Origin of the sequence: Methylobacterium sp. CCH7-A2, from assembly GCF_001557075.1 — a bacterium.
In the GTDB taxonomy this organism is placed as follows: Bacteria; Pseudomonadota; Alphaproteobacteria; order Rhizobiales; family Beijerinckiaceae; genus Allobosea; species Allobosea massiliensis.
In genome coordinates, this window is the sequence record NZ_LSKN01000076.1 from 1 (window position 1) to 56,269 (window position 56,269).

The 56,269-nt window shown below is 68.4% G+C and carries 51 protein-coding genes (1 of these 51 cut by a window edge); 19 read left to right on the forward strand and 32 right to left on the reverse strand.

Annotated features, from left to right (window positions below):
• Positions 1–165: 165 nt before the first annotated feature.
• The 6 genes from hisS to AX750_RS05540 form a co-directional block, all read right to left on the reverse strand.
• Positions 166–1,752 carry a histidine--tRNA ligase gene (gene hisS / locus AX750_RS05515; RefSeq protein ID WP_066735353.1) on the reverse strand — a complete coding sequence of 529 codons (1,587 nt, stop codon included), beginning with the start codon at positions 1,750–1,752 and terminating at the stop codon, positions 166–168.
• Positions 1,753–1,950: 198 nt separating this feature from the next.
• Positions 1,951–3,327, reverse strand: a complete 1,377-nt coding sequence (glcF, locus tag AX750_RS05520) for a glycolate oxidase subunit GlcF (protein ID WP_066735355.1) — start codon at positions 3,325–3,327, stop codon at positions 1,951–1,953.
• 5 nt (positions 3,328–3,332) lie between these two features.
• A complete protein-coding gene (locus AX750_RS05525; RefSeq protein ID WP_082735314.1) occupies positions 3,333–3,974 on the reverse strand; it encodes a DUF2585 domain-containing protein in 642 nt (213 codons plus the stop codon).
• The gene (locus AX750_RS05530) at positions 3,974–5,161 is read right to left on the reverse strand and encodes an FAD-binding protein (RefSeq protein ID WP_066735357.1); all 1,188 of its coding nucleotides are present in this window, start codon (positions 5,159–5,161) and stop codon (positions 3,974–3,976) included. Before AX750_RS05530 ends, AX750_RS05525 begins: the two co-directional genes overlap by 1 nt.
• Before the next feature lie 169 nt (positions 5,162–5,330).
• Complete coding sequence (locus tag AX750_RS05535) at positions 5,331–5,615, reverse strand: GIY-YIG nuclease family protein (protein WP_066735359.1); 285 nt, start codon at positions 5,613–5,615, stop codon at positions 5,331–5,333.
• 171 nt (positions 5,616–5,786) lie between these two features.
• A complete protein-coding gene (locus AX750_RS05540) occupies positions 5,787–7,223 on the reverse strand; it encodes an FAD-linked oxidase C-terminal domain-containing protein (RefSeq protein WP_066735361.1) in 1,437 nt (478 codons plus the stop codon).
• Positions 7,224–7,342: 119 nt separating this feature from the next.
• On the opposite strand from AX750_RS05540, the gene AX750_RS05545 reads away from it, so the two are divergent.
• Positions 7,343–8,248 carry a LysR family transcriptional regulator gene (locus tag AX750_RS05545; RefSeq protein WP_066735363.1) on the forward strand — a complete coding sequence of 302 codons (906 nt, stop codon included), beginning with the start codon at positions 7,343–7,345 and terminating at the stop codon, positions 8,246–8,248.
• Positions 8,249–8,355: 107 nt separating this feature from the next.
• On the opposite strand, the gene AX750_RS05550 is transcribed toward AX750_RS05545, so the two are convergent.
• Positions 8,356–8,622: a hypothetical protein gene (locus AX750_RS05550; RefSeq protein WP_066724391.1), complete on the reverse strand. Its 267-nt coding sequence runs from the start codon at positions 8,620–8,622 to the stop codon at positions 8,356–8,358.
• A 300-nt stretch (positions 8,623–8,922) separates the two neighbouring features.
• On the opposite strand from AX750_RS05550, the gene AX750_RS05555 reads away from it, so the two are divergent.
• Positions 8,923–9,873, forward strand: coding sequence for an SMP-30/gluconolactonase/LRE family protein (locus AX750_RS05555; protein WP_066724393.1), 951 nt, complete (start codon positions 8,923–8,925; stop codon positions 9,871–9,873).
• 17 nt (positions 9,874–9,890) lie between these two features.
• Here AX750_RS05555 and AX750_RS05560 read toward each other — a convergent pair whose 3' ends face one another.
• The 3 genes from AX750_RS05560 to mscL form a co-directional block, all read right to left on the reverse strand.
• Positions 9,891–10,988 carry an AbrB family transcriptional regulator gene (locus tag AX750_RS05560; RefSeq protein ID WP_082735315.1) on the reverse strand — a complete coding sequence of 366 codons (1,098 nt, stop codon included), beginning with the start codon at positions 10,986–10,988 and terminating at the stop codon, positions 9,891–9,893.
• 103 nt (positions 10,989–11,091) lie between these two features.
• On the reverse strand, positions 11,092–12,282 hold the full coding sequence (locus AX750_RS05565; RefSeq protein WP_066724397.1) for a pyridoxal phosphate-dependent aminotransferase: 1,191 nt from the start codon (positions 12,280–12,282) through the stop codon (positions 11,092–11,094).
• A 120-nt stretch (positions 12,283–12,402) separates the two neighbouring features.
• On the reverse strand, positions 12,403–12,822 hold the full coding sequence (mscL, locus tag AX750_RS05570; RefSeq protein WP_066724405.1) for a large conductance mechanosensitive channel protein MscL: 420 nt from the start codon (positions 12,820–12,822) through the stop codon (positions 12,403–12,405).
• 158 nt (positions 12,823–12,980) lie between these two features.
• On the opposite strand from mscL, the gene AX750_RS05575 reads away from it, so the two are divergent.
• Positions 12,981–16,550 carry a PAS domain-containing hybrid sensor histidine kinase/response regulator gene (locus AX750_RS05575; RefSeq protein ID WP_066724407.1) on the forward strand — a complete coding sequence of 1,190 codons (3,570 nt, stop codon included), beginning with the start codon at positions 12,981–12,983 and terminating at the stop codon, positions 16,548–16,550.
• Positions 16,551–16,566: 16 nt separating this feature from the next.
• On the opposite strand, the gene AX750_RS05580 is transcribed toward AX750_RS05575, so the two are convergent.
• A complete protein-coding gene (locus AX750_RS05580; RefSeq protein ID WP_066724408.1) occupies positions 16,567–17,124 on the reverse strand; it encodes a thioesterase family protein in 558 nt (185 codons plus the stop codon).
• Positions 17,125–17,273: 149 nt separating this feature from the next.
• Between AX750_RS05580 and AX750_RS05585 the strand changes: the two genes are divergently transcribed.
• The 4 genes from AX750_RS05585 (at position 17,274) to AX750_RS05600 (ending at position 19,769) form a co-directional block, all read left to right on the forward strand.
• A complete protein-coding gene (locus AX750_RS05585; RefSeq protein WP_066724413.1) occupies positions 17,274–17,786 on the forward strand; it encodes a protein tyrosine phosphatase in 513 nt (170 codons plus the stop codon).
• A 145-nt stretch (positions 17,787–17,931) separates the two neighbouring features.
• A complete protein-coding gene (locus AX750_RS05590) occupies positions 17,932–18,396 on the forward strand; it encodes an Lrp/AsnC family transcriptional regulator (protein WP_066724416.1) in 465 nt (154 codons plus the stop codon).
• A 67-nt stretch (positions 18,397–18,463) separates the two neighbouring features.
• Positions 18,464–18,721 (forward strand): exodeoxyribonuclease VII small subunit, encoded by a 258-nt coding sequence (locus AX750_RS05595; RefSeq protein ID WP_066724419.1) that lies wholly within the window; start codon positions 18,464–18,466, stop codon positions 18,719–18,721.
• A gap of 127 nt (positions 18,722–18,848) precedes the next feature.
• Positions 18,849–19,769: a pirin family protein gene (locus AX750_RS05600; protein WP_066724422.1), complete on the forward strand. Its 921-nt coding sequence runs from the start codon at positions 18,849–18,851 to the stop codon at positions 19,767–19,769.
• Here AX750_RS05600 and AX750_RS05605 read toward each other — a convergent pair.
• The 3 genes from AX750_RS05605 to AX750_RS05615 form a co-directional block, all read right to left on the reverse strand.
• Entirely contained in the window at positions 19,747–20,970 is a 1,224-nt protein-coding gene (locus AX750_RS05605) for an MFS transporter (protein WP_066724426.1), read from the reverse strand. The genes AX750_RS05600 and AX750_RS05605 overlap by 23 nt on opposite strands.
• 80 nt (positions 20,971–21,050) lie before the next feature.
• Positions 21,051–22,463 carry an amidase gene (locus tag AX750_RS05610; RefSeq protein ID WP_066724429.1) on the reverse strand — a complete coding sequence of 471 codons (1,413 nt, stop codon included), beginning with the start codon at positions 22,461–22,463 and terminating at the stop codon, positions 21,051–21,053.
• 5 nt (positions 22,464–22,468) lie between these two features.
• Positions 22,469–24,046: an ABC transporter substrate-binding protein gene (locus tag AX750_RS05615; RefSeq protein WP_066724432.1), complete on the reverse strand. Its 1,578-nt coding sequence runs from the start codon at positions 24,044–24,046 to the stop codon at positions 22,469–22,471.
• Between the two features lie 302 nt (positions 24,047–24,348).
• Between AX750_RS05615 and dxs the strand changes: the two genes are divergently transcribed.
• Positions 24,349–26,262, forward strand: coding sequence for a 1-deoxy-D-xylulose-5-phosphate synthase (gene dxs, locus AX750_RS05620; RefSeq protein WP_066724435.1), 1,914 nt, complete (start codon positions 24,349–24,351; stop codon positions 26,260–26,262).
• 11 nt (positions 26,263–26,273) lie between these two features.
• Positions 26,274–27,014, forward strand: coding sequence for a TlyA family RNA methyltransferase (locus AX750_RS05625; protein WP_066724439.1), 741 nt, complete (start codon positions 26,274–26,276; stop codon positions 27,012–27,014).
• On the opposite strand, the gene AX750_RS05630 is transcribed toward AX750_RS05625, so the two are convergent.
• Positions 27,015–27,461, reverse strand: coding sequence for a hypothetical protein (locus AX750_RS05630; RefSeq protein ID WP_156446640.1), 447 nt, complete (start codon positions 27,459–27,461; stop codon positions 27,015–27,017).
• 131 nt (positions 27,462–27,592) lie between these two features.
• On the opposite strand from AX750_RS05630, the gene AX750_RS05635 reads away from it, so the two are divergent.
• The gene (locus AX750_RS05635; protein WP_348626268.1) at positions 27,593–28,369 is read left to right on the forward strand and encodes an SOS response-associated peptidase; all 777 of its coding nucleotides are present in this window, start codon (positions 27,593–27,595) and stop codon (positions 28,367–28,369) included.
• A gap of 54 nt (positions 28,370–28,423) precedes the next feature.
• Here the strand turns inward: AX750_RS05635 and AX750_RS05640 are convergent, their stop codons facing one another.
• Positions 28,424–29,812, reverse strand: coding sequence for an FAD-binding oxidoreductase (locus AX750_RS05640; protein ID WP_066724443.1), 1,389 nt, complete (start codon positions 29,810–29,812; stop codon positions 28,424–28,426).
• A 40-nt stretch (positions 29,813–29,852) separates the two neighbouring features.
• Positions 29,853–31,094, reverse strand: coding sequence for an RsmD family RNA methyltransferase (locus tag AX750_RS05645; RefSeq protein ID WP_197426700.1), 1,242 nt, complete (start codon positions 31,092–31,094; stop codon positions 29,853–29,855).
• Between the two features lie 143 nt (positions 31,095–31,237).
• Here AX750_RS05645 and AX750_RS05650 point away from each other — a divergent pair, with 143 nt between their 5' ends.
• From AX750_RS05650 to AX750_RS05660, 3 genes are all read left to right on the forward strand, one after another.
• Positions 31,238–32,284: a cysteine synthase A gene (locus tag AX750_RS05650; protein WP_066724447.1), complete on the forward strand. Its 1,047-nt coding sequence runs from the start codon at positions 31,238–31,240 to the stop codon at positions 32,282–32,284.
• A gap of 7 nt (positions 32,285–32,291) precedes the next feature.
• Complete coding sequence (locus tag AX750_RS05655; protein WP_066724450.1) at positions 32,292–32,795, forward strand: MOSC domain-containing protein; 504 nt, start codon at positions 32,292–32,294, stop codon at positions 32,793–32,795.
• A gap of 120 nt (positions 32,796–32,915) precedes the next feature.
• On the forward strand, positions 32,916–34,889 hold the full coding sequence (locus tag AX750_RS05660) for a HAMP domain-containing methyl-accepting chemotaxis protein (RefSeq protein ID WP_066724454.1): 1,974 nt from the start codon (positions 32,916–32,918) through the stop codon (positions 34,887–34,889).
• A gap of 12 nt (positions 34,890–34,901) precedes the next feature.
• Here AX750_RS05660 and AX750_RS05665 read toward each other — a convergent pair whose 3' ends face one another.
• The 6 genes from AX750_RS05665 to AX750_RS05685 form a co-directional block, all read right to left on the reverse strand.
• Positions 34,902–35,831 carry a lipid kinase gene (locus tag AX750_RS05665; RefSeq protein ID WP_066724534.1) on the reverse strand — a complete coding sequence of 310 codons (930 nt, stop codon included), beginning with the start codon at positions 35,829–35,831 and terminating at the stop codon, positions 34,902–34,904.
• Between the two features lie 136 nt (positions 35,832–35,967).
• On the reverse strand, positions 35,968–36,111 hold the full coding sequence (locus AX750_RS25865) for a hypothetical protein (protein ID WP_156446641.1): 144 nt from the start codon (positions 36,109–36,111) through the stop codon (positions 35,968–35,970).
• A 112-nt stretch (positions 36,112–36,223) separates the two neighbouring features.
• Entirely contained in the window at positions 36,224–38,008 is a 1,785-nt protein-coding gene (locus tag AX750_RS05670) for an SLC13 family permease (protein WP_066724457.1), read from the reverse strand.
• 101 nt (positions 38,009–38,109) lie between these two features.
• Positions 38,110–39,099, reverse strand: a complete 990-nt coding sequence (locus AX750_RS05675) for a magnesium transporter CorA family protein (protein ID WP_066724460.1) — start codon at positions 39,097–39,099, stop codon at positions 38,110–38,112.
• An 88-nt stretch (positions 39,100–39,187) separates the two neighbouring features.
• On the reverse strand, positions 39,188–40,039 hold the full coding sequence (locus tag AX750_RS05680) for an SDR family NAD(P)-dependent oxidoreductase (RefSeq protein ID WP_245282317.1): 852 nt from the start codon (positions 40,037–40,039) through the stop codon (positions 39,188–39,190).
• Positions 40,036–41,811: an acyl-CoA dehydrogenase gene (locus AX750_RS05685; RefSeq protein ID WP_066724463.1), complete on the reverse strand. Its 1,776-nt coding sequence runs from the start codon at positions 41,809–41,811 to the stop codon at positions 40,036–40,038. Before AX750_RS05685 ends, AX750_RS05680 begins: the two co-directional genes overlap by 4 nt.
• A gap of 235 nt (positions 41,812–42,046) precedes the next feature.
• Between AX750_RS05685 and AX750_RS05690 the strand changes: the two genes are divergently transcribed.
• Together AX750_RS05690 and AX750_RS05695 are read left to right on the forward strand one after the other, a co-directional pair.
• Positions 42,047–43,054, forward strand: a complete 1,008-nt coding sequence (locus AX750_RS05690; protein WP_066724466.1) for an L-threonylcarbamoyladenylate synthase — start codon at positions 42,047–42,049, stop codon at positions 43,052–43,054.
• A gap of 70 nt (positions 43,055–43,124) precedes the next feature.
• Positions 43,125–44,024 (forward strand): LysR family transcriptional regulator, encoded by a 900-nt coding sequence (locus tag AX750_RS05695; RefSeq protein ID WP_066724469.1) that lies wholly within the window; start codon positions 43,125–43,127, stop codon positions 44,022–44,024.
• 17 nt (positions 44,025–44,041) lie between these two features.
• Here the strand turns inward: AX750_RS05695 and AX750_RS05700 are convergent, their stop codons facing one another.
• The 3 genes from AX750_RS05700 to AX750_RS05710 all read right to left on the reverse strand — a co-directional run bounded on the left by AX750_RS05700 (position 44,042) and on the right by AX750_RS05710 (position 47,573).
• Positions 44,042–45,169 carry a hypothetical protein gene (locus AX750_RS05700; protein ID WP_066724471.1) on the reverse strand — a complete coding sequence of 376 codons (1,128 nt, stop codon included), beginning with the start codon at positions 45,167–45,169 and terminating at the stop codon, positions 44,042–44,044.
• 90 nt (positions 45,170–45,259) lie between these two features.
• Positions 45,260–46,246 carry an MDR family oxidoreductase gene (locus AX750_RS05705; protein ID WP_066724474.1) on the reverse strand — a complete coding sequence of 329 codons (987 nt, stop codon included), beginning with the start codon at positions 46,244–46,246 and terminating at the stop codon, positions 45,260–45,262.
• A gap of 82 nt (positions 46,247–46,328) precedes the next feature.
• A complete protein-coding gene (locus AX750_RS05710; RefSeq protein WP_066724476.1) occupies positions 46,329–47,573 on the reverse strand; it encodes an MFS transporter in 1,245 nt (414 codons plus the stop codon).
• 314 nt (positions 47,574–47,887) lie between these two features.
• Here AX750_RS05710 and AX750_RS05715 point away from each other — a divergent pair, with 314 nt between their 5' ends.
• The 4 genes from AX750_RS05715 to AX750_RS05730 all read left to right on the forward strand — a co-directional run bounded on the left by AX750_RS05715 (position 47,888) and on the right by AX750_RS05730 (position 50,820).
• A complete protein-coding gene (locus tag AX750_RS05715; protein WP_066724479.1) occupies positions 47,888–49,114 on the forward strand; it encodes a cell wall hydrolase in 1,227 nt (408 codons plus the stop codon).
• A 156-nt stretch (positions 49,115–49,270) separates the two neighbouring features.
• Positions 49,271–49,597, forward strand: coding sequence for a hypothetical protein (locus AX750_RS05720; protein WP_156446642.1), 327 nt, complete (start codon positions 49,271–49,273; stop codon positions 49,595–49,597).
• 70 nt (positions 49,598–49,667) lie between these two features.
• Positions 49,668–49,985: a hypothetical protein gene (locus AX750_RS05725; protein WP_066724483.1), complete on the forward strand. Its 318-nt coding sequence runs from the start codon at positions 49,668–49,670 to the stop codon at positions 49,983–49,985.
• A gap of 211 nt (positions 49,986–50,196) precedes the next feature.
• Positions 50,197–50,820, forward strand: coding sequence for a hypothetical protein (locus tag AX750_RS05730; RefSeq protein WP_066724486.1), 624 nt, complete (start codon positions 50,197–50,199; stop codon positions 50,818–50,820).
• Positions 50,821–51,097: 277 nt separating this feature from the next.
• On the opposite strand, the gene AX750_RS05735 is transcribed toward AX750_RS05730, so the two are convergent.
• From AX750_RS05735 to AX750_RS05760, 6 genes are all read right to left on the reverse strand, one after another.
• Entirely contained in the window at positions 51,098–51,367 is a 270-nt protein-coding gene (locus tag AX750_RS05735; protein WP_066724487.1) for a hypothetical protein, read from the reverse strand.
• Positions 51,368–51,375: 8 nt separating this feature from the next.
• Positions 51,376–51,648 carry a translation initiation factor IF-1 gene (gene infA / locus AX750_RS05740; protein WP_066724490.1) on the reverse strand — a complete coding sequence of 91 codons (273 nt, stop codon included), beginning with the start codon at positions 51,646–51,648 and terminating at the stop codon, positions 51,376–51,378.
• Between the two features lie 79 nt (positions 51,649–51,727).
• Positions 51,728–53,164 (reverse strand): DEAD/DEAH box helicase, encoded by a 1,437-nt coding sequence (locus AX750_RS05745; protein WP_066724496.1) that lies wholly within the window; start codon positions 53,162–53,164, stop codon positions 51,728–51,730.
• A 178-nt stretch (positions 53,165–53,342) separates the two neighbouring features.
• Entirely contained in the window at positions 53,343–53,552 is a 210-nt protein-coding gene (locus tag AX750_RS05750) for a cold-shock protein (protein WP_066724499.1), read from the reverse strand.
• 291 nt (positions 53,553–53,843) lie between these two features.
• Positions 53,844–56,000: a xanthine dehydrogenase family protein molybdopterin-binding subunit gene (locus AX750_RS05755; protein ID WP_066724502.1), complete on the reverse strand. Its 2,157-nt coding sequence runs from the start codon at positions 55,998–56,000 to the stop codon at positions 53,844–53,846.
• A gap of 2 nt (positions 56,001–56,002) precedes the next feature.
• A protein-coding gene (locus AX750_RS05760; RefSeq protein WP_066724505.1) for a (2Fe-2S)-binding protein crosses the window boundary here: on the reverse strand, positions 56,003–56,269 show its 3' portion. The gene runs 192 nt beyond the window's last position; only the last 267 of its 459 coding nucleotides appear in the window; the start codon falls outside the window, past its right edge; its stop codon occupies positions 56,003–56,005.

Sequence of the window (56,269 nt, forward strand, 5' to 3'; positions counted from 1 at the left end):
GCGGGGAACCCTCTCCCGTAGGGAGAGGGCAGGGTGAGGGGTCGGCCGTTTGACGTTTGGGCGGAGACCTCACCGCTGCCTGCCTGACAGATGGGCGCCTCGCTGGTCCAGGGGCCGACACCTCTCCCCTGCCCCTCTCCTTACAGGAGAGGGGTTCCCCGCGCCTTACGAATGCCGCGCGAGCACCGTCTTCACACCCTCGACCAGCCCCTCGACCGGCACGGAGAACTGAGCCTCCGCCTGCTTCGCCTTGTGCTCGGCGGAGTCCTTCACGTCGCGGGAGGCGGCGGCGAGTTCGGCGCCGAGGATCAGGTCCTTGATCACGACCGTGCCGGCCTCGCGTTCGGACGACCCTTGAATGATGGCGCAGACCGCGCCGCGGCGGTCGGCATATTTCATCTGGGCGTTGAATCCGGATGAGCCCAGATAGAGATCGGCGCGGCAGAGCGGCTTGCCGTTGTCGTCCTTCGCCTGGCGCAGCGTCGAGACGAAAGCCTGATAGCCCGGCATGAACTCCGGCGACTTGTTGTCCATGGCGGTGACGACGACGAGCGGCAGTTCGTTCTTCTGATCGACGATGGGCGACTTCACCGCCTTCAGCGCGGTGTAGAGCCGCGAGACGCCGATCGAAAAGCCGGTTGCCGGCACGGGCTCGGGCCGGAAGCGGCCGACCAGCCCGTCATAGCGCCCGCCACCCGCCACCGAGCCGAAGCGCACGACCTGGCCGTCGTCGTTGGTGACCGGGAAGGTCAACTCCACCTCGTAGACCGGGCCGGTGTAGTATTCGAGGCCGCGCACGACGGAGGGGTCGATGCGAATGCGGTCGGGGCCATAACCAGAGGCCAACAACAGCTTCGACAGCTCATCGAGCGTATTCACACCCTCGTACAGAACAGGCTTTTCGGCAGCGATCGACTCCCAAGCCGTTGTACTGGCGGCGCAGTCGTCGATGTCCGTCAACGTGTCGAGAAAAGCCGTTCGGCCGTCATAGGTGCCAAAGTCGGCATTCATCAGCCCGAGAACGACGCCGCTTTGTGTTTCGCTCAAGCCGGCGCCCTTGGTGAAATCACCGCTCTCGTCCTTGCGGCCCTCCCCGAGCAGCAGACGCACGCCCTCCGGCCCGAACTTGTCGAGCTTGTCGATCGCCCGCAGCACCGTCAGCCGACGGCCGGCATTCTCCTCGCCGCCGAGCCCGATCGCCTCCATCACGCCGTCGAGCACCTTGCGGTTGTTGACCTTGATGACATAGTCGCCGCGCTTGATGCCGAGCGCCTCCATCGTGTCGGCAGCGAGCATGCAGATCTCGGCATCGGCCGCGACCGAGCCTGCGCCGACGATGTCGGCGTCGAACTGCATGAACTGGCGGAAGCGGCCCGGGCCGGGCTTCTCGTTGCGGAAGACATAGCCGGCGCGGTAGCTGCGATAGGGCTTCGGCAGCGCGTCGTAATTCTCGGCGACATAGCGGGCGAGCGGCGCGGTCAGATCATAGCGCAGCGAGAGCCACTGCTCGTCATCGTCCTGGAAGGAGAAGACGCCCTCGTTTGGGCGGTCCTGGTCGGGCAGGAACTTGCCGAGCGCATCGGTGTATTCGACGAAGGGGGTCTCGACGGGATCGAAGCCGTAGCGCGAGAAGCTCTCGCGGATCACCGCCAGCATGCGCTCGGTGGCGGCGACATCGGCCGGGCCACGATCGACGAAGCCGCGCGGCTGGCGGGCCTTCAGCTTGGCGGGGGCGGGCTTGTCCACGGACATGGGCGTTCGTTTCGTGTGTTCGACGGCGGGATTGGGCCGTTCGGTAGCTTGCGCGGGCGGATGGGGCAAGGGTTTGCGGCTTGCGAACCCCTCCCCGTCATGGTCGGGCTTGTCCCGACCATCCACGTCTTCGTTTGTCGAGGCCTGTGTCCAAGACGTGGATGCTCGCCACGAGGGCGAGCATGACGGCGTGGCTCGTCACTCAGCCGCGACCAGAGAACTCACCCGAAGAGGGCGATCCACGATTCCCGCCTGGGCCAGCTTCTCCGGCAAGGGTCCGCCCGTCGCCCAGTCGAGCAGTTCGGCGGTGTGGACCACCGGAGTGGTGGCGCCGCGGTCGGCGAAGCCCTTGGCGATCTGGGTCATGCAGCCGATATTGCCGGTGGCGACCAGCATCGGCTTCGTCTTCTGGATGTTGCCGACCTTGCGCTCGCGCAATTGCCCGGCGATCTCCGGCTGGAGGATGTTGTAGACGCCGGCCGAGCCGCAGCAGATGTGCCCCTCCGGCGCCTCCTTCACCGCGAAGCCGACGCCCGAGAGCAGGCGCTTGGGCCCGTCCTTCAACTGCTGGCCGTGCTGCATCGAGCAGGCCGAGTGATAGGCGATCGGCATGGCGACATCCCGCACCGGCACGAGATCGAGCGTCGCGACGAATTCCGTGACGTCCTTCGCCAGCGCCGATACCCGCTCCGCCTTGGCGGCGTAGGCCGGCTCGTTGCGGAACATGAAGCCGTAATCCTTGATCGTCGTGCCGCAGCCCGAGGTGGTGATGAGGATGGCGTCCAGCCCCTTGCCCTCGATCTCGGCCGTCCAGGCGTCGATATTGGCGCGGGCAAAGGCGTGGGCGTCGTGCTCGCGGCCCATATGGTGGACGAGCGCGCCGCAGCAGCCCTCCCCCTTCGGCAGCACGACCTCGACGCCATGGCGCGTCAGCAGCCGGATCGTCGCCTCGTTGATGGCCGGGTCGAGCACCGGCTGAGCGCAACCGGAGAGGATGGCGACGCGCTTGCCCGCAGGCGCGGCGGCGGGGGCGAATGCCTGCGGCCCCTCCATCGGCGAGCGCGAGGGCAATTTGGAGGGCGCCAGCGCCAGCATTGCCTTCAGCCGCGCGCCGACCAGCGGCAGGGCGCCGAGCGCGGGCCCCAGAGGCTTCGCCAGCATCGCGCCGAGCATCGCGACACGGAAACGGCCCGGATAGGGCAGAATCGCGCCGAGCACGCGCCGCAGCAGCTTGTCGTGCCAGGAGCGCTCATAGGTCTCCTCGATATGGGCGCGGGCATGGTCAACGAGGTGCATGTAATGCACGCCGGAGGGACAGGTCGACATGCAGGAGAGGCAGGAGAGGCAGCGGTCGACATGCTTCACGACCTCTTCGGTCGCCGGCTTGCCGTTCTCGAGCATGTCCTTGATCAGGTAAATGCGCCCGCGCGGAGAATCGAGCTCGTCGCCGAGCAGCAGATAGGTCGGGCAGGTCGCGGTGCAGAAGCCGCAATGCACGCAGGTCCGCAGGATCTTCTCCGAGGCCGGAAGCCGCGGGTCCGAGGCGAGATGGGCGGGGCTGAAGTTGGTCTGCATCTCTCTCAGGCCCCACCCTGCCAGGCTTTGATCCAGTCGAGCGGATACAACAGCATGATCACGTTCAAGGTCAGGTTGTCGCGGATGAGCCAACCGACCACCAGTTCCATCGCCAGCGCGGACGCCACCGTCACCCAAACGGGGAGGAAGCGTGCCGCGAGGAAGCCCGCGATCATCGCAAGGATATCGCAGACCGAGTTGAGGACGCTGTCGCCGTAGTAATCCAGCGAGATCGTCGTCGCGCGATAATGCTCGATCACCGCATTGGTGTTCTCCGCGATCTCCCAGGAGGCTTCCAGCAGGATCGACAGGATCAGCGCCAGTCCCAGCGAGATCGGCAGGCCGGTGATGCGCCTGATCAGCCAGAACAGCCCGTAGAACAGGAAGCCGTGGATGATGTGGGAGAAGGTGTACCAGTCGGCGATATGCTGGGAGTTCTCCGAGGACATCACCTCGCCATGCCAGGGTTTGACGAAGCCGCATTTGCAGATCGGCTCGCGCCCCATGGCGGTCAGGATCGCGGCGGTCGCGACGATCAGCAGCAGCGCGATCAGCGCGATCGTCCCGGGCGCCAGCCGGTTCGGGGCCCAGGGGGCACGCGGATCGGGCGCGCGCCCCGCCGGGTTCAGCGTCTCAGCAAACGTCATCAGATCCCCGCATACATCCGGCCCGGCTCGAAAATGCCCGCCGGGTCGAAGCTCGTCTTGATGCCCGCCGTCACCCGCATCAGCGGCTCCGGCAGCGGCTCGAACACCGGCACGCTTGCGCGGATCGCGGCCGGGGCGCGCACCAGCGTGGCATGGCCACCCAGCGGCCTGATCGCAGCGCGGATCGCGTCGGCCGCGGCATCCGCGCCGGCGGGGACCGCGAGCCGAACCAGCCCGCCGCCCCAGTCGTAGAACCAGCGCGCACCCGGAACGAGCGCCGCGATGGCCGCGGTCGCCTTCGGCCCGTCGGTCGGCGCGACGGACAGCCGCCAGACCGCCTCGTCGGTTCCGGCGAAGACGCGGGCGTCGCGGACATCGCGCCAGAGTTCGACCGAGGCTTCGCCTTCGATCCGCTCGGGGGTGCCATGGGCCGCCAGCAGCGCGACCAGCTCGCGGCTGCGATAGTCGATCGAGTCGGAGAAGTTCTCCAGCCGAAGCAGCGTACGGGGCTGCTCGGCGCCGATGCCGGCCGGCAGATGGGCGGCGGCGAAGGGCTCATAGGGCGAGCCCAGCGCGGTGCAGAGCAGCGCCACCGCCGTCTCGTCCGAGAGGCCGCGCCAGACCAGCGTCAGGATGCGCTCCGGTTTCGGCAGCACGCGGAAGGTGACCTCGGTGAGGAAGCCGAGCGTGCCGTAGCTGCCGGCGACGAGCTTCACGAGGTCGAGCCCGGTGACGTTCTTCATCACCCGCCCGCCGGATTTGATCGCCTCGCCGCGGCCGTTCACCAGCCGGATGCCGATGAGGGAATCGCGCGCCGCGCCGGCATTGATCCGGCGCGGGCCAGAGATGTTGCCGGCGGCGACGGCGCCGATGGTCGGCTCGCCCTCCGTGCCGAGCAAGGCGCGGTGGTCCATCGGCTCGAAGGGCAGCATTTGGCCGCGCTCGGCCAGTATGCGCTCGACCTCGGCCAGCGGCGTGCCGGCGCGCGCGGCGATGACCATCTCGGCCGGCTCATAGAGCGTGATGCCGGTGAGGCCGGCGCTGGAGAGCGTGCTCTGCGTCTGCGTCGGGCGGCCGAGCCCGGCCCGCGTGCCGCCGCCGCCGATCGACAGGGGAACGCCGCTGTCGAGCACAGATTTCACGACGGCGCAGGCCTGCGCCTCGGTGGTGGGGATGTGGAGGGTCATGGACACGCTCCATCGTCATTCCGGGGCGCCGCAACGCGGCGAGCGCGGAACCCAGAACCGATGCCCCTTGCGAGTAAATAAAGCCGAACCCGCTCGGCCGACGACCGAGCGCATCGGTTCTGGGTTCCGGGCTCTTCGCTGCGCGGAGCCCCGGAATGACGGCGGTGGTTCACGGCAACAAAGGATAGAGATCGCTCCAAAGCGGATTGTTCTCCTCGATCAATCTGATTTTCCAATCCCGCCGCCACTTCTTCATGTCCTTCTCGCGATCGATCGCTTCTCGCGCCGTCGCATGCTCCTCGTACCAGACAAGACGATCGACGCCGTAGGTCCGCGTGAAGCCCGGAAGAACCTTGCTTTTGTGTTCGTGAACACGACGAGCGAGATCGCGGATCACCCCGAGATAAAGAGTTCCGTGCTGGCCACTCGCCATCAGGTAGACGTGAAACGGCAAAAACCCCCTCCGCCGTCATTCCGGGGCGCCGCGAAGCGGCGAGCCCGGAACCCAGAACCGATACCGCCTGCCAACAAAGCGGATCGATCGGGGCAAGACAACGATACCCCGCATCGGTTCTGGGTTCCGGGCCCATGCCTTTGGCATGTCCCGGAATGACGGAGGGTTTGCTCACGCCGCCACCCGTCCTTCCAGCGGGAACACCTTGGCGGGATTGAGCAGCCAGCGCTGGTCGAACACCGCCCTCACCCTCATCTGCTGGTTCAGATCCTCGGGGTTGAACTGGAAGGTCATCAGGTCGCGTTTCTCGATGCCGACGCCGTGCTCGCCGGTCAGGCAGCCGCCGACCTCGACGCAGAGCTTCAGGATGTCCATGCCGGCATCCTCCGCCTTCTGCGCCTCGACGGGGTCGTTGCAGTTGTAGAGGATCAGCGGGTGGAGATTGCCGTCGCCGGCATGGAAGACATTGGCGACGCGCAGCCCATAGCCCTTCACGATCTCGTCCATGCGGCGCAGCACGTAAGGCAGCTGGCCGGTGGGAATGGTGCCGTCCATGCAGATATAGTCGGCGATACGACCCGTGGCGCCGAAGGCGGATTTGCGACCCTTCCAGATCGCCGCCGCCTCCATCGCGGACCGGCTCTCCTTCACCGTCTTGACGCCGTGTTCGCGGGCAATGGTGACGATGCGGGCGAGCTGGGCGTCCATCTCGATGTCGGAGCCCTCGACCTCGATGATCAGCAGCGCCTCGACATCCATCGGGTAGCCCGCCTTGGCGAAGGCCTCGCAGATCTCGATGGCGGGCTTGTCCATGAACTCCATCGCGACCGGGATGATGCCCGCGCCGATGATGGCGGCGACCGCCGCACCGGCCTGCTCGCTTGTCGGGAAGCCGAACAGCACGGGCCTGGCGCCTTCCGCCGCGCGCAGAATGCGCACGGTCGCCTCGGTGATGATGCCGAGTTGGCCTTCGGAGCCGTTGATCAGCCCGAGGATATCGTAGCCGGCCGCATCCAGATGGGCGCCGCCGATCTCGACGATGCTGCCGTCGAGCAGCACCATCGTCACGCCCAGCACGTTGTTGGTGGTGACGCCGTATTTCAGGCAGTGCGCCCCGCCGGAATTCATCCCGATATTGCCGCCGATCGAGCAGGCGAGCTGGGAAGACGGGTCCGGCGCGTAGAAGAAGCCCTCGGCCGAGACGTCCCCGGTGACGGCGAGATTGGTGACGCCGGCCTGCACCTTCGCGGTGCGGTTGGCATAGTCGATGGCCAGGATGCGGTTCATCTTGGCGACGCCGATGACGACGGCGTCCTCCTGCGGGATGGCGCCGCCGGCGAGCGAGGTGCCTGCCCCGCGCGGCACCACCGGCACGCCCTGCTCGCCGCAGAACTTCAGGACGGCAGCGACCTCCTGCGTCGTCGAGGGCAGCACCACCGCCAGCGGCAGGCGGCGATAGGCGGTCAGCGCGTCCGTCTCATAGGGACGGCGCTCGTCCTCGGCGGTGATCAGTGCGTCGGCCGCAACGAGCTGGGCGAGGCCGGCGACGATCTCCTCGCGACGCGCAAGGATTCCCGGATCGGGCAGCGGAAAGGCGATGGCGGACATGGTGCGGTCTCCCCGGGCGAACGGCACGCAGCCTAGACCAATTCGAAACGACTTGCAGTGCGACCGACGCGCATGATCTTTTCCGTAAACGAAAAAATCGATGAGGGATCTGTGCAGCCATGGACCGGTTCGGCGATCTCGACGTCTTCGCCCATGTCGTGACGGCGCGCAGCATGTCGGCGGCGGGGCGGCAGCTCAACCTGTCGCCGGCGGTCATCTCCAAGCGCATCCGCCGGCTCGAGGAGCGGCTGGGCGTCAGGCTGCTGCAACGCACGACCCGGCAGCTCTCGCTGACGGAGGCCGGACAGGGCTTCTATGAGCGGGTCGTCTCGATCCTGTCCTCGATCGAGGATGCCGAGGCCTGGGTGGCGAGCGGGGCCGGACAGGTGCGCGGCACGCTGCGTGTCTCGGCGCCGACCTCCTTCGGGCGGCTCCACATCGCCCCCCATCTCAAGCCCTTCCTCGATACGCACCCGCTGGTGAGCGTCGAGCTCGTGCTGACGGACGGCTTCACCGACATCGTCGGCGAGGGCTTCGACCTCGCGATCCGCATCGCGGATCTGCGCGATTCGAGCCTGGTCGCGAAGCGGCTGGCGCCGAACCACCGCGTGCTCTGCGCGACGCCGGGCTATCTCGCGGCAGCGGGCGTTCCGGCGATGATCGACGACCTCGCGCGTCACACGCTGATCGCCCACAACACCGACCACTGGACGCTGGACGGGCCTACCGGACCGGTCACGGTGCGCGTCGCCGGCCCGCTGCGGACGAATTCCAGCGAGGTCGTGCGCGAGGCGCTGCTGGCGGGGCTCGGCATCGCGCTGCGCTCGACCTGGGATGTCGGGCCGGAGCTGAAATCGGGAGCGCTGCAGCGGGTGCTGCCGGCCTATTCGGTCGGCAGTCGCGTCGCCATCCATGCGGTCTATCCGAGCCGCCGGCACATGGAGCAGAAGGTTCGCGCCTTCGTCGATTACCTGGCCGAACTTTACGGCCAAACTCCCTATTGGGATGCCGGACTGAGCCTCTGAGCCGATCTTCGGCAAGCGGAGCATCCCGGCGCGCGATCGTTCGAGCCGGCCGCCGAGGACGCTCCCCCGCCTGATGCGAAGGGGCGCCCCGGAATGGTGGCTGCGCGTCAGTTCCAGCCGGCCTCACGCTCGCAGGCGCGACGGGCGTTGGGGTTGGCCTTCTCCCACTGGGTGATCGAGCGCGTCTCGTTGTCGCTCATTTTGCCGTTCATGCAGGTGCAATAGGCCGCCACCACCGTGGCCGTGACCTTGGCGTCTGCATTGTCGCTCAGGCACTGGGCGATCCATTTCCGGTCGTCGGCCGTCTGGGAGAAGGTCGCGCCACCGAGGAAGACGCTGCCCGCAAGCAACGTCGCCAGAAACTTGATTGTCATGGTGTATCCCTACATCGAACCGCCTGTTGCGGCGTGCGGGAAAGTTGATGAGCGCCGATCTTCGGTCAATATTCGATCCGCTTTTCAAAGTCCCATTCCAAAAATAGTCATGTGACCTTGTACGGTTATTTCAAAAATGGTCAGACCTTCCGAATCAACCATTGGCTGAGCCCCAGAGTGTCGCGCCGGGTGCTTGTCTTGGATATGCGCGGCCGCACGTCCGCCTGCCGACATCCATAGCGGCCGCTTGCTCGGTTGGCCCTTATCCCCGATGGTCGACCCCTATTCGGAGACTTGATCATGTTCGGCATTCTCGAAGGCACGGGCTCGACCGTCCTCGACCCGCGCTTCCATCGCGTCATTCCCGGCTCAGCCCGGGTCGAGCGTCTGTGGACCGGCGCGCGCTGGGCGGAGGGGCCGGCCTGGTTCCGGGCGCACAACACGCTGGTGTTTTCCGACATTCCGAACGACCGGATGCTGCGCTTCGACGCGATGAGCGGGCAGACGAGCGTGTTCCGCCAGCCGGCGCGCAACAGCAACGGCAACACGGTCGATCCCCAGGGGCGGCTCATCACCTGCGAGCATGGCGGCCGGCAGGTGACGCGCACCGAACATGACGGCTCCGTCACCGTTCTCGCCAGTCACTGGCAGGGCAAGCGGCTGAACTCGCCCAACGATGTTGTGGTGAAGTCGGACGGGTCGATCTGGTTCACCGATCCCGATTACGGCATCCTTAGCGATTATGAAGGCAACAGGGCCGAGAGCGAGATCGGGGCCTGCCATGTCTACCGCATCGACGGCAAGAGCGGCGTGCTAACCATCGTCGCCGACGATTTCGTCAAGCCCAACGGGCTCGCCTTCTCGCCGGACGAGCGCATCCTCTACATCGCCGACACCGGTGCCAGCCACGATCCGGTCCACGGCCCGCGCCACATCCGCGCCTGCGAGGTCTCGGCCGACGGCACGCGGCTGACGGGTTCGCGGATCTTCGCCACCTGCACGGCCGGGCTGTTCGATGGCTTTCGGATCGATGTCGAGGGCCGGATCTGGACCAGCGCCGCCGACGGCGTCCACGTCTACCACCCGGACGGGACGCTGATCGGCAAGATCGCGATCCCCGAGGTCGTCGCCAATGTCTGCTGGGGCGGGCCGCGGCTCAACCGCCTGTTCATCTGCGGCACCAGTTCGCTCTATGCGCTGATGACCAACACCAATGGAACGACCTGGCCAGGGGCTGTGACCAGCGCTTGATCGCAAAGCGCTTCGCCTCAGCGCTCCGGCAGACGGCTCGGCAGCCGGTCCAGGAGAAACGGCAGCGCAAAGCCGATGATCAGAAACCGCATCAGATGGTGCGAGCTGACATAGAGCATGTCGAGCCCCATCGCGAAGGCGAGCATTGCCATGGCCTCCAGCCCGCCAGGGGCGAAGGCCGTGATCGAATCCGCATAGGAGACCCCCGCGAGCAGCGCTGCCGGCAAGGCGAAGGCGAAGGCAACTGCGAGCGACACCAGCAGGCCACCGACGGCGAGGGGAAACAGCTTCAGCAGATCGCGACGCGGAATGGCGCCGATCCGCGCGCCCATCGTCGACCCGAGCATGACCAGCACGGCAATTTGCACCGGCGGCGGCAGGCTGCCCTCGACGAGGCCGGTGCCATGGGCGACCGCGCTGGACAAAATCGCACCGAACATCATCGGCGCCGCGACGCCGAGACGGTCGAGCACGAGGCCGGCAGCGAAGCCGGCGAGCAGCAGCAGCAACATCGTCCAGGGGTCGAGAATTTTTGCAGGCGGCGCGACTGCCATGGCGGGGTGCAGACCGGTGAGCTGCATCAGGCCGGGCAGCAGCGCCACGAGAACGAGCAGGCGCAAGAGCTGGACGACGGAAATACGGCCGATATCGGCGCCTTTCGACTGCGCGACCGCCAGCACCGTTGCCAGTGCACCGGGCGCCGCCGCCAGCAGCGAATCGAGCCAGGACCAGCGCGCGACATAGCGCAGATAGGTTCCGGTGGCGGCCATGATGCCGGCCATGGCGAAGAACAGGATGATGAGAGAGGCCGGGTAGCACACAGCCGCGGCCAGGGCTTCCGGCGTAGCGGACGAGCCGATGATGGCGCCCGATAGCAGCACGGTGGAATCGAACCATGAGCGGCGCAGCACGGGCAGGGGACGCACGAGCGCGACCAGCAAGGTCAGGATCATGGCGCCCGATAGCCAGGCGGCCGGCGCCCCCAGAAAAGCGAACAGAGCACCTCCCACCGCTGCAATGGCGATGACCGCGGCCTCTCGGGACAGGACTTTCAACGTCGAAGGAGAACCCACCCCCGTCATGATACCTCGCTGCGCGCCGCTGCAACGCAGCATCGCAGTCTTGTCGACCGCGCGGGGCGGGGTCAATTTGACCGGCAGCCCGCGCCGCGCAGTGCCGTCATGCGCGCTGGGCCTGCATGCGGCTTCGCGAGCGTGCTCAGCCGGCCAAAGCGCGCTGCAGCCTCGTCACGGTCTCGACGAGATCGGAGGCCTTGCGCGCGAAGCACAGCCGCAGCCCCGTTTCACCGCCAGGGCCGAACGCGGTTCCGGGAGCGAGGCCGACATTGGCCCGGTCGACGAGATCGATGGCGAGCGCCCGGCTGTCCTGCCAGCCATCGACCGAGAAGAACTGATAGAGCGCCCCGTCCGGCGGCGACAGCGTCACCCGGTTGGTCGCCTTCAGCCCTTCGGCAATGATCCGGCGCCCCTCCGCGGCGCGAGCGATCTGCTCGGCGACGAAGGGCTCGCCCTCGTCCAGCGCGGCGATGGCGCCCCGCTGGACGAAGACTGGAACGCCGGAGGTCGAGTACTGGATCAGGTTCTCGATCACCTGGCCGAAGGCGGGCGGGGCCTCGATCCAGCCGACGCGCCAGCCCGTCATGGCCCAGTTCTTCGAAAAGGTCTGGACGAAGAGGACGCGATCCTCCGGCTCCATCACGTCATGGAAGGAGGCGGCGCGGGCGGAGCCGTCATAGACGAAGCGGGCATAGATCTCGTCGGCGATGATCCAGAGGCCGTGCTTGCGGGCGAGCGCCAGGATGGCGGCGAGTTCATCCTTCGTCGCCGTCCATCCGGTCGGGTTGGCCGGCGAATTGATGGCGATGGCGCGCGTCTTCGGGGTGATGGCGGCGGCCAGCCGGTCGAGATCGAGCGAGAAGCGGCCCTGGACATAGTCCATCGGGACATTGACCGGGATGGCTCCGGCAACGCCGATGGCGGCGCCGACATTGGGCCAGGCCGGGGTCGGGATCACCACCTCGTCGCCGGGGCCGGTGACCATCCGCACGACGATCTGGACCGCCTGCATGCCCGAGCCGGTGACGAAAAAGGACTCCATCGAGAAGGGCCGGCCATAGAGCGCGGTGTGGTAGCGCGCGAGCGCCTCGCGGAGATCCGGGATGCCGCGCTGCCAGGTGTAGAAGGTCTCGCCTTTGGCGAGCGAGGCGTTGGCGGCGCGGGCGATGAAGTCCGGGGTCGGCAGGTCGCCCTCGCCGACCCAGAGCGGGATCAGGCCCTCCTTGAGACGGCCGTGATTGACCACCTCGACGATGCCGCTTTCGGGCGCATGGCGCGCCTCGGGGCGCAGCGACGACAGCAGGCTGGCGCCGGTGGGCGTGACGGTCGACATCGGGCAGGACCTCGCGGTTGTGGTGTGGCCTGTTTAGCCGATCACGCGCCGCCCGGGCATGAAAACGCGAGATCGACCCGATCGGCCGCCGTGATGAGTCGCCGTGGCCGGGCGCTTGGCTCAGGCGCCCTTCTGCTTCAGCAGATCGCGGATCTCGCCCAGCAGCACGACATCCTCGGGCGGGGCGGCCGGTGCCTTGGGCTCTTCCTTCTGCTTGTGCTGGAGCCTGTTGATGGCCTTGACCACCAGAAACAGGACGAAGGCGATGATGATGAAGTTCACGGCGATGGTGATGAAGTTGCCATAGGCGAGCACGGCGCCCTGCTTGCGCGCCTCGGCCAGCGTCGTGGCGGTGATGCCGCTGTTGAGCCCGATGAAGTAGTTCGAGAAATCGACGCCGCCGAGCGCGCCGATGAACGGCATGATGATGTCGTTCACCAGCGAATCGACGATCTTGCCGAAGGCCGCGCCGATGATCACGCCGATAGCGAGATCGACAACATTGCCCTTCAGCGCGAACTTCTTGAATTCCTCGAGCATTCCTCGGCCCCTTTCGATGTCGAGCGGCCGATCGCCTCGTGCCGCCTGGTGTCCCGGCCCTGACGCTAGAGGAAGATGCGGCCGTGTGGAAACCAGTTTCCTCCGCCCGTGCCCATCCTTTAAGCTCGCGCCGGTGACACGGCTGCGATGGAGGCAGAATGATCCCCGCCTGGTCCGTGGTCCTGGTCGCGCTGGCCTATCTCTGCGCGCTCTTTGCGATCGCGCATGCGGCCGACACATCGGGCCGCCGCCTCGTCGGCGGCCGGGCTCGAGCGACGATCTATGCGCTGGCGCTGGGCGTCTACTGCACCTCCTGGACATTCTACGGCTCGGTGGGGTTCGCCAGCCGCGCGGGCCTGGACTTTCTTGGCATTTATGTCGGGCCGATCCTGGTCATCGGCTTCGGCCACCGTTTCGTCGGGCGGATCGTCCGGATCGCCAAATCCCAAAACATCACCTCGGTCGCGGATTTTGTCGGCGCGCGCTACGGCAAGAGCGAGCGCGTGGCGGCGCTGGTCTGCCTTGTCGCAGTGATCGGCGCCCTGCCCTACATCGCCCTCCAGCTCAAGGCGGTGGCGAGTTCGCTATCGGTCCTGCTCGCCGCGACGGGCGGCCGGCCGGCCTCGGCCGATGCGCCGGTCCTCACCGACCTCGCCTTTCTCGTGGCGATGGTGCTTGCGGGCTTCGCCTGCGCCTTCGGCACGCGCCATATCGACGCCACCGAGCATCAGGACGGGCTGGTGCTGGCCATCGCGGTGGAGTCCCTGGTCAAGCTCGTCGCGTTCCTCGTGCTCGGTGTCTTCGTCGTCTACGGGCTCTATGACGGCGCGGGAGACCTCTTCGCCCAGGCGGCCAACCTCCCGGGGGGCGCCCCTCCGATCTGGGAGCGGACCTCGAACTGGCCCACCTTCCTGACGCTGACGCTGCTCTCCTCCTGCGCCGCGCTGCTGCTGGCGCGCCAGTTCCACATGACCATCGTCGAGAACCGCGACGCGGCCGATGTCCGCCGCGCGGCCTGGATGTTCCCGCTCTATCTGATCCTCATCAACCTCTTCGTCCTGCCGCTTGCGATGGCGGGCGAGTTGCTGATGCCGGGTTCCGGCGTCGACCGTGACATGACCGTGCTGCTGCTGCCGCTGCAGCAGCAGGCGGGGCTGCTGGCACTGCTGGTCTTCATCGGCGGGCTGTCTGCCGCGACGGCGATGGTGATCGTCGCTTCCGTCGCCCTGGCGATCATGATCTCGAACCATCTCGTCATGCCGGTGCTGCTGCGCGGGCGGAGGGCTCTGAGCGACCCCGCCGCCTCTGCCTCCGGCGTGCCGGCCAAGCCGGTCCGACATGGCAATACCGGCGGCGATCTCGGCTCGCAGGTCGTCATCATCCGTCGGGTCGCCATCCTCTGCGTCATCCTGTTGGGCTATGCCTATTACCGGGCGGCCGGCGAGCAGGCACTGGCGGCGATCGGCCTGCTGTCCTTCGCCGCCACGGCACAGATCGCTCCGGCCTTTTTCGGCGGCCTCGTCTGGCGCCGCGGCACGGCGCTGGGCGCGGCGGCAGGCCTGATCGTCGGCATCGCAACCTGGGCCTATACGCTGCTGATGCCGAGCCTCGTGAAGCCAGGCAGCTTCTGGGCCGACATCGTTGCCAACGGGCCTCTCGGCTACGCCGCCCTGCGGCCCGAGGCGCTGTTCGGGCTCGACCTGCCCCCCCTGCCCCACGGCGCGTTCTGGAGCCTGGGGCTCAACCTGCTTGCCTATGTCGTCTTCTCGCTCTTGCGCCCGGCAACGGCGATGGAGCGCCTGCAGGCCAACGCCTTCGTCGAATCGGACCGGGCGACTATGGCGCAGTCCTTCTCGCTCTGGCGCTCCAGCGTCACCGAAGCGGAGTTGCAGTCGACGATCGGCCGCTACCTCGGCCAGGAGCGGACGCAACGCGCCTTCGAGGGCTTCGCCAGCAGCCGCGGCGAGGCGCCGATGCCCTCGCGCGACGCCGACATCCATCTGCTGCGCTTCGGCGAGCATCTGCTCTCCTCCGCCATCGGCGCGGCCTCGTCCCGCCTCGTGCTCTCTCTGCTGCTGCGGCGGCGCAATCTCACCACCGAAGCCGCCTTCAAGCTTCTCGACGACGCTTCCGCCGCGCTGCAGTACAACCGCGACATCCTCCAGCACGGGCTCGACCATGCCGGCCAGGGCATCACCGTGCTCGACCGCGACCTGCGCCTGCTCGCCTGGAACCAGGCCTTCATCCAGCTCTACGACCTGCCGCCCGCGATGGTGCGCTTCGGCACGGGACTCGACGAGATCGTGCGCTACAACGCCGCCCGCGGGGCCTATGGCGACGGCCAGCAGGACGAGTTGATGGCGGCGCGGCTGCAGAGCTTCGTGCATGACCGCGAGCCGGTGCGGCTCAAGCTCTACCCGTCGAAGAAGGTCATCGAAATCCGCACCAACCCGCTGCCCGACGGCGGTTTCGTCACGACCTATACCGACATCACCGAGGCCGTCGCCGCGCAGGAGGAGCTCGAGCGGACCAATGAGAGCCTCGAGCGGCGCGTCGTCGAGCGCACGGAGGAGATCCTGCGCGTCAACGCAGAGCTGCAACGCGCCAAGGCGGAGGCCGAGGAGGCCAATGCCTCGAAGACCCGCTTCCTCGCCGCCGCCAGCCACGACATCCTGCAGCCGCTCAACGCAGCCCGCCTTTATGCGACCTCGCTGGTCGAGCGCGACCGCGCCGCCGGCAGCCCCGACCTCGCCGAAAACATCGACGCCTCGCTCGACGCGGTCGAGGAGATCCTGACCGCGCTGCTCGAGATCTCGCGCCTTGACGGCGGCGCGATGAAGCCGGAGATCACCGCTTTCCGGCTCGACGAGCTGATGCGCCAGCTCCAGCGCGAATTCGAGCCGAGCGCCCAGGAGAAGGGACTGAAGCTCGTCTTCATGCCGACCAGCCTCGCCGTGCGCTCGGACCGACGGCTGCTGCGGCGCCTGCTGCAGAATCTGGTCTCCAACGCGATCAAGTACACCCCCAGCGGCAAGGTACTGATCGGCTTCCGCCGGCGTGGCGGGCAGGTTTCGGTCGAGGTGCTGGATACCGGGCTCGGCATCCCCCAGGGCAAGCAGAAGACGGTGTTCCGCGAGTTCCAGCGTCTCGACCAGGGGGCGAAGGTGGCGCGGGGGCTCGGGCTCGGCCTGTCGATCGTGCAGCGCATCGCCCGCACCCTCGATCACCGCCTGACGCTCGATTCGGCGCCCGGCCGGGGCAGCCGCTTCGCCGTGCTGGTGCCGCGCGCCTCGCCGCTGCCCGAGATGAGCACCGCGCCGGCGCCGCGCCCGGCCCCGGCGGGCCAGCTCGCCGGTCTCAGGCTGCTCGTCATCGACAACGAGCCCGCCATCCTCGACGGCATGAAACGGCTGCTGGAAGGCTGGGGCTGTGAAGTCGCGACGGCGGCCGGGCTCGACGCGGCGCTGGCCCTGCAGAAGCGCAGCGCGCCCGACGTCGTGATCGCCGACTACCATCTCGACAATGGCAACGGGCTGACCGCGATCAGCACCGTGCGGGAGCGCTCGCGCCGGCCGCTACCGGCGATCCTGCTCACCGCGGACCGGTCGCCGAGCGTGCGTGAGGCCGCCGCGGCGCTCGACGTGCATCTGCTCAACAAGCCGCTGAAACCCGGCGCCTTGCGGGCTCTGCTGGCGCAGTGGCGGACGACGCGCTTCGCGGCGGAATAGGCTGGCGACAGACGCGTCAGCCCTGGGAGGCCGTGCTGCGCATCGCATCTTCTGCGGCGAGGAAGGCGGTCACGTCCGGGCGCTGCGCCGGGCTTTCCGCTTGCGTCCCGATCTCGGTCATCAGCCGCGCGACCGGCACATAGGCGCGCGCCGCGCGGTCGTACAGCGCCACCCGGACGAGCGCGTGGGCCGCGACGGTCTCCGTCCCGTCCCGGCCCCGCGTGACCAGGCGGTGCTCGATCACCAGCCAGCTCTGCGTCCAGCACAGGATCTCGGTGTCGAGGCGGAAGGGCTGGAAGGCGCGCAGCTCCCGGCGGAAGCGGATCATGCCGCCATTGACCACCGGCACCCAGCGATGTCGCAGCACCGCCCGCCACAGGCCCGTGCGCAGCATCACATCGGTGCGGCCGAGATCCATCAGCGACCAGTAGCGGCCGTTGTTCATGTGCAAGCTGGTGTCGAGATCGTGCGGCCAGACCCGGAAGGACAGCCGCGACGGCTCGGCGAGCGGTTCCAGCCTGGGGCGGAACGGGCTCGTCAGCAGGAGCCAGACCAAGCGGAACCAGAGATTCATGACGCACCCGCGGATGGAAGGCCTCCAAACGGGGCTTCTATCCAGACATGGTTCATATGTAAACGATATTGCGCCCCTGCGAGGGTCAGGGATGACGGGGGCGGCACGCTGAATTATGCGCTGGGCACAGCCCGAATTGGACGCTCCCGATGCCGACCCTGCATGTCTCCCCGCTGTCGAAGCTGCACGAGACCGTCACCGCCGTGCGGCCGAGCCATCTCGTCACGCTGATCAATGTCGGCACGGCGGTGGAGCGCCCGGCCGGCATCGCGGAGGGCAACCACCTGTTCCTCGGCCTGTCCGACATCAGCGCGCCGATGGAGGGCCATGTCGTGCCGGCCGAGGCCCATGTCGAGCGCTTCCTCGCCTTCACGCGACGCTGGGACCGCTCTGCGCCGCTCCTGATCCATTGCTGGGCCGGGATCAGCCGCTCGACCGCGGCCGCCTATATCGCCGCCTGCGCCTTCGCCCCGGAGCGCGACGAGGCGGAGCTCGCCGCCCGTCTGCGGAAGGCCTCTCCCTCCGCCACGCCCAATGCGCGGCTCGTCGCCATCGCCGATGCGATGCTGGGCCGCGACGGGCGCATGCGCGACGCGATCGCCGGCATCGGGCGCGGGGCGGACGCTTTCGAAGGCACGCCCTTCGCTCTGACATGGGACTGATCGGCCTCGGACGGGCTGGCAGCTTCGTGCGGGCACGGGGCGATTGACGCCGAAAGCAGCGCGGCCATGCTGAAATCGATGCAGAAGATTGCTTGCGCTTCGGCGGTTTTCGCAGGATTCATCCGCGCCTGGGAGTCAGGCCATCATGACCATCGAACTCGATTCACGCGACCGCGCCATCCTGCGCATCCTGCAGGCGGACGGCCGGATCACGAATTCAGACCTCGCCGAGAAGGTGCATCTGTCGCCCTCGGCCTGCCTTCGTCGGGTGCGCCAGCTCGAGGAGAGTGGTCTGATCCGCGGCTATGCGATGATCCTCGACGACAAGATCGCGGGGTTTCCGGGGACCGCTTTCGTCTTCGTGACGCTCGACCAGCAGGGCCGCGCCTCGTTGGAGGGATTCGAGCAGGCGGTGCAGAACCTGCCCGAGATCCTCGAATGCCATCTCCTTGCCGGTGCGCATGACTATCTGATGCGGGTGATCTATCGCGACAGCGCCGATTTCGAGCGCATCCACACCGACATCATCACGCAGTTGCCCGGCGTCACCCGCGTTCAGTCGACACTGACGCTGCGCTCGATCAAGAAGAGTTCGGCGCTTCCGGTCTGAGTATCCGGCCGGGGTTGCGGCCGGGGCCACTCCGGCGGATAAGCGACGCCACAACGGGAATCAGGCCGTGAGCGAAGCCATCTCCAACGACGACGTCGCCGCCCTGCCCTTCGAGGCGGCGCTGAAGCAACTCGAGGACATCGTCGCCCGGCTGGAGCGGGGCGATGTGCCGCTCGAGGAATCGATCGCGATCTACACCCGCGGCGAAGCGCTGAAAGCGCGCTGCGACGCGCTGCTGAAGCAGGCCGAGGCGCGCATCGAGAAGATCACCCTCTCCGCTGACGGCAAGCCGACGGGAACCGCGCCGCTGGACGTGGATCGGTAGACGCCCCTCCTCCACCCGAAACGACGCGCAAACGCAGCCGTTCTCTCGCATCGATGGGCCGCGCCGCGGCAACCTTGCCCTCTGACCGGCGAGCCCACACTCTGGCGCATCACCGGAGAGGTTCGCCATGTCCCAGCTTCCCGCCGAAGATCCCGTCCTGGGTGATGCCCGCTCCTGCGAGGCGATCGAGCAGGTCATCGTGCCGCGTGCGCATGATCTCGGCGGCTTCTCGGTGCGCCGCGCTCTGCCCTCGATCGGGCGCAAGATGGTGGGGCCCTTCATCTTCTTCGACCAGATGGGGCCGGCGGAATTCCTGCTCGGCCAGGGCATCGACGTGCGTCCGCACCCGCATATCGGGCTCTCGACCGTGACCTATCTCTTCGACGGCGAGATCATGCACCGGGATTCGCTCGGCACCGCGCTGCCGATCCGCCCCGGCGCGGTCAACCTCATGACAGCGGGGCGCGGCATCGTCCATTCCGAGCGCACCGGGCTGGAGGAGCGCCAGAAGCCGCCGAAGCTGTTCGGCATCCAGGCCTGGCTCGCCTTGCCGAAGTCGCATGAGGAGACGGCGCCGGCCTTCGTCCACCATGCTGCACCCGAACTGCCGCGGATCGTCGAGGGCGGCAAGCGCGTCAGCCTGATCATGGGTTCGGCCTATGGCCAGACTTCGCCCGTCAGCTTTCCGTGGGACGCGCTCTATGCCGAGGCCGTGCTGTCGCCGGGCGCGATCCTGCCCCTCGACCCCGACTACGACGAGCGCGCGATCTACATCGTCTCCGGCCGGGTCGATATCGCCGGCGACGAGTTCGGCGCTGGGCAGCTGCTGATCTTCAAGCCGGGCGACCGCATCTCGATCCTCGGCCTCGACCAGACCCGGCTGATGATCGTCGGCGGCGAGCCGATGGACGGGCCCCGCCACATCTGGTGGAACTTCGTCTCCTCCTCGAAGGAGCGCATCGACCAGGCGAAGGCGGAATGGAAGGCGGGGCGCTTCGACACGGTGCCCGGCGACGAGGCCGAGTTCATCCCGCTGCCCGAGGGGTAAGTTCTTCCTCCGGCATCGCCCTCAACCGCGGCATCGGCGAGGCGAGGATCGCCAGGGTCGAGAGGCCGAAGAGGACGACCGGCAGACCGATCGCCAACTCCAGGCCCCAGCGTTCCGCGGCGAGCCCACCCGCCAGCGCGCCGAGCGGGCGCATGCCGTACATCGCCGTGGTCAGCGTCGCGCTGACGCGGCCGAGCAGCGGCTGCGGCGTCACGGCCTGGCGCAGGCTGGTCTGGGCGATGAACCAGAGGATCGGCCCGAAGCCGAACAGGAAGAAGGCGAGCGCCAGCGCGGGCCAGCCGAGGGCGGGCGGCGCCAGCGCGAGAAGGCCCGCCGCGACGCAAGAGGACGCCGGGCCGAAGACCAGGACGATCCCCACCGGCAGCCTTGCGATGAGGGTCGCGCCACTGACCGCGCCTGCGAGCAGCCCGGCGCCATAGACGGCCGTGGCGAGGCCGATCCGCTCCGGAGCCAGGAACAGAACGCGCGCGGCATAGGGCGCCGCGATGGCCGTGAAGGCGAAGAAGGCGAGGTTCCAGGCGATGGCGCAGAGGGCGATCGGCCGCAGATAGGGGTGGCGGGCGACAAAGCGGCCGCCCTCGGCGATGGCGCGGTGGAGCGGCAGGCGCGGCTGCGGCGGGGGGCGCTCGCCCGGCAGGCGCGAGGCTGCAGCCAGCGCCACCACGCCGGCGACCGCGCAGAGGCTCAAGCCGAACCAGCCCTGCCCGCGCGCCACGGCCCAGCCGGCGATCAGCGGCGCCGCCAGGCTGAAGACGGCGCGGCCGAGTTCGAGCCGTCCATTCGCGCGCGGCAGCTCGGCGATCGCAACGGTGCGCGGCATCAGTACGACAATCGAGAGCGCGATCATCACAGCGCCGGCTGCGGCGGCAAAGCTCGTCGCGGCCAGCAGCCAGCCGGTGTGGCCAATGGCCAGCAGGGCCGCGCCTGCCGCAGCGCCGGTCGCGATCAGGGCACCGCCGAGGCGAATAAGGTCCCGCGGCGCGAGCCGGTCGGCGAAGACGCCGGCCGGGAGCGAGACCAGGAGCCAAGCCGCGGACTGGGCTGCGACCAGCAGGCCGACGAGGCGCGGGCTGGCGCCGGCCTGCGTTGCCGCCAGCGTGATCGTGTCGAGCGCCAGACGGTCGGCGAACTGGGCAAAGGTGCCGGCGAGCAGCAGCGCCGGGAAGGAAGACGAGGACATCGGAGGCTCCTGCCGAGGGGTCGGCAGGTGATGTCAGCCGGCGCCGGCGCGTCCCACCCGTTTCCTGCGGAGGCTCGCGCTCAGGACACCATGGGCGGGGTGGCGAGGTGGTATTCCGTCGCCTGCTGGAAGGCGAAGCCGATGCGCAGCGCCATCGCCTCCTGATAGCCCAGGCAGGAAATCTGCAGTGAGAGCGGCAGGCCAGAGGCGGTGAAGCCGTTGGGCAGCGACAGCCCGCACATCTCCATGACATTGCCGAAACGGGTGAAGCGCGACGGCATCACGTCCTGGTCGACCGCATCGAGCGGAATCGCCGGGGTCACGGTGGTCGGAGTGAGCAACGCGTCGATATCGGCCATCGCCGTGGCGAGGTCGCGCTTGGCCTGCGCCTGGAACGCCTTCGTGGCGAGATAATCCTGCGCCGTCAGTTGCGCCCCCGCGAGGAAGCGGGCGCGAACCGCCGGGTCGAGCGGCGCGGAGGCATCCTGCGCCATCGCACCGCCATTGAAGAAGGCTTCCGCCATGACGATGCCGCTCGTCGTGGTGAAATGCGCGAGCGGCCAGGGCAGGTCGATATCGACGATCTCGGCGCCAAGGCCGGCGAGCGTCGTGAGCGAGCGGTCATAGGCGGCGAGCACGTCCTCATCGCAACCGTCCCGGTCGCGCTGCGGCATGCGAGCGAGGCGCAGGCCGCGCACGCCGCGCCGCAGCGTCGCCATCGGGCTCTCGGGCATGATGCCACGGGTGTTCGGATCGGCGGGATCGGGCCCCTGCAGGACGTCGTAGAGCAGTGCGCAATCCTCGACACTGCGCGCCATCGGGCCTGGCGTGTCGAGCGACGCCGAAAGCGGGATGATGCCGGTGACCGGGATCCGCCCGATCGTCACCTTCAGCCCGGTGATGCCGCAGAAGGCGGCCGGAAGCCGGACGGAGCCGCCGGTGTCGGTGCCGATCGCCCAGGGCGACAGCCGCGCCGCGACGGCAACGCCGGAGCCGCTGGAGGAGCCGCCCGGCGTGTGCGGCACAGCCTCGTCCCATGGGTTCCAGGGCGTGCCCATATGTTCGTTCGTACCCCAGCCGCCATAGGCGAACTCGACCGTATGGGTCTTTCCTAGCACGATCAGGCCCTGCGCGAACATGCGCTTGGCGATGGTCGCGGTCATGGTCGAGCGACGGCCGCGCCAATGAGCCGAGCCGCCGGTGGTGATGCGTCCTTCGAGATCGATCAGATCCTTCAGAGCGATCGGCACGCCATGCAGCGGCCCGACCGCATGGCCGGCGCGGATCGCCTTATCCGCCGCCTCGGCAGCCAGACGCGCATCAGCGGCGTAGATGTCGACGAAGGCGTGCAGCTTCGGCTCGAGCCGCTCGATGCGTGCCAGCAGCGCCTCGACCGCATCGACGGGCGAGAGTTTCCGCGCTGCGATCTCCCGCGCCAGGACATGGGCCGGCCAGAGGGCCGGATCCGTGCTGATGCGAGAAGCGCTGTCCATGAGGCTCACTGCATGCTGATGCGAGTCAGATCGACGAACCAGGATTGCGGGGAGACGAAGCCCTGGACCTTCTTCGACATGGCGCGCGGATTGAGGTCATGGACAACATAGAGCCAGGGCGGGTCATCCACCAGCCGTTCATGCGCGAGCGCGGTCTGCTCCTGGATCACCCGCGGATCATTGGCCGCCGCGAGCTTCGCCAGCGCCGCCTCGAAAGCGGCATCTTTCCATTGCGGGAAGTTGAAGCCATTGGGCGGGGCGCTGGCGGCGCCGAAATAGCGCGCCATCACGCTCGGATCGGTCGATGGGCCGGCGATGTTCAGCGCGAGCGAGCCGCCCAGCGAGGGTTGGTCCGGCTGGGCGCGCATGTTGTTGAGCAGCACCTGCCACTCCGACACGTTGAACTCGATCCGGATGCCGCAGGCCTCCTTCATGCTGGCCTGCAGGAACTCGTTCATCGGCAGCGGCGCCATCTGGCCCGACCCGGAGGTCGAGATCATGACCTTGAAGCTGAGCGGCTTCTGCGGGCCGAAACCGGCTTCGGCCAGCAGTGCCTTCGCCTTGGCAGGGTCGAAGCGGTAGCGGTTGGCGGGCTTGCCGAAGGCAGGGTCGCTGGCCTTGAGCCAGCCGATCGCCGGCTCGGCCATACCGTTGAGCAGGGCGACGATGCCGTCCCGGTCGACGCAGTAATTGAGGGCCTGGCGGACGCGGACGTCCTTGAGCGGGCTGTCTGCGGCTCCGATGTTGAACAGCCAGGGCCAGACATGCGGGTAGGAGCCTGTGGTGATGGCGAAGCCGGCCTGACGCAAGGACGGGATGCCGTCCGCCGGCGGCACCTCGATCCAGTCGACCTGGCCCGTGCGCAGGGCTGCGAGGCGCGCATTCGCCTCCGGAATGGGCAGCAGCACGACGCGGTCGAGCTTTGCCTTGCCCGCGGCGTCCCAATAGCCGTCATGGCGCACCAGTTCGACGCGCTCGCGCGGGACCACACTGGCGATCCGGAACGGGCCGGTGCCGGCGGAGGGCAGCAGCGCTGTCCTGGCCCAGTCGCGCCCGGCCTTCTCGAAGGAGGCGGGCGAGCTCAGCAGCGCCAGCGAGATCATATAGGGAAAGTAGGACGCAGCCGTGTTGGTGGTGATCGCCACAGTGGAGGCGTCGATCTTGCGATAGCCGGTCATGATCGGCGCACGGGCCCGCACGATGCCGGCGGCCGGCGCCTCGAATTGCGGCGTGTCCTTGTTGAAGTAGCGCTCGAAGTTCCAGATCACCGCATCGGCATCGAAAGGCGTGCCGTCATGGAAGGTGACGCCGCGGCGCAGATGGAAGATCCAGGTTTTCGGATCGTAGGGCGCCTGCTCCCAGCGCTCGGCCAGGCCGGGCCGCAGCGGCGCGAGGCGATCCGTGGTCGTCAGATCCCACAGAACGAGGCTTTCGAAGACGGGATAGCCGAGGAAGCGCATGCCCTCGAAGCCGTTGTTGGGCATGCCGGTCGCGGTCGGGATGTCGGCCGCCGTCATGGCGATCCGCAGTGTTCCCTGCGCCTTCGCAGGAGCATTCCAGCCCACGCAGGCAAAACCTGCCATCACAAGACCCGTGAGAATCGCTCTCCAGCGTTGGCCGGTGCCTGTCCTTTGCGCCTGCTGCATGGCCGTCCCCTCTTCAACCTTGCATTGCCAGGATCTGCTTGGAGCAAGTTGCAGGCCGGCGCACAAGTCGGTTTGTAGGGCAGACATCACGCAGGGCCGGCTTGTCCCTTGCGACACGGTTAAGGACTGGTTTCGCATCGATCGGGCGTCCAGCCGTCTGGTCTGCCTCGTGTCGACAGGTCGCCTCCGCGACCTTGCCGCCCTTGTGCCACCGGGGCGGGATGCGATAGACCCAGACGGTGACCCAGCGCCCTCACACGCCGATCCTCGACCGCGTCGCCACGCCCGAAGATCTCCGCAAGCTCCCCGACGCCGATCTTCGTCAGCTCGCCGAAGAGCTGCGGCAGGAGACGATCAGTGCCGTCTCGGTGACGGGCGGCCATCTCGGCGCCGGCCTCGGCGTCGTTGAGCTCACGGTGGCGTTGCACCATGTTTTCGACACGCCGCGCGACCGGCTGATCTGGGATGTCGGCCACCAGGCCTATCCCCACAAGATTCTGACCGGCCGGCGCGACCGCATCCGCACCCTGCGCCAACCCGGCGGGCTGTCCGGCTTCACGCGCCGTTCGGAAAGCGAGTACGATCCCTTCGGCGCCGCCCATTCCTCGACCTCGATCTCGGCCGGTCTCGGCATGGCCGTCGCCCGCGATCTCGAGGGCGGCAGCAACAACGTCGTGGCGGTGATCGGCGATGGGGCGATGTCCGCCGGCATGGCCTATGAGGCCATGAACAACGCCGGTGCGCTCGGCTCGCGCCTCGTCGTGATCCTGAACGACAACGACATGTCGATCGCGCCACCGGTCGGTGCGATGTCGGCCTATCTGGCCCGCCTCGTCTCCGGCCGCACCTATCGCTCGCTGCGCGAGATCGGCAAGCATCTGGCCGAGCGGCTGCCGCGCTTCTTCCACGAGAAGGCCAAGCGCACGGAGGAGTTCGCCCGCGGCTTCTTCACGGGGGGCACGCTGTTCGAGGAGCTGGGCTTCTATTATGTCGGCCCCATCGACGGGCACAACCTCGATCATCTGCTGCCGGTCCTGCGCAATGTGCGCGACTCGCAGACGGGGCCGATCCTCGTCCATGTCGTGACGCAGAAAGGCAAGGGCTACGCCCCGGCGGAGGCCAGCGCCGACAAGTATCATGGTGTCGTCAAATTCGATCCGGTCACCGGCCAGCAGGCCAAGGCGCCCGCCAATGCGCCGAGCTACACGGCCGTCTTCGGCAATGCGCTGATCAAGGCCGCACGCGAGGACGAGAAGATCGTCGCGGTGACGGCCGCGATGCCGTCGGGCACCGGCATCGACGCCTTCGGCAAGGAATTCCCGGCGCGGACCTTCGATGTCGGCATCGCCGAGCAGCATGCCGTGACCTTCGCCGCCGGCATGGCGACAGAGGGCTACAAGCCCTTCTGCGCGATCTATTCGACTTTCCTGCAGCGCGCCTATGATCAGGTCGTGCATGACGTGGCGATCCAGAAGCTGCCCGTGCGCTTCGCGCTCGACCGGGCCGGCCTTGTCGGCGCCGACGGCGCGACCCATGCCGGCGCCTTCGACATCGCCTATCTCGCCTGCCTCCCCGAGATGGTGGTGATGGCCGCGGCCGACGAGGCGGAACTGACCCATATGGTCGCGACCGCCGCCGCCTTCGACGAAGGCCCCATCGCCTTCCGCTATCCGCGCGGTGAAGGCGTGGGCGTCGAAATCCCCGATATCGGCGTGCCGCTCGAGATCGGCCGGGGACGAGTGGTGCGCGAGGGCTCGCGCGTCGCGCTGCTCTCGCTCGGCACGCGGCTGGCGGAATGCCTGCTGGCCGCCGAGCAACTCGGCCAGCGTGGCCTGTCGACGACCGTCGCGGATGCCCGCTTCGCCAAGCCGCTCGACGAGGCGCTGATCCTGCGGTTGGCGCGCGAGCACGAGATCCTCGTCACCGTCGAGGAAGGCTCGGTCGGCGGCTTCGGCGCGCATGTGCTGCACCTGCTCGCCCGCTGCGGCGCGCTCGATGGCGGGCTCAAGGTGCGTACGCTGACCCTGCCCGACCTGTACCAGGATCACGACAAGCCCGAAGCGATGTATGCGGCTGCCGGTCTCGACGCCGCCGGCATCGTGCGGACGGTGGAAGGAGCGCTCGGCGTCCCGGTCGCGGCCCGGCGCGCCTGAGCGCGGCCCCCTTGTCTGCTGCCGCGAAAACGCGCGCCGACCAGTTACTCGTCGAACGCGGCCTCTGCGAGAGCCGGGCCCGGGCCCAGGCCGCCATCGCGGCGGGCCTCGTGACCGTCGACGGCCGCCCCGTCCGCAAGGCCTCCGAAATGATCGCGGCGGATGCCGTGCTGACGGCGCAGGCACCGCATCCTTACGTCTCCCGCGGCGGGCTGAAACTCGCGAGCGCACTCGATCTGTTCGGCTTCGACCCCGCGGGCCGTGTCTGTCTCGATGTCGGCGCCTCGACAGGGGGCTTCACCGATCTGCTGCTGAAGCGCGGCGCACGCCGCGTTATCGCCGTCGATGTCGGCCGCGAGCAGCTCCATGCCTCGCTGCGGGGCGATCCGCGCGTGACGAGCCGCGAGGGCTGCGACATCCGGAGCCTCACTCCTGTCGACTTGGGTGAACCGCCGACGCTGGCCGCCATCGACGTCAGCTTCATCTCGCTGCGGCTCGTGCTCCCCACCGTGGCCGCCCTGCTGGCACCGACCTGCGAGATTGCGGCGCTGATCAAGCCGCAGTTCGAGGCAGGCCGCGCGGCTTTGAAGAAGGGCATCGTGCGCGACGAGGCGGTCCACCAGCGCGTCTGTAATGAGATCGCGACCGTGTTGGCCGAACTCGGCTTCGCGGTCGAAGCTCCCGTCCCCTCCCCGATCGAGGGCGGCGACGGCAATCGCGAGTTCTTGATCGGCGGCCGCCGGGCGGGCTGATCAGCGCCGCAGCAGCGCGTCGACCTCGGCCTGCAATTCGCGCATTTCTGTCGCGACGATGTCGACGGTGCCATTGGCATTGATGAATTCGGTCGCCCGCGCGATCTGCCGGCGCAGCGCGTCGCCCGCCACCTCGACGATGGTGATGGCGTCCAGCCGGTCCGTGCGGTCAGCGAGAAGGGCCGTCGCTGTCGTGACGAGCCGCGTCATGGCCCGGCAAAGATCTTCGAAAGCCGCCTTGCGCTCGGGCGCCAGGCGGTCATAGGCTTCCAGCGCAGACGGTGCGATCCGCAGCGGCGACGTCTCGAAATGCTCCCGGTAGCTAAGGCTGCGCCAGGCCTTGAGGTCCCGCACGATGTCGGGATCGTCTGCCGCGAGGTCGATCAGCATCAGCGCTTCGGCATAGCGGTTGAGATAGTCCGTCGAGAGGCGCGGATGCTTGGCCATATCCGCTCCGGCGTCCTCTTCTTCGGCCCGCACTCCGGTCGCGGAGGCGGTCGTCTCATGTTCCGAACCAGGGGCGATCATGCGGCGGCAAACCCAAAGAAAGTGTTGATCGGGCCGGGCTTCATCGCCACATGGACGGCATGTGCGGTCGCTACGCCATCACCCTGCCGCCAACGGCGATGCGGTCGCTCTTCGGCTATTCCGAGCAGCCGAACTTTCCCCCGCGCTACAATATCGCGCCGACGCAGCCCGTGCCGGTGGTGCGCCAGCACGAGGGCCAACGGCAGTTCATGCTGATGCGCTGGGGCTTCATCCCCGGCTGGGTGAGGGATGCCAGGGATTTCCCGCTCGTCATCAACATCCGCGGCGAGAGCGCCGCGACGAAGCCGTCGTTCCGCGCGGCGCTGACACGGCGTCGCTGCCTGATGCCCGCCGACGGCTTCTACGAATGGCACCGCCTCGGCCAGGGCCGCCAGGCGGAGAACAGGGCCTATCTGTTCCGGCGGCGCGATCGCGGACTCTTCGCCTTCGCGGCGCTGTGGGAGACCTGGCATTCGCAGGACGGCTCGGAGATCGACACCGTCGCGTTGGTCAACGGACCGGCGAACGGGCTGATGTCGGCGATCCATGATCGCTGCCCGGTGATCCTCGATTCCCGCGATTTCGACGCCTGGCTCGATCCTGCGACCGAAACCCAGACCTACAGCGCGCTGCTCCGGCCGCCGCCCGAGGATCTGCTGGAAATGGTGCGGATCGGCAGCGCCGTGAACAAGGTCGCGAATGACGGCCCGGAGGTGCAGGCGCCGTTCGACCCGGCCACGGCGGAGGCGCCCAAGTCCCTTGCCGTTACCGCCAGAGCCAAGCCGGCGGCGCGTGCCAGGGACGACGGTCAGGGCAGCCTGTTCTGACGCAGGCTTGCCGTTCCAACAGTCGGAACGCTTTCCCGCCCGAACTGTAGGATCTCACATGGCCAGCACGGCGCCGGGGTTCAGGATGCCCTGCGGGTCGAGCGTCGCCTTCAGCGTCTTCATCAGGGCGAGTTCGACCGGATCCTTGACGCCGGGCAGCAGGTCGCGCTTGAGGCGGCCGATGCCGTGCTCGGCCGAGATCGAGCCGTGCATCTCGCTGACGATGGCGTGGACCGCCGTGTTCATCTCTTCCCAGCGCGCGATGAAGCCGGCCTTGTCGGCGCCGACGGGTTGGCTGACGTTGAAGTGAATGTTGCCGTCGCCCATGTGGCCGAAGGGCAGCGGCCGGCAGCCCGGCACCATCGCCGTGACCGCCTCCGAGGCGCGGGCGATGAAGGCCGGCACCGCATGCAGCGGCACCGAGACGTCGTGCTTAATCGAGCCGCCCTCATAGGTCTGCACCTCGGAGAGCATTTCGCGCAGCTTCCAGAAATCGGCACGCTGGGAGAGCGAGCCGGCGAGCGCCGCGTCGGTGACCAGCCCGGTCTCCAGGGCCTCGCCGAGGAAGGCCTCCACCGCCTCGTCGAGCCCGCTTGCGGACTGGGCCGAGACCTCCATCAGCACATACCAGGGCGAGGGCTCCGAGAGCGGGTCGCGCGCGCCGGCGGCATGGCGCAGGACGAACTCGACGCCCAGCCGCGACATCAGCTCGAAGGTGGTGAGCGTGCCGCCGGCGCCGGCCTTGGCGGCGTTGAGCAGCGAAAGCGCGGCTTCAGGATCGGGCACGGCGAGGAAGGCGGTGGCGCGCGCCGCCGGCTGCGGGAACAGCTTCAGCACGGCGGCGGTGATGATGCCGAGCGTGCCTTCGGCCCCGATGAAGAGGTTCTTCAGATCGTAGCCGGTGTTGTCCTTGCGGAGCTGGCGCAGGCCGTTCCAGATCCGCCCGTCGGCAAGGACGACCTCGAGGCCCATGCAGAGCTCGCGGGCATTGCCATAGGCCAGCACGGCCGTGCCGCCGGCATTGGTCGAGAGGTTGCCGCCGATGGTGCAGGAGCCTTCCGAAGCCAGCGAGAGCGGGAACAGGCGCCCGGCCGCTTCCGCCGCCTCCTGCGCCTTCTGCAGCGTCAGGCCCGCCTCCACCGTCATCGTGTCGCTGTCGGTGTCCAGGCTGCGGACGCGGTCCATGCGCTGCAGCGAGAGCACGATTTCGCGGCCCTCGGCGATCGGGATCTGGCCGCCGACGAGGCCGGTGTTGCCGCCCTGGGGCACGAGGCGCGTGCCGGTGCGGGCGGCGAGCTTCACGAGCTCGGCGACCTCCTCCGTCGAGCCCGGCCGCACGATCGCCTGCGCCTTGCCGCGGAACAGGTCGCGCCATTCCTTGAGATAGGGCACCATCGCGTCGGTATCGGTGACGATGTTCTTCGCGCCGACGATCGCGGCCATGTCGTCGAGGGTGGATGCGCTCACGGATGCCTCCGGGGTCTCAGCTCTTCTTGGCGCGCCGGAACACGCCGACGAGCTCGATATGGGCGGAATAGCGGAACTGATCGACCGGCGTCACGCCTTCCAGCGCATATCCGCCCGCGATCAGGATCGCGGCGTCGCGCGCGAAGCTCCCCGCATCGCAGGAGACGTAGATCACGGTCGGGGTCTTGGCCGCCGCCAGCCGCCGCGCCTGGGCCTCGGCGCCGGCGCGCGGCGGGTCGAGGATGACGGCGTCGAAGCCGTTCAGTTCGTGCTCCAGCAGCGGGCGGCGGAAGAGGTCGCGCACTTCGCCCGCGATCGGCTTCAGCGCTTGCGTCGTGCTCGCGGCGCGGGTCAGCGCCAGGATCGCGGCCTTGTCGCTCTCGACGGCCAGCACCTGGGCGCGTTCGGCGAGGCGAAACGAGATCGGCCCGCAACCGGCGAAGAGATCGGCGACGCGCTTGGCCTTGGCGGGCAGCGCGGCCAGCACCAGCGCGCCGATCGCCTCCTCGCCCGCCACTGTGGCCTGGAGGAAGCCGCCGGGCGCCGGCGCGACCATCGCCTTGCCCATGCGCTGCTGCGGCGGGCGGCGCTCGACGACGATCTCGCCATGCATGGAGAGCCGCGCCAGATCGAGCCGCTCGGCCGCCTCGGTCAGGGACAGCCTGAGCTTCTCGCCGGCCGGGCCATGGCCGCGAATGTCGATGTCGAGCCCGGCCTCGGAGGCCGTGACCTGGATGTCGAGCGGCTTGTTCGAGCCGCCGAGCCGGTTGGCGACGAGCTGGGCCGCGGCCGGCGCGCGAGCCAGCCCCGGCGCCAGCACCGGGCAGGCCGGCACGGCGACGAGATCATGGCTGCGCGCGACCATGAAGCCGACGAGCATGCCGGCGCCCTCGCGCCTTGCGTGGAAGGTGACGCGGCGGCGGCCAGCGCCATGCGCGTCGATGATATCCGCGACCGGCGCAGCGATACCGGCGCGCTCCAGCGTGGTCTCGACCTGCCGCCGCTTCCATTCGCGATACAGGCTCTCGGACATATGCTGGGCGGCGCAGCCCCCGCAGCGGGTGAAGAGCGGGCAAATCGGTGCGATGCGCGCTTCGGCGGGTGTGATGATCTCGACCAGCTGCGCGCGCTCGCCGTCGCGCACCGCGCGCACCGTCTCGCCGGGCAGCGAATAGGGCACGAAGACGTCGCCAGCAGGCGTCTGCGCGATGCCGTCGCCGCGCAGGCCGAGGCGGCCGACGGAGAGAATCTCGTTCATCGCGAGCGTCATCGGGGCAAGTCGTTCTCCGGCGCCGGCCTCTGCCGATCGCCCTGTTTCGTTCGGGAGGCGGACGACGCGAGGCTGTCGACCCGTCCGCCGCTTTCGCCTATCAGGTTGGGAGCAAACAGGGAAATCCGGATATGGCGAGCCGCGACGGCGTCATCGAAGCGATCGGCAACACGCCGCTCATCAAACTGAAGCGGGCCTCCGAACAGACCGGTTGCACCATCCTCGGCAAGGCCGAGTTCATGAATCCCGGCCAGTCGGTCAAGGACCGCGCCGCGCTCGCCATCATCCGCGACGCCGAGGCGAAGGGGCTGCTGCGGCCGGGCGGCGTCATCGTCGAGGGCACCGCCGGCAACACCGGCATCGGCATCGCGCTCGTCGGCAATGCGCTGGGCTATCGCTCCGTGATCGTGATCCCTGAGACGCAGAGCCAGGAGAAGAAGGACATGCTGCGGCTGGCAGGCGCGACGCTGGTCGAGGTGCCGGCCGTCGGCTACGTCAACCCCAACAACTATGTGAAGGTCTCGGGCCGGCTCGCCGCAGAGCTGGCGAAGACCGAGCCCAACGGCGCGATCTGGGCCAACCAGTTCGACAACATCGCCAACCGACAGGGCCATATCGAGACGACCGGCCCCGAAATCTGGGCGCAGACAGAGGGCCAAGTCGACGGCTTCATCTGCGCGGTCGGCACCGGCGGCACGCTGGCGGGCACCGGCATCGCGCTGAAGCGCTTCAACCCGAAGATCACCATCGGGCTGGCGGATCCGATGGGCGCGGCGCTGCACTCGTTCTACACGACCGGCGAACTGAAGTCCGAGGGCTCCTCGATCACCGAGGGCATCGGCCAGGGCCGCATCACCGCCAATCTGGTCGATGCGCCGATCGACGTCTCCTTCCAGATCCCGGATTCGGAGGCGATCCCGATCGTGTTCGACCTGCTCGAGCATGAGGGGCTGTGCCTGGGCGGGTCGTCCGGGGTCAATGTCGCGGGCGCGATCCGGCTGGCGCGGCAGCTCGGCCCCGGCCACACCATCGTGACGATCCTCTGCGACTATGGCACGCGCTATCAGTCGAAGCTGTTCAACCCTGAGTTCCTGCGCTCCAAGGGCCTGCCCGTGCCGGGCTGGCTGGAGCGCGACGCCGGCGCGCTGAAGGAGATGGTGGCGCGCGTGATGGATTGAGCGGGCGATGCCGCTCGACCCCGCCTCCCCGCTCGCCCGGCTGATCGACGGACCGCTGCGCCCCGGGCGCGTCGTCTGGATCGGCCTGCGTCCGGCGCGGCGGAAGGCCATGCTCGCGGTCGAATCCGCGCAGCTCGATCCAACCGAAGGCCTGATCGGCGACCACTACAGCAGCCGCACCGGCGGCGCCCGCCACGTCACGCTGATCCAGGCCGAGCATCTCTCGGCAATCGCCTCGCATCTCGGCCGTGATGCGCTCGCGCCCGAGCTGCTCCGCCGCAACATCGTCGTCGCGGGGATCAACCTCGCGGCCCTCAAGGGTCGGCATTTCAGGCTCGGCTCCGCGGTGCTGGAGGCGACGGGCGAATGCCATCCCTGCTCGCGGATGGAGGAAATCCTCGGCCCCGGCGGCTACAACGCGGTGCGCGGCCATGGCGGGATCACGGCCCGGGTGGTGGAAGGCGGCAGCGTCGGCGTGGGCGGCGCGATGGAGCGTAGGCCCGCGCCTTGAAACTGGCCAGACTGTCGCGATTGCACCAAGAAAAGCGGTCGAGTTAACCCAATATGCGCTGTTCTGCCGTAAGGTCATCGCCTGGCCGCATCGGGACGCGGTCGTTCGGGCGCAAGACGCATGGGCATTGTCCGCTATGCCGATTTCCGTATCAGCCGCAAGCTGCTCTGCCTGCTAACGCTGGTGGCAATCCCGTTTGGGCTGATGACGTGGTCCTATGTCGATCAGGCCCGCAAGGACATCAGCTTTGCCAGCCGCGAGCTCGACGGGGTCCGTTACCTTCAGTCCCTGACACCCCTCCTGCTGGATCTCTCGCGCATCTCCACCGGACTGCCGCCCGAGACGATCGCGGCGCTCGAGCCGATCCGGGCGCGCCATGACGGCGTCTTCAACTCGACCGAAGCCGTCGAAAGCTTTCTGCGGGCAGCCAGCCGGCCCGACCCGGTCGCCGCCATGACTCAGGCGCAGGCAGCTTTGGTCAAGATCGCTGACGGCTCCAATCTCACCCTCGATCCGAAGCTCGACAGCTACTATCTGATGTATCTCGTCAGTGTGGTTCTGCCCGAGTCCGCCACTGCCACGGCCGCGCTGCGGCGGGCGCTGGAGCCTTTTCGCTCCGGCTTCGGCACGCGCGGCGATCTCGCCATCCTGCTATCGGCCGCAAGCCGTTTCGAGCGGGTTCGCGACGCCGTGCAGAATGCCGTCGCCTCGGCGATTGAAGGCAACGCTGCGGGGCGCGTCCTAGCCGAATTGGGCGAGGCGCCCATGAGCCTGCTCCAGACCAGCCACACCGTCAGCACCGCGATCAGCCATATCGCGATGGAGCCGGACAGCGCCCCGCTCGTGCGCCTCGTTACCGAAGCGGAGCGAGCGATCGAGCGCCAGTTCGAGCTGTCGTCAGCCCTGAGCCGTGTCGCCGAGACCAGTCTGGCCGGTCTTCTGGGGGACCGGATTGCGCTCCATCAGCGCGAGATGCGGACAAATCTCAGTCTCCAGCTCGGCTTTTTCGTCGCGATCATTCTCTTCACCATCGCGGCCGCACGCAGCATCGCCCGGCCGCTGGTGGCCCTCTCGGGAGAGGTATCCCGCGTATCCGCCGGCCAGCGCCAGACCGTGATCAGCGGGTGCGACCGTTCCGACGAAATCGGCGACATCGCCCGCGCGATCGAAGATTTCCGCCGCCAGCTCATTGCGGCCGACGCGACCCGGCAGGAGATGGCCGCGATCGAGGAGCGCAACGCGCTGGAGCGCCGACGTCTGCAGCAGGACGTGGCAGGGCGCTTCCAAGCCGCGGCGGGCGATATCGTGGCCAGCGTTGCGGCGGCCTCGATGCAGCTGGAAGCGGCGGCCGACGACCTCTCCTCGACCGCCGGCCGAGCCCAGAACCGCTCCGAACTCGTCGGTGTCGCGGCGCGGGAAGCCTCGTCCCACGTCACCTCGATGGCCGTGGCCGCCGAGGAGATTTCAGTCGCCGTCGGCGAGATCAGCCGTCAGCTCGACGATTCGAGCCACTTCGCGCGCGATGCGGTGGACCATGCGCGGCTGACCGACCGGCGCATGGTGTCGCTCTCCAGCGCGGCCGAGCGGATCGGATCGGTGCTGAGCGTCATTTCCGACATTGCCCAGCAGACCAATCTTCTGGCGCTCAATGCGACGATCGAGGCTGCGCGCGCGGGCGAGGCCGGCCGCGGCTTCGCCGTGGTCGCTGCCGAGGTGAAGGCGCTGGCGGCGCAGACGGCCTGCGCCACCCATGACATCGCCGGGCTCGTCAGCGATATGCAGGAGGCCGCGCGCAGCTCGGTCGCCTCGATCGGCGAGGTCGGCAACATGATCGACAAGATGTCTGAGATCTCGGCATCCATGGCCGCGGCCTTCGTCGAGCAGACGGTGATCATCCAGGAGATTTCCGGCAATGCTCAGCGGACCGCCCATCTGACTGTCGAGGTCGCCGACACCATTGGCGAGGTCAGCGGCGGGGCGAAGCTCACCACCGAAGCCGCGGCCCAGGTCCACCTCTCGGCTCGCCAGCTGACCGAGCAGAGTCAGCGGCTCGCCCGCGAGGTCGAGAAACTGATGGCAACGCTCGCGGCTTGACGGCTCCTGCCGTCAGCGGTGATACATCTGCGCCGGACGGACCGGCCGCTCCGACCCCTCTGGCGGAGCGAAGATCGACACCGCCTTCGGATGAACCTTGAACAGCGCGGGTGTCGCCGTGACGATCTCGCCATCGGCGTTGATCGGCATGGGCTTGCGGGTCTGGATGGTGAACTCGGTGCATTTGGCGGTCCGCACCTCTTGCCAGGCGCCATGCGTGCCCGAGCGGAAGGAGCGCAGCATCAGTGCGAGCTTCCAGACATTCTTGAGTTCGAGGCTGTAGAGATCGAGCGAGCCATCGTCGATTTCCGCATCCTGCTCCACGACATTGCCGCCGCCGTAATGGCGACCGTTGCCGATCGCGATCTGATAGGTTTCGACCTGGGTGGCGCGACCCTTCTCGATGATCGTCGCGGCGAAGGTCGAGGCTTTCGTCAGCACCTTGAGCGCCGCCAGCGCATAGCCGACGCGGCCAAAGCGCTTTTTCAGCGCCGGGTCGAGCCCTTGGGCGAGGTCGCTGCTGAGCCCGATGCTGGCGACGTTGAAGAAGGCATGGCCGTTGACCGTGCCGACATCGACCGGCCGCGTCAGCCCGGCTGCGATGACGCCAGCCGCCTCCGCCGGGTCGAGCGGCAGATCGAGCGTGCGGGCCAGATCGTTGGCGGTGCCCATGGGGATGATGCCGAGGGGCAGGCCGCTTTCCATCACCGCGAGCGCCGAGGAGGAGACCGAGCCGTCGCCGCCGCAGACGACGACGAGATCCGCCGTGTCGCGCAGCCGCACGATGTCGCGGGCGATCTCGGGCAGATGTTCGAATGTTTCGACAGTGGTGACGATGCCGCCCTCGTCCAGTCGCCGCAGTACGGAGTCGATCGACTCGCCGCCGCGTCGCGATTTCGGATTGCGGAGCAGCAGGGCCCGCCGTCTCGTGCTATCAGTCATATCGCTTTTGCCGATCACCCTGTTGGCTCGTCCCCGCCGGGCCACGGAAGTGGGCCGGCGGGTGTGGCTTTTCAACCGGGGGGTCGACGGGCGCGGTGCGGGTCCTGCCGCGCCGGCCCTGTTGCAGTGGCCCGCCTCAGTTCGGCGGGCTCCAGAAGCCGGCCTGGTAGTCGCGGTCGGAGATCGTCGCGGTCTCGCCTGTTGCCTCGGCTTCGGTCTGGGGTTCGGGACGATCGCGCTCGTCCTCGGGCAGGGTGTCGCCCTCATGCCTGTCCAGCATCGTCGCTCCTTTCGTCGGTTGGGAGGGGTTGCGGTGGCCGCACCGGGATAGGACGGATTGCTGCAACGCACAAGAAGCGGAGAGGTTTCATGCCGCCACGCCGCGACCCGGTTCACCCCGCCTGGAGCGGCCAGACCAGCAGGATCATCGGCACGGCGACCAGGAGCACGATCAGCGACAGGGGCGCGCCGAGCCGGGGATAGTCGCTGAATTTGTAGCCGCCGGGGCCCATCACCAGCGTGTTGCACTGATGGCCGATGGGCGTGAGGAAATCGCAGGCCGCGCCGATCGCGACGGCCATCAGGAAGGCGTCCGGGTTGTAGCCCAATTTGGCGGCGAAGCCGGCGCCGATCGGTGCCATCACCAGGACAGTCGCAGCATTGTTCAGGAAAGGCGTCACGGCCATCGCAGCCGCGATCATCAGCGCGACCGCTCCCCAGCCCGGCAGCCCCGCCCCGACCTGGGCGAGCCAGCCGGCGAAAACATCGGTGGCGCCCGTCGAACGCAGCGTGTCGCTAACCGGGATCAGCGCCGCCAGCATCAGCAGGATCGGCGCGTCGATGCTGCTATAGGCCTCGCGCAGAGGCAGGCAGCGCAACGTGATCAGAAGGACGGCCGCAGCGAAGAAGGTGAGCGGCACCGGCGCAAGGCCCGCGGCCAGCACCACCACCGCCGCCAGCACGATCGAGACGGTCATCACCGCCTTGCGGGTCGATCCGAGCGAGACGACGCGGTCGGCGAGCGGCAGCAGGCCGAGTTCCATCAGCTTTTCCGGCAGCTGCTTCTCGTCGCCCTGGATCACGATGATGTCGCCGGCGCGCAGCCGGATGTCGCGCAGGCGCTGGGTGAAGCGTTCGCCGGCGCGGCTGATCGCGATCATGTTGACGCCGAAGCGGGCATGCAGCCCGATATCGCCCGCCGACTGGCCGATCAGTACGGAATTGGGGCCGATGATCGCCTCGCTGACCTGGTCGGGATCGAGCGCATCCTCCTTCTCGGTCGGCCGATGCTGACCGTCGAGATCGAGTTCGCCTTCAGCCACGACCCGCTCCAGCACCGCCGCATCGCCACGCAGAAGCAGCGTATCGCCAGCCTTCAGGCTGGCGTCCGGCAGCGGCGCCTGCAGGCGCCGCTCATCGCGCAGGATCGCGACGATCTGGAGGTCGCCCCCACCCAGCGCCTTCAGATCGGCGACGGTCTTGCCGGCGAGTGTCGATTTGGGGCCGATTTCCGCCTCGGTCACATAGTCCTTGATGTCGATGGCTTGGTCGAGCGAGACCGCGCCGCGCCGGTCCTGTGGCAGGAGACGGTAGCCGACAGCGAGGAAGGCGCAACCGGCGAGCGCGACAACGATGCCGACAGGCGTGAAATCGAACATCGAGAAGGGCTCGCCACCCAATTCGGCACGCACCCGCGCGACGATGACGTTCGGCGAGGTGCCAACGAGGGTGACGATTCCGCCCAGCAGCGAGGCAAAGGCCATCGGCATCAGGAAGACCGAGGGCGACCGGCCGCCTTTGCGGGCGAGCTGGTAGGCGATGGGCAGCATCATCGCGAGCGCGCCGATGTTCTTGATGATCGCCGACATCACCGCGACGGCGAGAACCAGCAGCACCACCTGCGCCTGCGTTGACCCCAGCAACGGCATGATGCGGGTAAGCCCGCGCTCGATCACGCGTGACCGCGCAACCGCGGCGCTGAGGACGAGCGCACTGCCGACGATGATGACGATGTCGTCCGAAAAGCCCTTGAAGGCCTCGCCGGCCGGGATGATGCCGATCGCCACGCCGGCCAGCAGGGCCAGCATGGCGACGATGTCATAGCGCAGCCGCCCCCAGAGGAAGGCAGCCATCATCACCGCCACCAGCGAGACGGAGAGCAGTTGGGGGGTGGTCATCGGTATCCGTCCGCATCATCGAGGTCGCGGGACACCGCGCCAGCCATCGTCCTCGCACCGGCTCTCCGGAAGAGTGGCGACCCCGCCATCCGGCCAATGCGCTAAAGCCACTTCTTCCAGCGGAAGAACATGTAGGGCAGCACGGCGAAGAGGATCATCAGCCCGATCGCCATGGGGTACCCCCACTGCCACTCCAACTCCGGCATGGTCTTGAAGTTCATGCCGTAGATCGAGGCGATGAGCGTCGGTGGCATCAGTGCCACAGAGACGACCGAGAACAGCTTGATGATCTTGTTCTGCTCGATCGAAACAAGGCCGAGCGTGGCGTCGAGCATGAATTGCAGCTTGTTGGAGAGGAAGGTGGCGTGTTCCTCGATCGCCTGCACGTCGCGGACGGCGGCGCGCCATTCGGCCGAGAAACCGGTCTGCGCTTTTTTCGGCCGGGTGTAGTTGGCCGAGAGGAAGAGCAGCACGCGCTCCACCGAGACCATGCTCTCGCGGACATTGGAGATGATGTGCTCGTACTGGCCGATCTTCTGGATCACCGCCTGATAGGCGCTGCCCTGCTCCACATCCTGTCCGCGGCCGGCGAAGATCCGGCGCGACGCGTCGTCGATCCGGTCGCCGACCCCGCGCAGGACTTCGGCGGCGCGGTCGACGATCGCTTCGATCAGCCCGTCCAGCACCGCCTCGGGCTGGGTGCCGCAGCCGCCGGGCTTGGTGGCGCGGTTGAGGAAGATGTTGAAGGCGCCCGGCTCGTCATAGCGCACCGTCACCAGCGCCTTGTCGGTCAAGATGAAGGTGACGTCGGCCAGCCGCGGCACGATCGTCTCCGACTGGCAGATGATGCGAGCGGTCATGTAATGCGCGCCGTTCTCGGTGTAGATGATCTCGGACGGCTCGAGGTCGTGCATCTCCTCACGCGTCGGAATCGAGACACCGAGATGCTTCTCGACGCGCGCATCCTCGCCCTGCGTCGGATTGAGCAGATCGATCCAGATGGAATCGGCCGGGAACGGCGCATCGACTTCCACCGTCCGGTGCAGCAGCTTGTCGCGCGACTGCGGGCAGATTCCGTGGATCAGGATCATGGACGAACCTTCGGGCGACACAGGTTGCAGACTGAGCGCGGCAGGAACTCTCATCCGCCGCCCGTGTCAAACCGCTATGACCGGCACCTCATGACGGCACCGTGAAACGCGGCGGCAGCGTTCCATCCCGGTCCGTGAAGCCGTAGAGCCGGGCGAGATCGGCGACATGCAGTACGGCGCCGGTATGGCGAGCGACCTCGGCGTCCTGCAGGAGCGCCGCGACTGCGCGGCCGGCATAAAGCGGCGTCTCGCTACCCGGTTGAGCCAGGCCGGCATCGCGGACACGCTCGGTCAGGACATGCCCCGGCGAGAGCCCGAGTGCGGTGACGCCGAAGGGCTTGAGCTCCTGCGCCATCGCCAGCGTCAGCCGGTGCATCGCCGCCTGCGCCAGATCGTAGACGATGTCGCCGAGATAGCCGCCGGCCGTGTCGAAGCCCACCGTGACGATCAGCCCCTTGCGCGCCTGCACCATGGCGGGCGCGACCGCGCGCGCCAGCAGCAGTTGTGCATAGACGCCGCTCTCGAAGCTCTGGCCCAGCCGCGCCACGGGCCTGCGCCAGAACGGCGCGCCGAAGGTCGAGCCATCCGGATAGCGCTCGCCGTCATAGCCCTCGCTGCCGCCCCAGACGGCGTCGACGACGCAGTCCAGCCGCCCGAAGCGGCGCAGGCACCAGGAGACGAGTTGGTCGACCTCCCGTTCCTGGGTGTGGTCGCAGCGATAGGGATGGCCGCGCCCACCGGCCACCTCGACCTCGCGCGCGGTGTCCTCGAAGGTCTCCGGGCGGTTGTCGGTGCGCGGGCCGGCTTCGCTGGAGCGACCGGTGACGATGACGGTGGCGCCGGCCTCTCCCAGCGCCCGGGCGATGCCGCGCCCGAGGCCGCGCGAGGCGCCGGCGACGAGGCAGATGCGGTCGGCGAGCAGACGCTGCGCCTCGCTCACGCGGCGAAGACGGCCGCCGCGTCGGCGACCGCGCCCGCGCCTTCCGTCACCGCCAGTTCGAGCGCCGGCGCTTCCGTCGCCAGGATTTCGGCGAAGAAGCGGGCTGTGGCGAGATCCTCCACGCCTTGTGCCTCCGAGCGGGTCGCCAGCGCCTTGCGGGCGAGGCCCGTGCCGCCCTGGGCGAGCGCGAAGAGCTTGAGATAGGGCGTCGCGCCGGCCAGGACGGCATTCTGGTCGCTGCCCATCGTCGCCAGCATCCAGCGCGTCGCGCGCTCCAGCGCATCGACGGCGGCGCCGAGCCGGGCCGCGCTGTGGCCGAAGCCCGGCGTATTGGCCGCCTTCACCTCCGACACCACGGCACGCATCTCGACGATCAGATCGGCCACCGCCTGCCCGCCGGAGAGCGGCAGCTTGCGAAGCACGAGGTCGATCGCCTGGATACCGTTGGTGCCCTCATAGATCGTAGCGATGCGGGCATCGCGCAGATGCTGGGCAGCGCCGGTCTCCTCGACATAGCCCATGCCGCCATGGATCTGGACGCCGGTGGAGGCGACCTCGACGCCGATATCGGTGGCATAGGCCTTGGCGACGGGGGTGAGGATCGCGGCGCGTTCGGCAGCGGCCTTGCGGGCGGCCTCGTCGCTGCCGCGATGCGAGCGGTCGAGCGCCTCCGCCACCTGATAGGCGATGGCACGGGCGCCTTGAGTCTTGGCGCGCATCTCCATCAGCATGCGGCGCACGTCGGGATGGACGATGATCGGGCTCATCGGGGCGCCCCTTGGGGCGTCGATGGCCGTGCCTTGCCGGCGCTCCTTCGCGAAATGCAGCGCCTGCTGATAGGCCCGCTCGGCGATGGCGACGCCCTGGAGCGCCACGTTGAGACGGGCGTTGTTCATCATCGTGAACATGCAGGCCAGCCCGCGGTTTTCCTCGCCGATCAGCCAGCCGATCGCGCCGCCCTTGTCGCCATAGGCCATCGAGCAGGTCGGCGAGGCGTGGATACCGAGCTTGTGCTCGATGCCGGAGCAGCGCAGGTCGTTATGGGCGCCGAGCGAGCCGTCGGCGTTGACGAGGTATTTCGGGACCAGGAAGAGCGAGATGCCGCGCGTGCCGGCGGGCGCATCCGGCAGGCGCGCCAGCACCAGATGCACGATGTTCTCGGTCAGGTCGTGCTCGCCATAGGTGATGTAGATCTTCTGGCCGGTGATCCTGTAGGTGCCGTCGCCCACCGGCTCGGCCTTGGCGCGGAGCGCATTGAGATCGGAGCCCGCCTGCGGCTCGGTCAGGTTCATCGTGCCCATCCACTCGCCGGAGACGAGCTTCGGCAGATAGATCTCCTTGAGATGCTCCGAGCCATGGGCGTGCAGCGCCTCGATGGCGCCGACCGTCAGAAGCGGGCCGAGCGCGAAGGCAAACGCCGCCGAGTTCCACATCTCGATGCAGGCCGATTGCAGCAGTGCCGGCAGGCCCTGGCCGCCATGCTCGGGCGGCGCCGGCAACGCGTTCCAGCCCGCGCCAGCCCAGGCCGTATAGGCGTCCTTCCAGCCCGGCGGGGTGGTGACGGCGCCATCCTTCAGAACGGAGCCGTGCTTGTCGCCGACGCGGTTCAGCGGTGCGAGCACGTCGCCGGCGAATCTCGCGGCTTCGTCGAGCACAGCCTGGGCCATGTCGGCGTCGAGTTCCGGCGTCAGCCCATCCGCGATCAGCCGGTCGAGGCCGGCCACATGGCGCATCGTGGCGAGCATGTCCTCGACGGGGGCGCGATAGCTCATGATGTTGTCTCCCTGGACGTCAGCCTTGCCACTGTCGCGGCCGGCCGCCTCTGTTTTCGTGACATCGGCCGGTCGTGCGCCGTGCCCCGGCCAGCCGCTTTTGGCGTTGCCGCAATGGTAGCGAGGAACTATCCCCGAGGCCATGCGCTGCGTGAACGGCACCGCTGCGGCGCCGATATAGTTTATATGTAAACCGTCTTGGGTCAATCGGGCACGACCGCCCCGCGATGGAGCCATGGAGACATCAATTCCCGTGACGCAGGATGCCCCCTCCCCCCGCGTGACCGAGCGTCTGCGCCCCGATGCCGACGGCGTCGCGCGCGCCGCCGAATTGCTGCGTGAGGGCGGCCTCGTCGCGCTGCCGACCGAAACCGTCTACGGCCTCGCGGCCGACGCGACCTCGGGGACGGCGGTCGCCGGCATTTATGCCGCCAAGGAGCGGCCGAGCTTCAACCCGCTGATCGCGCATCTGCCCGATCTCGCAGCCGCGCGCCGGCAGGGGCTGTTCGACGCCAACGCGCTGGCGCTCGCAAGAGCCTTCTGGCCGGGGCCGCTGACGCTGGTGGTGCCGGTCTCCGCCGGTTGCGAGGTCAGCGATCTCGCACGCGCCGGGCTCGCCTCGGTGGCGTTGCGCGTGCCGTCGCATCCGCTTGCCCATGCGATCCTGCAAGCGGCGGGGCGGCCCATCGCAGCCCCTTCCGCCAACCGCTCGGGCCGGGTCAGCGCGACCAGCGCCGCCCATGTGCTCGCCGATCTCGACGGCCGGATCGACGCGGTGCTCGACGGCGGCGTGACCGAGGTCGGCGTCGAATCCACGATCGTCGCCTGCCTCGACGGCGCGCCCCGCCTGTTGCGGCCGGGAGGCGTGCCGCGCGCCGCGATCGAGGGCGTGATCGGGCGCTCCCTCGTGCTCGCGGGCGAAGCCGGCATGGCGCCGATCTCGCCGGGCCTGCTCGCCTCGCATTATGCGCCCGCGGCGCGGATCCGGCTCGAGGCGGAGGCTCCCCGCCCCGGCGAGGCCTGGCTCGGCTTCGGCAGCGACCCGGCCCTGCTGGCTGGCGCCGCGCCTGCGCTCGATCTCAGCCCCGGCGGCGATCTCACTGAGGCGGCAGCGAACCTGTTCGGCCATCTTCGGGCGCTCGATGCCGCCGGCCCCGCGGTGATCGCCGTCGCGCCGATCCCCGATCACGGCCTGGGCGAGGCGATCAACGACCGGCTGAGGCGCGCCGCCGCGCCGCGGTGAAGCCGCCCGCGCTCTTGCACACCTGCAAGATTTCGGATTGCCTGCCCAGGACCGTCGGCAGGGGCCCGCCATGACCACCAATCTCGCCTGGGATGACTTCCGGCTGGTCAAGGCCATCGCCGACCATCACGGGTTGACCGGCGCGGCCGCGGCGCTCGGCGTCAACCATTCCACCGTGTTCCGCCGCCTCGGACAGATCGAGGAGCAGGTCGGGCTGCAGCTCTTCGAGCGGCGCAAGACCGGCTATGTCGCGACCGTCGCCGGTGTCGAGATGGCGATGCTGGCCGCCCGCGTCGAGGACGACGTCGCCGCCTTCAGCCGCCGGCTCGCGGGGCGTGACCTCGCGCCCTCGGGCGAATTGCGGATTACCACAACCGACACGCTCTATCTCAACCTGCTGTTGCCGATCTTCGCCGCCTTCCGCGCCCTGCATCCGGCGATCCGGCTCGACATCGTGATCGGCAACCAGGCGCTCAACCTGTCCAAGCGCGACGCCGACATCGCGATCCGCGCCAGCGACGCGCCCGGTGAAACGCTGGTCGGGCGCCGGCTGGCGACGCTGAACTGGGCGATCTATGGCAACGCCGCTCAGGGCGCAGCCGGCCTGGGCGATCCCGACAGCCTGTTCGCGCGCGACTGGGTCGCGCTGGGCGATGCGCTCGGCCATGTGAAGGCGGCGCGCTATGTCCGCGAGAAGGTGGCGCCGGAGCGGATCGCGCTCAAGAGTTCGGCCGTGCTCGGCCTGGCGGAGGCAGTCGAGCAGGGGCTCGGCATCGGCCCTCTGCCCTGCTTCATCGCAGATCAACGCCCCGCGCTGGTCCGCCTGCTCCCGCCCGATCCGGATTTCTCGACGGGCCTGTGGATCCTGACCCATCCCGACATCCGCAACGCCCCGCGCGTGCGCGCCTTCATGGACTATGTCGGCGGCGAACTGGCGAAGAAGCGCGGGCTGCTCGAGGGGACGGGGTAAGCCCCGCATCGCATGGGTCAGATCTCGATGCCTTCCGGGATCAGCGCCAGCCCCTTGGCATAGGCATCCTTGAAGCGGTCGAGCCCGTGGCTGCCGCCATTGATGAGCTTGCGCGCCAGCGCGAGATCGTCCGCCACCAGAGCCGCGCGGATCGCATCCTCCTTGTTCGCGAGGAATTGCGCGAGGATCAGGCCGGCGATGCGGGGCTGGTTGGCCTGGGCAGGCTGGGCAACGAGATCGATACCCATCTGCGTGCCGATGCGGGTGTAGTTGTCCCGGCCGGTGAGCTGAATGAAACCACGCCCCTTGAACAAGGCGCCGTCGCCGGCCTGCGTGTTGCCCAACCGCTTCCCGATAGGCGTGCCCGGCTCGTAGAGGTCGAACGGGGCCTTGTCGGTATTGTACTTGCTCTTCATCTCGTCGATCGGCGCGAAACCTTCCGTCTCCGCCCGGATCGTCGCGAGCGCCATCAGCAGCATGTCGCGGTCGGCGAGACCGTAGGACCGCAGTCCCGCCAGAACATGCGGGAGGTTGTTGCGGATATTGGCCAGCGGCGTCGCGGGCACGAACAGCCGGGCAACGAGTTCGGGCGTGACCTGCGTCACGGCCGAGAGGCTCGACCAGCCACTCGCTGCGGCGCTGGTCGCCAGCACCGACTGCAGCGAAGCGATCTCCGTGCTCAACTGGGATGTCTGCATGATCAGCCGGTCGGCCTGCTCGCTCGGCTGGGACGCCCCGGTGGCGGGCGGTTCCGTCTTCGTGGTCGTCGATGGGGGTTCCGTACTCGCCGTCCCTGTCGTGCCGGCACCGCCCGTGATGGCGGGCGCCTTGGACATGAACCCTTCGATGAAATCGGCGCCGGCATAGCCGGCCGCGGCGAGCCCCAGCAGAACCTCGACCGCCGCGCCCGCAGGCCCGGCCAGCTTGTCGAGGCCGACCGCCAGCGCAGCCAACACCCCGGCGATGAAGCCGATGATGAGGCTGATCACCAGGCGACTCGCTAAAAAGGTCGTGGCCTGATCGGGGGCCTGGGTGGCGTTGAAGTCGTGCAGCTTCTTCAGGCCGACGACCGTGCGCGCGCCCTGTCCCACCATGCCCATGAGCCCTGCCAGCAGCAGGGCGCTCAACAAGACCGTCGGTTGCATCACTGGATTCCCCCGCAGCGCCGCGGAAGAAATACAACCTATAGTTTTAAATCCGTCAATCTCTCGTTATGAGATATGGACTTGACGGTCCTATCCAACCTCCACGACCACCCGCCCACGCACCTTGCCGTCGACGATGGCGCGGGCCGTGTCGATGACGTCTGTCAGCGGGATCCGCGTGCTCATCAGGGCGAGGCGGTCGCGGTCGAGGTCGCTGGCGAGCCTCGCCCAAGCCTCGAGCCGACGCGGCTTCGGGCACATCACCGAATCGATGCCGAGCAGCGAGACACCGCGCAGGATGAAGGGCGCGACGGAGGCCGGCAGGTCCATGCCCTGGGCGAGACCGCAGGCGGCGACGGCGCCGCCATACTTCGTCATGGAGAGCAGGTTCGCCAGCGTATGCGAGCCGACCGCGTCGACACCCGCGATCCAGCGCTCCTTGCCGAGGGGCCGGCCGGGCGCCGACAATTCGGCCCGGTCGATGATCTCGGCCGCGCCGAGGCCTTTGAGATACTCCGCTTCCTCGGCCCGTCCGGTCGAAGCAATGACGTGCCAGCCGGCCTTAACCAATAGTGCGACCGCCACCGAGCCGACGCCGCCGGCCGCACCGGTGACGACGACAGGCCCGTCGGCGGGTTTCACGCCATGCTTCTCCAGCGCCAGCACGCAAAGCATGGCCGTGTAGCCTGCAGTGCCGATCGCCATGGCTTCGTCGGGGTTGAGGCCTGCCGGCAGAGGCACCAGCCAGTCGCCCTTCACCCGGCTTTTCTGGGCATAGGCGCCGAGATGCGTCTCGCCCGTTCCCCAGCCGTTCAGCACGACGAGATCGCCCGGCTTGAACTCCGGATGCTCCGAGGTCTCGACCCGGCCGGCGAAGTCGATGCCGGGGATCATTGGCCACCGCCGCACAACGGGGGCGCGGCCGGTGATGGCGAGCCCGTCCTTGTAGTTCACCGTCGAATGCGTGACGCGGACGGTGACGTCGCCCTCCATCAGATCGCTCTCGGCAAAATCGGTGAAGGCGAGGTTGGGGCCGGCCTCGCCCTTGGTCGCGACGAGGGCCTTGAAGCTGGTCATGAGCGCATCCTCCGGAATTCGTTTCCGGCAGCAGATACGCAGCGCACGGTGCGCGGCAACCCCACGCGCCGTGCGCCTTTCGTCAGGCGGGCTGCGGCAGCCCACGCTCGACGGGCTTCTCGACGATCGGCAGGTTGATCAGCGCCGAGGCAATGCCGAGCGCGACCGAGAGCCACCAGACGACGATGTAGGAGCCGAAGGCCTCGTAGAGCAGGCCGCCGAGCCAGACGCCGAGGAAGCCGCCGACCTGATGCGAGAAGAAGGCGAAGCCATAGAGCATCGCCATGTATTTCGTGCCGAACATCAGCATGACCAGGGCCGAGGTCGGCGGCACGGTCGAGAGCCAGAACAGGCCGATGACGATGCCGAAGGCGATCGAGGTCGCCGGGCTCGGCGGCAGCAGGATGAAGACGGCGATGGCGGCGGCGCGGCCGAAATAGATCCAGGCCAGCAGATGGCGCTTGGGCATGCGCGTCGAGAGCCAGCCGGAGGAGAGCGAGCCGACCGCGTTCGCCAGTCCGATCACGCCCAGCGTCCAGGCGCCGACCCAGGCCGGCAGGTTCATGTCCTTCAGATAGGCCGGCATGTGGACGGTGATGAAGGCGAGCTGGAAGCCGCAGGTGAAGAAGCCGAGCACGAGTAGCACATAGCTGCGGTGGCGGAAGGCCTCGGCCAGCGCCTGGGCGATCGACTGGTTGGGCAGGTTCGCGGCGGAGGCCTGGACCGTCCCGCCGAGCTTGCGCGTCGAGAGAAAGATCGAGATCGGCAGGATCGGCAGCAGCGTCAGCGCGAAGACCATCAGCGCCTGGTTCCAGCCGATCTGGTCGATCAGGATGTTGCCGATCGGCGGATAGAGGAACTGGCCGAAGGAGCCGGCGGCCGTGCCGGCGCCAAACGCCATCGGCCGCCAGGATTCGGGCAGGAGCTTGCCGAAAGCGGCCAGCACGAGATTGAAGGAACAGGCGGAGAGGCCGAAGCCGATCAGCACGCCGGCGCCGAGATGGAGCTGCAGCGGGCTCGTCGCCAGCCCCATCATGACGAGACCCGCCGCATAGAGCAGCGCGCCGGTGCAGAGCACCTTGACGATCCCGAAGCGGTCAGCGATGGCGCCGGCAAAGGGCGCGCCCAGCCCCCAGAGCAGGTTCTGGATCGCCAGCGCGAGGCCGAAGGTGTCGCGCCCCCAGCCGAACTGCACCGTCATCGGAATCTGGAAGAGGCCGGCGCTGGCGCGTGGGCCGAAGGTGATCAATGCGATCAGGCAGCCCGCCGCGACGATGATCTCGGGCGCATGGCTGCGCCCCGGGGCGGGGCTCGAGGCGACGCTCATGGGCTGACATCTCCGGCAGGGCTGACGTGTGGCTGCACGATAGCGCCGAACACCCCGCCACGATAACGCGATTTCGTGGCCTGGCGCATCACGCGGATGCATGGGAGGCCGACTGATTTGGAAGCCGCCCTCGCCCGGCTTCTGCTCGCCGTTAACCCGCGCTCAACCCTACCGAGGTGATAACGGCATCAGGCGAAAGCGTGCCGTTCGCGCGCCGGTCGCTCCCCTCGTGTTCGGACGGGTGTGCGGTTTTGAGTCATCTGCGTTTGCGCCGGCGTACGAGACGCATCGGATCGACCGGGCTGAAATGGGCCTTGTCGACGGTCGCGCCCTGGGCGCTGGCCACGGGCATGCTGGTCTCCTTCACTGCGTCGGCCGGCCAGAATGCCGGCCTCGACACGCTGCCGGCGACCGCGCTCGGCCGCACCCTGCCCGGCCCGGTCTCGGAGCTGGAGGAAGGCCCCTCGCTGCTCGTCGCGGCCAGCGCCTTCCGCCTGCCCGGCCTGTCGCTGAGTTCGTCGATCCTCAAGGCGCATCTCAGTTTCGACGATCCGGAGCGCCGTTTCGTCATCGACCCGCGCCAGCCGCGCGAGGAGATGAAGCGTAGCGCCAAGGGCTTCCCCGAGGTCGACCGGACCGCCAAGGGCGATCCGCTGCCTCGCCTGAGGCCGAGCCTGTCGGCCCGCGCCCCGCGCGAACTCGAGCAGGTCGTGTTCGGCGATACCCAACCGGGGCTGATCTCGGGTGGCTTTTCGATCGAGGCGATGCGCCAGGCCGAGGCCATCACCGGGCCGCCGCTCGGCTTCGAGCCGCATGCCGACGACCAGGGGCTGACCGACCCCGCCCTCTCCGATGCCTCGCCGGACGCGCTCGCGGCCTCGGGCGTCTCGCCCTATGGCAATGTCCCGCGCACGATCGACGGCGCGACGCCGGCCGTGGGCGCCCCGACGGCCCAGACCTCGAGTACGCCCGCCGTCAACTACAGCGTGACCACGCTGGTGCCGGCGCTGCTGCCGCCCGCGCCGGAGCGGCCCGGCCTGCTGGCGCGCGCACCCGCCTCGCCGCTGCGGCGCGGCGCGCTGCCCGAGAGCGGCGCCCGCGAGATCTATACCGGGCTCATTCCCGCCGCCGACATGGCGCGCCAGCAGCGCTGCCTGGCGGAGGCAGTCTATTTCGAGGCGCGCTCGGAGTCCGACGAGGGCCGGGCCGCAGTGGCGCAGGTCGTGCTCAACCGGGTCAAGAGCCCGCTCTATCCCGACAGCGTCTGCGGCGTGGTCTACCAGAACAGCCACCGCTATCTGGCCTGCCAGTTCACTTTCACCTGCGAGGGCAAGTCGCTGCGCATCACCGAGCCCGGCCCCTGGCGCGACGCGGTCCGCATCGCCCGCGAGGTCTATGAGGGCACGACCTACCTCCCGGAGGTCGGCGCCTCGACCCACTATCACGCGCAGTATGTCCGCCCCTACTGGGCCAAGAAGCTCAAGAAGATGGACACGATCGGCCAGCATATCTTCTACAAGCTGCGGCCCGGGCAGACGTGAGGCGAGTGGGCAGCCGGGCGGACGGCTGCCTACTGATCGAGTAGTCTTGTCACCTCGCCCCTCCCCGCCAATATGTCGCGGACGGCCGCGTGGCGTTTGCCGGCGCCGCTCCCTATCCTGCCGCTACGGAAACGGGTGGGATGGATGATGCCGGATTTGAGTTCGCCGCTGAAGGCCGAGATCGGCCGCATTCTGGCGTGGTCGCTGTTTCTGCCCGTGCTTTGCGCCTGGCCTTTCCTTTCGGCGATGCCGCTATTCTCGCTCTGGGGCGGCGGGCATTCGGTGCTGTCCTTCTCGATCCACGCGGTGATGCTGCTGTTCGGCTTCTGGCCGATCGTGGCACTGCTCTGCGCGGGCGCCGTGCTGCGCGTCGAGGGCGGACAGCCTCTCGGCGGCACGCGCGGTGAGCGCGGCCTGTGGCTGGGTGCCTATGCCACGGTCTGGACGGGGCTCTACCTGATCGTCGCCTTCGCCCGCTCCTGAGACCGGGCAAGAGCCGTCTGGGCCGGAACAGCCCCGGCGACGAGACGTTGCCTCCCCGGAGGGAGGCGACATGCCGCGCTATTTCATCACCAGCGACGACGGGTCCGGCCCCGAGCGCGAGCCCGAGCCGCTCGATTTTCCCGACGCGAAGAGCGCGGCTGACGACGCCCATCTCGCACTCGCCGACATGGCGGTCGAGGTGCTGCCGCGGGCCAAGCAGGCGGCCCTTTCGGTCAGTCTCGACGACGAGGCCGGCGAGGCGGTCTACCGCGCTTCCGTGACGATCGAGGCGCGCAGCGGCGACGAGATCCGGGCTGCCGCGGCAGCGGCCGATGCGGAACGCGACGCTGCGGCCGAGAGGGTCGCGGCGCTGATCAAGGGCCGTTAAAGGGGGCGCATCCGCGTGATTTGCGTCGAAAAGCCATTCAAATGTTCCGCTTTGGCTTCACGCAACGTCAAACTGCATGAACGGGTGGCCCTCGCGGGGCGTGGTTAATTTTACCTTGTTTTGGCGTTTACCTTGCGTTCATCACTGTTTCCCGGCTTTCTCCGCCTCACAGAGCGGCCTCTGGCGCCGCGGGTGGGGACAGGTTCTGAGCATGGCGAAGAAGTCTCTCGGCATTTCGGCTTTCGCGGCGTCCGCCGCCTCGGCGGCTCTGCTGCTGGGTGCGGCCCCGGCCCAGGCCGGCGGCTGCTACGGCTCCTCCTGCCGTCCGGCGCCGTGCCACGGCGCAGCCTGCTACAACCTCGTCGAAACCCCGCCGGTTTACGGGACGATCGCCGAGACGCAGGTGGTGCGGCCGGCCAAGACCTATCGCCGCATCGTGCCGGCCGAATATGACTACGTCACCGAGAAGGTGATGATCCAGCCGGCGCGGCAGATCCCGCATCACGTTCCGGCGCAGTATTCCTCGATCCAGGAGAAGGTCCTGATCTCGTCCGGCGGCAAGCGCTGGGAGGTCACCACCGACGCCTATGGCCGCACCACGGGATGCTGGGTCTATGACAAGCCCCAGTACGGCTACCGCCAGCGCACCGTCGAGGTTTCGCCCGCCCGCGTCGAATACGAAACCATCCCCGCCGTCTACACCCAGCGCCAGCGCAAGGTGATGGTGCGGCCGACCCAGGTGCTGCACGAGACCGTGCCGGCGCAATACGAAACCCGCCATCGCAAGGTGCTCGTGAGCCCCGGCTCGCAGCACTGGCAGAAGGCCGGCTACTGAGTTTTGACTTGAGACGTTTGCGTACTGACTGCCTTTGACTACGGAAAAGACCACTCAACCCCGGCTCACGCCGGGGTTTTTTTTATGGGTCGTTCGATACGTCAACGCCGCCCTCCCCGTCATCCTGGGCGGCCGAAGGCCGGCCGGGATCCATCATAAAGCGCGACAATGCCCTATGATGGATCTCGGCCTGCGCCGCTTTCGCGGCTTGTCCAGGATGACGGTCGTGGATTCCGATAGCGGGCGGTGGCTGTCGCCGTCGCAGCAGCGAGGCGCCCTAGCCCAGCCCGCCCATCAACAGCGCCAGCACGCCGACGCCGAGGACAAAGGCGAGCAGGCGCGCGGGCATGCCGACGAGCGCGCCGGGTGAACGGCCGAGCGCGAGGCCGGCCACGATCTCGCTCAGGCCGAGGCCGAGCAGAACGAAGATGAAGGGCGGGAAGGCCGCCGAAGGCGCGAGCCAGCCGGCCTTGAAGACGAGCGCGACGAGGAGGCCGAGAAGCGCGCCGAAAGTAACGAAGACGAGCTCGACGCGCGTGAACCGCATGAGGCGGCTCAGCGCCGGCGGAAGTTCTGGTTGCGCGGCGGGCCGCTGGGCGCGGGGCCGGCGGTCTTCTGGCGGAAGTTGATGCGGCCGCGATCGAGGTCGTAGGGCGACATCTCGACGACCACGCGGTCGCCGGCGATGGTGCGGATGCGGTTCTTCTTCATCTTGCCGGCCGCATAGGCCAGGATGACGTGGTCGTTGTCGAGCTTCACCCGGTAATTGCCGTCCGGCAGCACTTCGACCACCGTTCCGTCGAATTCGAGCAGTTCTTCCTTAGCCATTCTGTCGTCCTTCGTGTGCCCGTGGGCGCTGAGGCGGGACCGCGGCTTGCGATCCCGCCCCGCTCAAGCGTGTTGCGCGTCAGTTCGCGCGCCGCCGGGCGCCGTTGGTGCGTGGTTGCTGTGTTCTTTGCTGCAAGAACGCGACGCCGCCAAGCCCTTCCTTGGCGGAACCGGCGTCTTTTCGCTGGCCCTGCGCTTCGGCCCGCTGCGGGCGGTCGTTGCGGGGGGCCTCGGCGCGCGGAGCGCCGGCATGGGCCGGCTTGCCGCCCAGGGGACGGCCCGAGCGCTCGCCATGCGGGCGACCCTGATCGCGACCGCCGCCGCCCTGCTGTCCGCGCCCGCCGCGGCCCTGGTTCTGGGGCGGCTTCTTCGGGATGCGGCCGTCCCAGTAGGGAACCTCGCCGATCGGGGTGATGGCGACACGGGTCAGCTTCTCGATCGCGGCGAGGTCGCCGCGCTCCTCCGGCGTGCAAAAGGCGATCGCCACGCCCGAGGCGCCGGCGCGCGCGGTGCGGCCGATGCGGTGGACATAGGTCTCCGGCACGTTCGGCAGGTCGAACTGCACGACATGGCTGATGCCGTCGACATCGATGCCGCGGGCGGCGATGTCGGTGGCGACGAGGATGCGCAGCTCGCCGTCGCGGAAGGCGCCGAGCGCCCGCTCGCGCTGGCCCTGGCTCTTGTTGCCGTGGATCGCCGCCGCCTTGAGGCCCGAGACCTCGAGCTGGCGGACGACCTTGTCGGCGCCGTGCTTGGTGCGGGTGAAGACGATGGCGCGCTCCATCTCGGGCACGCTCAGGGTCTTTGCCAGCAGCGCAGGCTTGTCGCCCGGATTGGTGAAGACGACGCGTTGGTCGATCTTCTCCGCCGTCGTCGCCACGGGCGCGACCGAGACCTCGACCGGATCGCTCAGATAGGCGGAGGCGATCTCGCGGATCGGCTTCGGCATCGTCGCCGAGAACAGCAGCGTCTGGCGCTTCTTCGGGATCAGCGTGGCGATGCGGCGCAGCGCGTGGATGAAGCCGAGGTCGAGCATCTGGTCGGCCTCGTCGAGGACGAGATACTCGATCTCGCGCAGCGAGACGGCGCGCTGGTCGACGAGGTCGAGCAGGCGCCCGGGCGTGGCGACGAGGATGTCGACATGCTGGCCGAGCGCGCGGATCTGCTTGCCGACGGGCACGCCGCCGAAGATCACGGCCGATTTGATCGTGGTGAACTGGGCATAGGCGCGGATCGAGGTCTCGATCTGGGCCGCGAGTTCACGGGTCGGCGAGAGGATGAGCGCACGCACCGAGCGCGTCTCGACGCGGCGCGGCTGGCTCACGAGGCGCTGGATCAGCGGCAGCGAGAAGGCTGCGGTCTTGCCGGTGCCGGTCTGGGCGGCGCCGAGGAGGTCGCGGCCCTGGAGAATCGGGGGAATCGCCTGGGCCTGGATCGGCGTGGGCGTGGTGTAACCTTCGGAGGCGAGCGCCTTGAGAAGCTGCTCGGCCAGGCCGAGGTCGGTAAATTGGGTCAAAACAGGTCTTTCCGGACGCCGTGACGCAAGGGGCACATGTGGGTATCGGCTGTGCCGCCGGATTGCGCCCGGCCTTTGTCTATTGCTCTTTCCTGCCGGCGAACCGCTAAGCCACAGCGCCGGAAGGTGTCGTGTGTGAACCAGGCCGGCACGGGGCCGGCCTGGGGAGTCTCAGGCCTCAGGCGACGGCGAGGTTGCCGGCCGAGGACTTGCCGGTCTTGCGATCGGCGACGAGCTCGAACGACACGACCTGGCCTTCGACCAGCTCGCGCAGCCCGGCGCGCTCGACGGCGGAGATGTGGACGAACACGTCCTGCCCGCCGTTCTCAGGGGTGATGAAGCCGTAACCCTTGGTGGCGTTGAACCACTTCACGGTGCCCTTGTTCATGTGGGTCGTCCTTGCGTTTCAGATCCGCGTATAGAAGCGAAGACACGGCGCGGCGCGCGGACGCCTGCCATGGTCTCGTAGTCGATGTGTGGTGGATCTGAATCGTGGCCGCCGACCGAAGAGGACCGCGCGGATGATGGCCAGAACCCGGCCGCATCTCGTCTTACATGGAGATGCCTAGCACAAAAGGCAACGCGGGTCCAGCGAGGGCGGGACGAGCATGCGAAAGCCGGCAGGCTCTCGCGAGCCTGCCGGCGATTGGCCATGCCGTTGCCGGCGCCGGTTGTCGGCTCAAACCGTCCCGCCGACCATCGGCAGCTGGCGCGGGCGGTCGCGGCCGAGGCGGGCCAGCGCATTGGCCACGGCGGGACCGATCGGCGGAACGCCGGGCTCGCCGACGCCGGTCGGCTTCTCGGTGGAGGCGATGATCGCGACCTCGACCTGCGGCATCTCCTGGAAGCGCAGCGAGCGGTAGCTGTCGAAATTGGTCTGCACCGGCTTGCCCTTGTCGAGCGTGATCTCGCCATAGAGGGCATGGCCGAGGCCGAAACCGATACCGCCTTCCATCTGGGCGCGGATCACGTCGGGGTTGACCGCGATGCCGCAATCGATCGCGCACCAGACCTTGTGGACCTTGGGCTCGCCGTCGGGACCGATCGAGACCTCGGCGATCTGGGCGACGAAGGAGCCGAAGCTCTCCGCCACCGCGACGCCGCGGGCCCGGCCGTTGCCGGCGTCTGGGCCGGTCCATTTCGCCAGTTCCGCGACAGCCTTCAGCACGGCAGCCAGCCGCGGCTCCTTACCCATCAGGGCAAGACGGCCCTGCACCGGGTCCTGCCCCGCGGCATGGAGCAGTTCGTCGATGAAGCACTCGACCGCATAGGCGGTGTGGGTGTGCCCGACCGAGCGCCACCATAGAGTCGGAACGCCGACCTTGGCGGTGTGAACCTCGCAGCGGAAATCCGCGATCTCATAGGGCAGCTCATCGGCGCCCTCGACCATCGTCGCGTCGATGCCGTTCTTCACCGTCATCGCCTCGAAGGGCGTGCCGAGGAAGAAGGACTGGCCGACGATGCTGTTGGTCCAGGCGGTGATCCTGCCATCCTTCACCGCGCCGCGCAGGCGATGGACGAAGAGCGGACGATAATGGCCGCCGGTCAGGTCGTCCTCGCGGGTCCAGACCAGCTTGACCGGCCGGTTGGGGCCGATCGCCTTGGCGCACATCGCCAGTTCCGCCGCCAGATGCTGGCTGACCTGGGCACGCCGCCCGAAGGAACCGCCGGCCAGCATGGTCTCGAGCTTCACCTTTTCCGGCGGCAGTTCCAGGATCGTGGCGATGGTCTGGTGTTCGGTGGTCTGGAACTGGCTGCCGAAGCGGGCGAGCGCGCCCTGCGCATTCCATTCCAGATAGCCGTCGAGCGGCTCCATCGGCGCATGGGCGAGATAGGGGAAGACGTATTCCGCCTCGATCACCCGCTCCGCCTTGGCGAGAACGGCCTGCGCATCGCCATGGCTCCCGGCGACGGTGCCGGGCGTGCGGGCGAGCGCGCGATACGCGGCGACGATCTCGGCGCTGCCGCGTGTCTCGGCTCCGCTCTCATCCCAGGTAACCTTCAGCGCCTCGCGCCCCTTGATCGCCGGCCACATGCCCTGACCGTAGACGGCGATGCCGGAGCCGATCTGCTTGACGTCGACCACGCCCTTGACCTTGAGGGCCTCCGTCGCATCGAAGCTCGCCACCTTCCCGCCGAATCGCGGCGGCCGGGCGACGACGACGGTCAGCATGCCGGGCGCGGCGATGTCGATGGTGAACTGCGCCTTGCCACGGGCCTTGTCGGCACCGTCGATGCGTCTGACCGCACCTTCCTTGCCGATGAACCTGAACTGCGCGGGCTGCTTCAGCGGAGCGTCGGCCGGCGCCGGCAGCTTGGCGGCAGCCTCGGCGAAGTCGCCGAAGCGGCCCTGCTTGCCCGAAGCATGCTTCAGCACGCCCGCCTCGATGGTGATCTCCCCGGCCGGCACCTTCCAGGCCTGGGCGGCGGCCTGCACGAGCATCAGACGGGCGGTCGCGGCCGCCTTGCGGATCTGCTCGAAGGAGTTGGCCATCGCGGTCGAGCCGCCGGTGCCCTGCACGCCGAAGGCGAGATTGGCATAAAGCTTGACGTCGGCAGGGGCGTGCTCCGCCCGCATCTGGCTCCAGTCGGCGTCCATCTCCTCGGCGACGAGCGTGGCGAGCCCGGTAAAGGGACCCTGGCCGAACTCGATGTGCTTGACGATAACGGTCACGCTGCTGTCGGCGGCGACGCGGATGAAGGCGTTGGGCGCGAAGGTCGCGGCCCCGGCCGCCTGCTGGGCGCGGGCCGCCTTGGGGAGGTGGAGGGCGATGACGAGGCCGCCGGCGCCGGCCAGCAGCGAGCGGCGCGAGAGCGTGAGATCGTGCGCGGTCATGATCAGCCCTCCAGGGTGCGGGCCGCGGCGTGGATCGCCGTGCGGATGCGGGCATAGGTGGCACAGCGGCAGATGTTGCCGTTCATGGCGGCATCGATGTCGCTGTCGCTGGGCTTGGGGTTGGCCGTGAGCAGGGCCACCGCGCTCATGACCTGGCCGGACTGGCAATAGCCGCATTGCGGCACGTCGATTGTGTCCCAGGCGGCCTGGACCGCCCTCGCCTCCTTGCTGTCGAGCGCCTCGATCGTCGTCACCTTGCCGTCGACCGC

What these genes read in the sequence shown, in the direction of transcription:
- AX750_RS05560 (WP_082735315.1), bottom strand. Translation starts at nt 10,988, where the DNA reads ATGCTGCGTTGCAGCGGCGCGCAGCGAGGTATCATGACGGGGGTGGGT.
- mscL (WP_066724405.1), bottom strand. Translation starts at nt 12,822, where the DNA reads ATGCTCGAGGAATTCAAGAAGTTCGCGCTGAAGGGCAATGTTGTCGAT.
- infA (WP_066724490.1), bottom strand. Translation starts at nt 51,648, where the DNA reads ATGGCTAAGGAAGAACTGCTCGAATTCGACGGAACGGTGGTCGAAGTG.
- AX750_RS05600 (WP_066724422.1), top strand. Translation starts at nt 18,849, where the DNA reads ATGTCCCAGCTTCCCGCCGAAGATCCCGTCCTGGGTGATGCCCGCTCC.
- glcF (WP_066735355.1), bottom strand. Translation starts at nt 3,327, where the DNA reads ATGCAGACCAACTTCAGCCCCGCCCATCTCGCCTCGGACCCGCGGCTT.
- AX750_RS05655 (WP_066724450.1), top strand. Translation starts at nt 32,292, where the DNA reads ATGCCGCTCGACCCCGCCTCCCCGCTCGCCCGGCTGATCGACGGACCG.
- AX750_RS05730 (WP_066724486.1), top strand. Translation starts at nt 50,197, where the DNA reads ATGGCGAAGAAGTCTCTCGGCATTTCGGCTTTCGCGGCGTCCGCCGCC.
- AX750_RS05610 (WP_066724429.1), bottom strand. Translation starts at nt 22,463, where the DNA reads ATGGACAGCGCTTCTCGCATCAGCACGGATCCGGCCCTCTGGCCGGCC.
- AX750_RS05530 (WP_066735357.1), bottom strand. Translation starts at nt 5,161, where the DNA reads ATGACCCTCCACATCCCCACCACCGAGGCGCAGGCCTGCGCCGTCGTG.
- AX750_RS05675 (WP_066724460.1), bottom strand. Translation starts at nt 39,099, where the DNA reads ATGATCCTGATCCACGGAATCTGCCCGCAGTCGCGCGACAAGCTGCTG.
- hisS (WP_066735353.1), bottom strand. Translation starts at nt 1,752, where the DNA reads ATGTCCGTGGACAAGCCCGCCCCCGCCAAGCTGAAGGCCCGCCAGCCG.
- AX750_RS05565 (WP_066724397.1), bottom strand. Translation starts at nt 12,282, where the DNA reads ATGTCGACCGTCACGCCCACCGGCGCCAGCCTGCTGTCGTCGCTGCGC.
- AX750_RS05540 (WP_066735361.1), bottom strand. Translation starts at nt 7,223, where the DNA reads ATGTCCGCCATCGCCTTTCCGCTGCCCGATCCGGGAATCCTTGCGCGT.
- AX750_RS05550 (WP_066724391.1), bottom strand. Translation starts at nt 8,622, where the DNA reads ATGACAATCAAGTTTCTGGCGACGTTGCTTGCGGGCAGCGTCTTCCTC.
- AX750_RS05705 (WP_066724474.1), bottom strand. Translation starts at nt 46,246, where the DNA reads ATGACCAGCTTCAAGGCCCTCGTCGCGACCAAGGGCGAGGCCGGCCCC.
- AX750_RS05695 (WP_066724469.1), top strand. Translation starts at nt 43,125, where the DNA reads ATGACCACCAATCTCGCCTGGGATGACTTCCGGCTGGTCAAGGCCATC.
- AX750_RS05725 (WP_066724483.1), top strand. Translation starts at nt 49,668, where the DNA reads ATGCCGCGCTATTTCATCACCAGCGACGACGGGTCCGGCCCCGAGCGC.
- AX750_RS05640 (WP_066724443.1), bottom strand. Translation starts at nt 29,812, where the DNA reads ATGGCCGCGATCGTCGGCGCGAAGAACATCGTCACCGATACCGACGCG.
- AX750_RS05525 (WP_082735314.1), bottom strand. Translation starts at nt 3,974, where the DNA reads ATGACGTTTGCTGAGACGCTGAACCCGGCGGGGCGCGCGCCCGATCCG.
- AX750_RS05750 (WP_066724499.1), bottom strand. Translation starts at nt 53,552, where the DNA reads ATGAACAAGGGCACCGTGAAGTGGTTCAACGCCACCAAGGGTTACGGC.
- AX750_RS05545 (WP_066735363.1), top strand. Translation starts at nt 7,343, where the DNA reads ATGGACCGGTTCGGCGATCTCGACGTCTTCGCCCATGTCGTGACGGCG.
- AX750_RS05645 (WP_197426700.1), bottom strand. Translation starts at nt 31,094, where the DNA reads ATGAACGAGATTCTCTCCGTCGGCCGCCTCGGCCTGCGCGGCGACGGC.
- AX750_RS05580 (WP_066724408.1), bottom strand. Translation starts at nt 17,124, where the DNA reads ATGAATCTCTGGTTCCGCTTGGTCTGGCTCCTGCTGACGAGCCCGTTC.
- AX750_RS05670 (WP_066724457.1), bottom strand. Translation starts at nt 38,008, where the DNA reads ATGACCACCCCCCAACTGCTCTCCGTCTCGCTGGTGGCGGTGATGATG.
- AX750_RS05665 (WP_066724534.1), bottom strand. Translation starts at nt 35,831, where the DNA reads ATGACTGATAGCACGAGACGGCGGGCCCTGCTGCTCCGCAATCCGAAA.
- AX750_RS05585 (WP_066724413.1), top strand. Translation starts at nt 17,274, where the DNA reads ATGCCGACCCTGCATGTCTCCCCGCTGTCGAAGCTGCACGAGACCGTC.
- AX750_RS25865 (WP_156446641.1), bottom strand. Translation starts at nt 36,111, where the DNA reads ATGCTGGACAGGCATGAGGGCGACACCCTGCCCGAGGACGAGCGCGAT.
- AX750_RS05650 (WP_066724447.1), top strand. Translation starts at nt 31,238, where the DNA reads ATGGCGAGCCGCGACGGCGTCATCGAAGCGATCGGCAACACGCCGCTC.
- AX750_RS05700 (WP_066724471.1), bottom strand. Translation starts at nt 45,169, where the DNA reads ATGCAACCGACGGTCTTGTTGAGCGCCCTGCTGCTGGCAGGGCTCATG.
- AX750_RS05755 (WP_066724502.1), bottom strand. Translation starts at nt 56,000, where the DNA reads ATGACCGCGCACGATCTCACGCTCTCGCGCCGCTCGCTGCTGGCCGGC.
- AX750_RS05635 (WP_348626268.1), top strand. Translation starts at nt 27,593, where the DNA reads ATGGACGGCATGTGCGGTCGCTACGCCATCACCCTGCCGCCAACGGCG.
- AX750_RS05710 (WP_066724476.1), bottom strand. Translation starts at nt 47,573, where the DNA reads ATGAGCGTCGCCTCGAGCCCCGCCCCGGGGCGCAGCCATGCGCCCGAG.
- AX750_RS05685 (WP_066724463.1), bottom strand. Translation starts at nt 41,811, where the DNA reads ATGAGCTATCGCGCCCCCGTCGAGGACATGCTCGCCACGATGCGCCAT.
- AX750_RS05630 (WP_156446640.1), bottom strand. Translation starts at nt 27,461, where the DNA reads ATGGCCAAGCATCCGCGCCTCTCGACGGACTATCTCAACCGCTATGCC.
- AX750_RS05605 (WP_066724426.1), bottom strand. Translation starts at nt 20,970, where the DNA reads ATGTCCTCGTCTTCCTTCCCGGCGCTGCTGCTCGCCGGCACCTTTGCC.
- AX750_RS05735 (WP_066724487.1), bottom strand. Translation starts at nt 51,367, where the DNA reads ATGCGGTTCACGCGCGTCGAGCTCGTCTTCGTTACTTTCGGCGCGCTT.
- AX750_RS05590 (WP_066724416.1), top strand. Translation starts at nt 17,932, where the DNA reads ATGACCATCGAACTCGATTCACGCGACCGCGCCATCCTGCGCATCCTG.
- AX750_RS05660 (WP_066724454.1), top strand. Translation starts at nt 32,916, where the DNA reads ATGGGCATTGTCCGCTATGCCGATTTCCGTATCAGCCGCAAGCTGCTC.
- AX750_RS05575 (WP_066724407.1), top strand. Translation starts at nt 12,981, where the DNA reads ATGATCCCCGCCTGGTCCGTGGTCCTGGTCGCGCTGGCCTATCTCTGC.
- AX750_RS05615 (WP_066724432.1), bottom strand. Translation starts at nt 24,046, where the DNA reads ATGGCAGGTTTTGCCTGCGTGGGCTGGAATGCTCCTGCGAAGGCGCAG.
- AX750_RS05555 (WP_066724393.1), top strand. Translation starts at nt 8,923, where the DNA reads ATGTTCGGCATTCTCGAAGGCACGGGCTCGACCGTCCTCGACCCGCGC.
- AX750_RS05690 (WP_066724466.1), top strand. Translation starts at nt 42,047, where the DNA reads ATGGAGACATCAATTCCCGTGACGCAGGATGCCCCCTCCCCCCGCGTG.